Here is a 57671-nt window from a genome sequence, read left to right as displayed (position 1 = left end):
TGATGTTGCTACGGTAATATTAGCGACAGCACCACCGCTCGGCATGTATCGAACCTCAGGATCTGCCCCTAGGTTGCCTAATAAAATAACTTTGTTTACTCCACGGCTCGCCATGTTTCGCTCCGTCCTGATTGTTGAGAGTTCATTAAACCAATAGTAAGGATACCACGCTTTATTCCCCACTCAAATCTAACAACTCGGATTAAAGAAAGAAGAATACGTTCACACCTCTTTCAGCAAAAATATTTAGAGTGAAATCAACACTCATTCTTGATGACAGATAACTAAATTACTTTCACATATGAAACAACGCGAAAAAAGCTCGTTTTACGTTGGTTATTTTATAAACTTTCAGACAGGCTGAACCATCCAACACAATAAGTGAGAATGAGTATGGCTAAAAATATCTATGCAAGAACAATTTACTTCCTGTGTGCCGATAAGACAGCGCGCTACCCTGAAGTTGAACGGATAGAAAAAACATTAGCTCTACCCATTCCCAAGATTGAACCTGGTGAACTCATGTTGGCGATGCAGCAACATAAGCATAAGATTTTGCTTGTTGACTACCAAAACTATCAGCCTCTTAATAACGCGATAAGAAACCTCCCCTTAACTCATAAGATATTTGAAATCATCATCTTTAATGTCGACAAGCGACTAACAACTGATGAGTTATTAAGTTTTGGCAACTTAAAGGGACTGTTCTATAAAAATGAACCCTCAGAAAAAATTGCCTTAGGTTGTGGGGAAGTCATCAATAGCCAGAACTGGCTCCCTCGAAAAGTAGCCGCACAACTTCTACATCATTATCGTCATGTTATTGATAGTCAAACAGCGCCCGCGACCGTTGACCTCACTACTCGGGAAATCCATATTTTACAAAGCTTAACTACAGGTGCATCGAATATTCAAATTGCAGAAGACCTGTTTATTAGTGAGTACACGGTGAAATCCCACTTATATCAAATATTCAAAAAACTCTCGGTAAAAAATAGAGTTCAAGCCATCGCATGGGCCAAACAACACTTAGTGTCTCAAATGTAACTAAATATCCAAAAAAGCTTCGGGTGTACTAAGGCATTAATCCTCAATTCATTGAAAACATGCTATCTTTGCGCCAGCTAAATTTGAGTAAAAAAGATAAAGGGTTTTATCATGATTAAAAAATGCCTCTTCCCGGCAGCGGGCTACGGTACTCGTTTTCTTCCGGCGACCAAATCAATGCCAAAAGAAATGATGCCAGTCGTAAATAAACCACTCATTGAGTATGGTGTTGAAGAGGCTATCCAAGCAGGGATGGATGGCATGTGTATCGTAACCGGGCGTGGCAAACACTCGATTATGGACCACTTTGACAAAAACTATGAGCTGGAGCACCAGATCAGCGGTACTAATAAAGAAGAATTATTGGTAGACATCCGCGATATCATTGAATCAGCGACATTTACTTATACACGCCAACGTGAAATGAAAGGTCTGGGTCATGCGATCCTAACTGGACGTGAATTGATTGGTGATGAACCATTTGCCGTCGTTTTGGCTGATGACTTATGCGTCAATGAGCAAGAAGGCGTATTAGCTCAAATGGTCACGCTATTTAAGCAATTCCGTTGTTCTATTGTTGCGGTTCAAGAAGTACCGGAAGATGAAACCCATAAATATGGTGTTATCTCTGGTGAAATGATCAAAGATGATATCTTCCGCGTTGATGACATGGTTGAAAAACCAGAGCCGGGTACAGCACCAAGTAACCTTGCGATCATCGGTCGTTATATCTTGACCCCTGATATTTTCGAAATCATTGAAAATACCGAACCGGGTAAAGGTGGCGAAATTCAAATTACTGATGCGCTGCTACAACAAGCTAAAGCTGGCTGTGTTCTTGCTTATAAATTTAAAGGTCAACGTTTCGATTGTGGTAGCGTTGAGGGTTACATTGAAGCAACTAACTACTGCTTCGAAAATCTATATTTAAAAGACAGCAAAAAATCAGAGCTAGGCAAAAAAGCGACCCAACGCGAAGACGTCTAATTCGAAAATAGCGATTTTTTATTATTTTCCCTGATCAAAAGCAGCGACGGTTCGCTGCTTTTTTATTCATAACGTTCAAGATCTCTTACTCCTTTCTATCCATCTTCGGTCACTAATATTACTGTTTTTTTATCCAGTAAACCTTTGAACAATCCTCACACTATGTAATACTTGTTTTTCTTATTGTTGCCGTTTTCTAGCAACAATTTCTTGTGTGTTCTGTTTGTAGAGTAGAGTCATTACGATGGATAAGATCGAAGTACGCGGCGCCCGTACCCACAATTTAAAAAACATCAACGTCACAATACCGCGTGATAAGCTCATTGTAATCACCGGCTTATCAGGGTCAGGTAAATCATCCCTCGCATTCGATACCCTCTATGCAGAGGGCCAACGACGTTATGTCGAGTCTCTGTCTGCCTATGCTCGCCAATTCCTTTCGTTAATGGAAAAGCCGGATGTAGACCACATCGAAGGACTTTCTCCAGCGATCTCTATCGAGCAAAAATCGACATCGCATAACCCAAGATCAACAGTGGGAACTATTACAGAGGTCTACGATTACTTGAGACTGCTGTACGCTCGTGTCGGTGAACCTCGCTGCCCAGACCACAAAGTACCACTGGCTGCTCAAACCGTTTCTCAAATGGTGGATAAAGTTCTTGAACTTCCGGATGGTTCAAAAATGATGTTGCTTGCACCTATCGTGAAAGAACGAAAAGGTGAGCATGTTAAAACGCTAGAAAACTTAGCTGCACAAGGTTTTATTCGTGCCCGAATAGATGGCGAAACCTGCGATCTTACCGATCCACCACCTCTTGAACTTCATAAAAAACACACCATTGAAGTGGTCGTAGACCGATTTAAAGTTCGCCAAGATCTTCAACAACGTTTAGCTGAATCATTTGAAACGGCCCTCGAGTTATCTGGTGGCATTGTTGTCATTGCACCGATGGACGAAGACGGTGACGAAATTGTCTTTTCTGCTAATTTTGCCTGCCCACACTGTGGCTACAGTATGCAAGAGCTAGAACCAAGACTATTTTCATTCAACAACCCTGCAGGCGCATGTGGGACTTGTGACGGCCTTGGTGTTCAACAATACTTTGATCCAAGCCGAGTCATACAAGATGAGCAACTAAGTTTAGCTCAAGGAGCTATCCGTGGTTGGGATCAGAAAAACTATTATTATTTCCAAATGCTGACATCGCTGTCTGAGCATTACGATTTTGATTTACAGACTCCATTTTCCTCTTTGCCTAAAAAAATCCGCGATATCATTTTAACCGGATCAGGACGCACCGAAATTGAGTTTAAATATGTCAATGACCGTGGCGATATTCGCGTAAAACGACACCCGTTTGAGGGGATCCTTAATACTCTCGAGCGCCGTTATCGTGATACGGAGTCCAACTCGGTTCGAGAAGATCTCTCTAAATATATCGCAACTAAATGTTGTAGTAGCTGCAACGGTAGCCGTCTACGTTTAGAAGCACGTAATGTATTTATCGATGACACCACGCTACCTGAGATTACCCAACTCAGTATTGCCGATGCATTGAGCTTTTTCGCAACGTTAAACCTCTCTGGTCAACGAGCGCAAATTGCCGAAAAAGTCATGAAAGAGATTAATGACCGCTTGGAATTCTTGGTCAATGTCGGGCTAAATTATCTTAACTTGTCACGTAGTGCAGAGACTTTATCCGGCGGTGAGGCGCAGCGAATTCGCCTTGCTAGCCAAATCGGTGCTGGGCTTGTCGGTGTTATGTACGTATTGGATGAACCCTCTATCGGCCTCCATCAACGCGATAATGAGCGCTTACTTAAGACGCTGATCCATTTACGAGACTTGGGTAATACCGTTCTTGTTGTTGAACATGATGAAGATGCAATTCGTATCGCCGATCACGTGATTGATATCGGCCCAGGAGCTGGTGTACACGGTGGCCATATCGTTGCCGAGGGGACAATGGCTGACATATTAGCTAACCCTAACTCTCTGACTGGGCAATATTTGAGTGGTGCGAAGCAAATCGCGATACCTAAAGAGCGAACGCCGATTGATCACAACAAAGTAGTAGAGTTAATTGGCGCGTCAGGCAACAACCTCAAAGAAGTGACGGCAACCATTCCGGTCGGTCTATTCACTTGTGTCACCGGGGTTTCAGGGTCAGGTAAATCTACCTTGATTAACGACACATTTTTCAAAATCGCGCATACTCAATTAAATGGAGCAACAACCGCGACACCGGCGCCATTTAAAGCCATTAAAGGGCTCGAGCATTTTGATAAAGTGATCGATATTGATCAAAGCCCGATTGGTCGTACGCCACGATCTAACCCTGCGACATACACTGGAATTTTCACCCCAATCCGTGAGCTTTTCTCTGGAACTCAAGAGTCTCGCTCTCGTGGTTATAAACCGGGACGCTTCAGCTTTAATGTTCGAGGTGGACGCTGTGAAGCATGCCAAGGGGATGGGGTAATAAAGGTAGAGATGCACTTCTTACCTGATGTCTATGTTCCTTGTGATATTTGTAAGGGTAAACGCTACAACCGCGAAACCCTCGAAGTTCGATACAAGGGAAAAACCATTGATGAAGTCTTGGAAATGACGGTAGAAGATGCACGTAGCTTTTTTGACCCAGTTCCAGTAATTGCTCGAAAATTACAAACATTAATGGATGTTGGCTTGTCGTACATTAGACTAGGTCAAGCGGCAACGACGTTATCGGGAGGGGAAGCTCAGCGCGTGAAACTGGCTCGAGAGCTTTCTAAAAGAGATACGGGCAAAACATTGTATATCTTAGATGAGCCAACAACTGGGTTACATTTCCATGATATCCAACAGCTATTAACCGTCTTACACCGACTGAGAGATCATGGTAATACTGTCGTGGTCATTGAGCACAACCTCGATGTAATAAAGACTGCCGATTGGATTATCGATTTAGGTCCTGAAGGTGGACAAGGTGGTGGTGATATTATCGCTGCGGGAACTCCTGAAGAAGTAGTAAAAGTGAAAGGTTCTCATACCGCTCGTTTTCTTAAACCTATGTTAAAATAGCGAAAACCATAAACAAAGCCAATCAGTGTGAGTAACAATGATTGGCTTTCGAATACAGTGAGTACTATGGCTACTATTCATGTTGCTGGCACACAATTGCAACCACAACTTCCTCGTTTACCACTAATCAAACCGATGCTGTTGGCTCTTGGTGCGACCTTTATCTTTGCCATGCACATTTTTATGCCGAACCCGGGTGGTTCAGGGCTGGCTTTATCTTTCAATGCTACGACATGGATTGGTTTCAGCATTGCCCTAGCCCTTGGCTTCTACCAGCTAGGCACCAATGGGCAGCTTCGTTATAACAAGCTCACCATTTTTTTATTTCTTAGCTGTCTACTACTTACCGTACCCATGGCATACCCTAATTCCGGTGGATATTTAGCCATAAACCGCCTTATTGGTTTATGGGCTGGATTTGCTCTGTTTGTCTCATTACAGCAATTTCGTTTTAGCAATAAGCAAAAGCAACGCTTGCTATGGTTTATCGTCATTGCTGTTTGGATTCAATCTGCTTACGGTTTAGTTCAATACTTCTTACTCCAACCGGGAAACAGCTTAGGTTACGATACAGTAGCCAATCGTCCTTATGGCATATTCCAGCAACCAAATGTAATGGCGAGTTTTCTTGCTACAGGGCTTGCTATATCTGGATATTTACTCGCTCGCCAACCCATCAAATATCATAGAAAACTAAGTAGTATTCTATTTTTGTACTTCACTCCAATAGCGACCATACCACTGCTGATTTTTCTTGCATCAAGAACTGGTTGGCTGGCTGCTAGTATTTCAACGTTATTATTACTCCCATACCTATATAGCTTCGCGAGCAAAAAACGATTTATTGGTTGGTTTGGCTCTGTCGCTGTCGGCGTTCTTATTGGCTTAGCACCATCATGGATGTTCAATCAGTCAATGCTTGCCGAGTCGCGTGCAAATTTAGAAAGCCCTCGTAGTTACACTTTCCCACAAACCCTAGATATGTTTGTAGAAAAACCATTTACTGGTTATGGCTACGGTCGATTCGAGCCTGAATACATTTTATATACAGCTCGTCAGCACTCTCTTAATGATAACTATCCAGCGGGCTTACCTGCGATGGATCATCCGCATAATGAATTGCTCTATTGGGGTGTAGAGGGTGGGATCATTCCACTTCTCGGAATTTTTCTTGCGGCTGGTATCGTGTTGTTTCGTATTTATCAAATTAAACCCGGCACACGAATGGCCATGTTTGCTCTGTTTGTCCCTATCGTCATTCATAGCCAATTAGAGTATCCGTTTTATCACTCCGCAATTCATTGGCTCATATTTATTATTTTGATCTATTGGGTTGATCAACGCTCCAACTCGTATCGTAGCGTCTCTTTTTCCATTATTTCCAAAACATTACTGCGAGTGTTGAGCTTAGTGATCCCTATAGTGACCACTTTCTATATGGTGAGCTCACTCCATACCAATTACATATTGCATCAATTTGAACGTAGTTCTCCACCGAATCCGGAAATTTTAGAAGAGGTCTCAAATCCTCTGGTTTGGGAAGATAGGTATAACTGGGATATTTACAGTACTTACCTCAATATTGGGTTAGTACAGCAAGATAAGGCGCTTATTACCCCATATATTGAATGGGCGAAAGAGATTATACAGACTAAACCTCGGCCAGCTTTTTATCAGCACCTGATCATTGCTTATCAAGCTATTGACGATTCAGTGCGAGCGGAGCAAATCCGAACAGAAGCGCAGTACTTATTTCCTGCTACTGATTTTTCTAAGATTCAATATGTAAAACCGAGTAATTTAAAACCGAGTGCTGCTTCAGCTTCCATTGAAAACATAGCAAGTGGGGCTAAGTAATTTAGTAACCGATTTAAGTCGATAGAGACGAATAAGGGCGAAATAATTCGCCCTTATTTATATTGAATACACATTGAATTTGTAACGCTAATTAAACAAATGCGTCTTCAAGAGCTTTTAGACACAAGGAAACATTTTCCGCACGAGCCCCGTAACCCATAAGGCCAATACGCCAAGTCTTTCCTGCTAAAACACCTAAGCCTGCACCAATTTCTAAATTATACGTTTCAAGTAAGTGAGCCCTAACTTGCGCTTCATCTATTCCCTGTGGAATGTAGATTGCATTGAGTTGTGGTAGGCGATAAGGCATTTCAACCACAAACTCGAAGCCTAACTTTTCTAGTCCATCACGTAACTTCTCATGCATACGTTGATGTCGTTGCCAGGCATTTTCCAACCCTTCATTTTGTAGAAGCACGAGTGATTCATGTAGTGCATACAAGCTATTTACAGGGGCTGTATGGTGATAACTGCGTTTCCCCTCACCGCTCCAGTAACCTAGGACAAGGCTCTGATCCAAGAACCAACTTTGAATAGGTGTGGTTCGCGCTTGAATCTTTTCAATTGCACTCGGTGAAAAGGTAACAGGAGCTAAACCCGGTACACATGAAAGACACTTCTGGCTACCAGCATAGACCGCATCTAGCTGCCACTCATCGACTTTCAATGGTACGCCACCTAAAGAGGTCACTGCATCTACGATTGTAAGCATACCGTGTTGTTTTGCTAATTGACCTAACGCTTGGGCATCAGACAATGCTCCTGTTGACGTTTCAGCATGAACAAAAGCTAGAATTTTTGCATCTGGGTTTTCCTTGATGGCTTGCTCTACTTTGGCAGTTGAGACCGGTTTTCCCCACTCATCATCAACCAATACTGCAACGCCACCAGCACGGATGACATTTTCACGCATGCGCTCGCCAAAAACACCATTGCGACAAACAATCACTTTATCGCCCGGTTCAACTAAATTAACGAAGCAAGCTTCCATTCCCGCACTACCCGGCGCGGAGACAGCGATAGTAAATTCATTTTCTGTTTGGAAAGCGTATTTAAGCAGTTGTTTTAGCTCATCCATCATTGAGATAAATAATGGGTCTAAGTGGCCAACTGTCGGACGGCTTAATGCTTGCAAAACTTGTGGTGAAATATCAGAAGGCCCTGGGCCCATTAATATACGGCGTGGTGGAATAAAGCTTTGAATCGTCATAATTTCTCCTTAAGGCAAAGCGGCAATACACCACCTTAGTCGAATTCACCGAGCTCGACAATTATCCCTAAGTCTAGCGATCACGCATCTGTCACCAGTTTGTTAATTTTTATTGACAACATTCACATAACAACGTTCAATGATTGAGCATTTTTGCAGAAGAGGTGCACTGCCCAGGTAGATGTTTTGTGGAACCGCAATTCCTATACATAACATTCAGGGGGAGCAGTGCCGAGATGGATGAAAGTTGCAGGATTTTATCTGTCGGTTGACATGGGTTGATTCCCATCAACTGTCATCAGTGCTACCTGATGATGAGCTTCTGAGGTCACCATATCTATAACATAACCTCTAATCTCGCTCATATATCTCCTCTTATCGTTTGTCTACTCTACAAACAAAAACAATGGATGTTGGATTACCAACTGTAATTTTTACTTAGGAAGTCGTAGGAGAAACATTGTGAGTCTTTTCAATGTCGCCAAGTTTGGTGGGACTAGTGTCGCTAATTTTGAAGCGATGAGTCGCTGTGCCGATATCATAGAAAACAATCCCAATACCAGATTAGTTGTCAGCAGTGCTTGTTCTGGCGTAACCAATTTTTTAGTCGAACTCGCCAATGGAATATCCGATCAAGCACAAAGAGATCAAATCCTTAAAAGGCTAGATGAGATCCACCAAGCCATCCTTAATCAACTTGAGGATGCTAACGAAACATCGGTTGCCGTCAGTCACATTTTAGAAACAGTTAGCCATTTAGCTGAAGCAGCCTCAATTCAATCCAATAAAAAACTCACCGATCACCTTGTTGCTTGTGGGGAGTTGATGTCGACGCATATCTTTGCACAAGTACTACGTGAGCGAGGAGTCAAAGCAACCCGCGTTGATATTCGTGATGTCCTCAGAACTGATAGTCAATTTGGTAAAGCTGAACCAAATCTCGACCAGATCAAATCACTCGCACAACAACATCTAATTCCAATGTGTCAGGATTTTGTTGTCGTTACCCAAGGCTTTATTGGTTGTGATGAAGATGGCAACACCACAACACTTGGACGTGGTGGCAGTGATTACAGTGCGGCGCTCATTGCGGAAGCGGTGGAAGCTGAGGGATTAGAGATCTGGACTGATGTACCTGGGATCTATACGACCGATCCTCGTATCGCACCGAAAGCGACACCAATCTCAGAAATTAGCTTTAGTGAAGCATCAGAAATGGCTAATTTTGGCGCAAAGATCCTTCACCCATCAACCTTAGTTCCAGCATTGCGCCACGATATCCCAGTATTCGTCGGATCATCAAAAGAGCCAGAAAAAGGAGGAACGTGGATTCGACACCAAGTTGAAAGTTCACCACTATTTCGAGCTCTTGCGCTTCGCTGCAATCAAACCATGGTGACATTACGCAGTGTTGAGATGTTTCATGCTTACGGATTTCTAGCCAAAGTCTTTGAAGTTTTAGCCAAACATAAAGTGTCCGTCGATTTGATTACGACCTCAGAAGTGAGCGTCTCACTAACCTTAGATCAAACTGATACCTCTGGTGGCGCGCCACAACTTCCAGAACAAGCTCGCCTTGAACTAGAAAAGTTGTGTACCGTAGAAATTGAACATAATCTCTGTCTTGTCGCTCTGATCGGCAACAATATGAGTGAAAGTAAAGGTTATGCCAAACAAGTTTTTAGTACATTAGAAGACTTCAACTTACGCATGATCTGCTACGGTGCAAGTCCACATAACCTATGTTTTTTATTACATGAGTCAGTCTCTAAATTAGCGATTCAAAAACTACATCAAGACCTATTTGAATATTGATTCGTTGATCACGCGACAACCAACACAAAAAAGGTTGGCTTCAAGCCAACCTTTTTATCATTTCATTGCTATTAACACTGATAACGATGAATCTAGATCATAATAAACCGATCTACTCTACTACTCACCCGCGACTTTCATCGCTTCAATCAGAATAGAACCCGTTTGAATTTGCGAGCGTGTTTCAACGTCATTACCAACAGCGACAATTTGACGGAACATATCTTTTAAATTGCCCGCAATCGTAATTTCAGAAACCGGATATTGGATCACTCCGTTTTCAACCCAAAAACCTGAAGCGCCACGTGAATAATCACCAGTAACCACATTCACGCCTTGACCCATCACTTCAGTCACTAACAGACCTGTACCCAGACCTTTCAACATTTGCGTGAAATCTTGACCTGTTGAGTTAACAAACCAATTGTGAATACCACCCGCATGTCCTGTTGGGGTCATATTCATTTTACGAGCAGCATAACTTGTCATTAAGTAAGTTGCTAAAATACCATCAGTGATAATTTCGGTGTCTTTCGTCGCAACACCTTCGCTATCAAATGGGCTTGATGCTAAGCCACGTAAAATATGTGGACGCTCAGAAACATTAAACCATTCAGGTAAAATTTGCTGTCCTAGATGATCAAGTAAAAATGATGATTTGCGATAAAGATTGCCACCGCTGATCGCCATAACTAAATGCCCAAGCAAACCAGTAGCCACATCAGCAGCAAACATCACCGGATATTTTCCAGTTTTCAATTTTCGCGCATCCAAGCGACTGATGGTTTTTTCTGCGGCTTCTAATCCAACTCGTTCAGGAGACCATAAATCATCTTTATGACGCGCAACGGTATAACTGTAGTCACGCTCCATCTCGCCATTTAGTCCCTCACCGATCACACAGCAACTCACACTATGACGGCTAGATGCGTAGCTCGCCAACAAGCCATGACTATTGCCATACACCTTAACTCCATAATGGCTGTCATAACTGGCACCATCACTTTGTTTAATTCTGTCGCTATAGGAAAGTGCTTTTTGCTCAGCGGCAATAGCAATCTGTGCGGCATAATCAGGATCAGGGGTATCAGGGTGGAACAGATCCAAATCAGGGATCTCTTTCACCATAAATTCTTTAGGCGCAGGACCTGCAAAAGGGTCTTCAGAGGTATATTGGGCGATATCTAATGCAGCCATTACCGTTTGCTGAATCGCCTTTTCACTAAGATCTGACGTTGAGGCACTCCCTTTACGCTGACCTCGATATACGGTGATACCAAGAGCACCATCACTATTGAATTCTACGTTTTCCACGTCACACATATGTGTTGATACGCTCAAACCGGTGCTCTTCGTGATAGCGACTTCAGCCGCATCCGAATGTGCCGCTGCCATGTCTAATGCCTTAGCAACAGCCGCTTCAAGCTCCGCTCTTTGTTGAGTAACTTGCTCTCTTACGTCCATATCTCAATAAACTTTTCACTATGAATGTATTTAGAATAACAAGAATTTCGCTTTCTCCCCAAGAATCTTGTTAAAATAGAGAAATAGAAGTCGAAATTAGGATAAATAAGATGGCTCGCAAAAACCAGAAAGCGCCATGGGAACCAGAAGAAGAGATCATTTGGGTTAGTAAGACCGAACTGAAGAACGACATGGACGCGTTACAAAAATTGGGTGAAGAACTAATCAGCTTAAAACCAGCTGTATTAGCAAAATTCCCAATTAGTGAAGATTTGCTTGATGCGATTAAAGATGCGCAACGTTTTAAGAACGAAGCTCGCCGTCGCCAAATGCAGTTTATTGGTAAACTGATGCGTCAGGAAGATCCAGAACCGATTCAAGCGGCACTGGATAAAATCCGTAACAAGCACTCACAGAACACAGCGGTTCTACACAAACTTGAAACTCTGCGTGACCGTATCATTGCAGAGGGTGATAAAGCGATTGCTGATGCTGTCGACTTATACCCAACGATTGACCGTCAGCGTTTACGTCAGCTTGCTCGTCAAGCTAACAAAGAAAAAGCCGCAAGCAAGCCACCAAAGTCTTCTCGCGAAATTTTCCAAGTTCTAAAAGAATTGAACGACAAAGATCTTTGATCAAACGTTTGGCTCAATTAAGTTTTAATTTAAAAAGGCTTGGTAAATCACCAAGCCTTTTTCTTATCAATTTGAATCCCCTGCGCGCACAAACTCAGACAGTGTCGAATGTTGATGATTTACCGATAACGTATTTATTTTACCGGTAACAGCAACAACGCCATCAGCAACAAAGACAAAATCAGAAGCAATCGCTTTTGCGTCACTAATATGATGCGTCACCATCACAATCGTACGATTACGTTCAGTTGCCAGCTGCTTCACCAGAGCCAACATTTCTTCTCGAAGAATAGGATCTAACGCTGAAAAAGGTTCATCAAGCAACCAAATAGGGTGAGGCTGGACAAAACAACGAGCCAATGCGACTCGTTGCCGCTGCCCTCCAGAAAGCTGTTCCGGCAAACGATCTAAGTATGCCTCAACTCCAACTTGCTGCGCGGCTTGTTCAACCAACTCTTTCTGAGCTTGAGATAGCTTTAACCCTGGGTGTAATCCTAATCCAATATTTTCACGTACCGTCAAATGAGCAAATAGATTATGGTCTTGAAACAAAATCGTAAAAGGTCTCTGATGTGGCGCTTGGCCGAGAACTGATGATGAGTTAAAGCAAATATCACCGTGAACGGGTTCAATAAATCCGGCAATCAACGCCAGTAACGTCGATTTCCCTGCTCCACTAGGTCCCATTAGTGCAGTAATCGAACCTTCTGCTATCGTGACATCAAAATTAAACAATTCTTGATGGTAATAGTAATGAACCTGATCAACCGTTAGCATATTTCACCTTACTATTAGCTTTAAAAACAAACTCAACTAACGTAAAGCAACCGACGCTGAGTATTAATAATACGACAGACACGACCGCAGCTGCCTCCATCTGATAACTACCCAATAGCTGGAATAGATACAGCGGTAATGTTCTAAAGTCTTGGCTGCCAAACAATGCGATGGCACTTAAGTCACCAATCGCCAACATAAAGCTTATGGCAAATGCATGAGCCATTGGTCTTTTCAACGCTCGCCACTCCACCACTTTAAATCGTTGCCATCCTTGCATTCCTAGGCTCGCACAAACATATTGATATTGTTGCTCTACATGGAGCATAGGCTGCGAGAGGGTTTTGATGACATAAGGTAATCCCATTAACGCATTGACCAATACAACCACCACGAAAGCTAAGCTATACGCATCGGTCACCGCACGCAGTAATAGGAATAGCCCAGTGGAAATCACCAAACCGGGGGTGACTAATATTATGGTTCCTATCAACTCAACATAATCGGCCCGTTTTTCTTGCGCATTCAATCGCAAACGACGGCTTGTGAGTAATATCGCTATTCCAGAAAGTAATGCAATACTACTCGCTAAACCCGCGACTTTAATCGAAGACCAAAACGCGAGCCAAAATCGTTCGTCACCAAATACCACAAAAAGTTGCTTATTTAAGCCACTTAAAACCACCATAAATAACGGTGGTAAGACTAACAGGCATGGCAAACCAATCCAAATAGCATCCCAAGCATTGTCTCCCCAACCTATTTTTTCATACGTCATTTTACCAGCTTGGCTACCCGTAGTAACAGGCAGTGGCTGTGATAAGCGTTGGATTGAAAATGCCATAAAACCACACAGACACATTTGCCAAATACCCAGCAGTGCCCCCGTTTGAAGATCAAATTCAAACTTAATTGCTTGATATATAGCAAGCTCAATAGTGGTTGATTTAGGTCCGCCCCCTAGCGCCATAACAGCGGCAAAACTAGTGAAACAGAGCATGAAAACCAAACCGCTAACATGCGGAAGCTGTTGCCTTAACCTTGGCCATTCAACCCATTTAAACTTTTGCCACGTATTCATACCTAAATGAGCACATAGCTTATGTTGTTCTGCTGGAATCGTATCAAGAGCTTGAAGTAATAGTCTGGCCGCATAGGGCAAATTGAAAAAAACATGGGCAAGGAGGATGCCGTTCAATCCATAGATAGAAAATGGCAGTCGGCTATCAAACCAAGCAAATACGGTCGCTAGCAATCCGCTATTACCATAAATAGCCAATAAACCAAAAACGCCGACCAGAACGGGTAATACTAAGGTTGTCGCAAATAATTTCAGTAGTAGTGACTTGCCAAAAAAATCACGTCGAGACAATGCATGGGCAACCGGTAAGGCGAGCCCAACACTCAGTAAGGTCGATAAGAAAGATTGATAGAAACTAAACTTAGTGACATGTCGATAATAGGGATCTTGCCATACTTGCAAAACATTCAGTGACGGTGAATAGACAAGAAGAGAGCCAAGAGAAAAAACAACAAAGGTCGCGATAATAATCGCGACCAAAATGCCTATTTTAGGAGTACGACGCAAGAGTAACCCTTAGAATGTTAGTGCGTTTTGCCACTCACGAATCCATGTTCTGCGATTTTCAGCCACTTCTTGTGAGCTAAAACTTAAACCTTGAGCAGGAATCGTTAATGATTCAAATCCTGCCGGTAATGTAATATCGGTCACTGGATACATCCAATTTCCTGTAGGCATCGCTGACTGGAACTCATCACTTAAAATAAAATTCATAAACTCATCAGCCAGCTTTTCATTTTGAGTGCCTTTAACCTTAGCGGCAACCTCAACTTGCATGTAATGCCCTTCAGTAAAATCTGCCGCTACATATTTAGCGTCATTTTCGGCAATCAAATGGTACGCAGGTGAAGTCGTGTAAGACAAAACAAGATCTGACTCTCCCTCAAGGAACATTGAATACGCTTCTGACCAACCTTTGGTTACCGTCACCGTTTTCGTCGCCAACTGTTTCCACGCTTGAGCGGCATTATCGCCATATACCGACTTCATCCAAAGCATTAATCCTTGCCCTGGTGTTGATGTACGAGGGTCTTGATAAATGACTTTAAGATCATCACGAGATTCAACCAGCTCTTTTAAGCTTTTCGGTGGATTAGTCAGTTTTTCTTTATTGTAAACAAATGCGAAGTAGCCAAAGTCATAAGGAACAAAAGTTTTATCTTGCCATCCATTTGGTAACGCTATTTTAGAGGTATCGACTTGATGTTCAACGAGTAGCCCCGTTTTCTTTGCTTCATCCATCAAATTGTTGTCTAGGCCTAATACCACATCAGCTTTGCTGTTGCTGCCCTCAAGACGTAATCTATTTAGGATTGATACACCGTCATCTAAAGCGACAAAGTTGATATCACAGCCACCACATTGTGCTTCAAATGCCTTTTCTACTTTCGGCCCAGGGCCCCAATCAGCAGCAAAAGAATCGTAGGTATAAACTGTTAAAGTGTTATTTGCGGCGAATGCGCTAAATGAGGCCAATGAGGCCATAGCCAACGTGCTAAGAGTGGTTTTCACTGCTCGCTCTCTCCATATTTGAGCGGCATAGGCTTGAGGCGTGTCTTATTGCAAGAATTGGCAATGAAGAACGTAACTCAATTCCTACGCCAGCATTATCTGGTTCAGGTACACGGGTCCCGGTATAAAAACCGATCTCAGCACGATTCATTTTATGAATGGCTCCCCGATGAGTTGCGGATGAATTGTAATCGTTTTATTAATAATTAGCCATCGAGTTATAGTCTCTGGTCATACCCCCAACGAGGAACAAGCCCTTGTTCAATACCTAGATGATCTAAAACACGAGCCACCATAAAATCCACAAGATCATCAATACTTTGGGGTTGGTGATAGAAACCTGGAGCTGCCGGCATAATCGTGACACCTAACTGTGAAAGCTTAAGCATGTTTTCCAGATGCAGGGTAGAAAATGGTGACTCTCGAACGACCAGTAATAGCTGGCCCCGCTCTTTTAATACCACATCAGCAGCACGCTCAATAAGATTATCAGACATCCCATGAGCAATGGCTGCGACGCTTCCTGCCGAACATGGACAGACGACCATTTGTTTAGGAGCAGCGGATCCTGAAGCCACAGGTGAAAACCAATCGTCTTTGCCACAAACAATCAATTTGTCTGCCGGACATTTTAAATAATCCACCAGCACCTTTTGCGCCGCTTCTGGACCACTTGGTAGTTTTAGACCATGTTCTGTCGCCATCACCACACGGGCAGCAGAAGAAATGAGCAAGTAAACCTGATAATCCGCCGCTAATAAGCATTCAAGCAGTCGCAGCCCATAAGGTGCGCCCGATGCCCCTGTGAATGCTAAGGTAATCGCTTTGTCTGCACTATGGTGAGGTGCGTTTGAAAAAGGTACTTGTGAACGATTCGTTTTCATGAACTATTTCGCTATTTCTGGCTAGTGGCTAATTTTGTTAACAGTTTGTCGTGGATGCCCTCAAAGCCACCATTGCTCATGACCAATATTTGATCTCCTGGTTTGGCTGTTGCAACAATCGCATCGACTAATTGATTGATATCATTAGATACCAATGCCGGCTGAGAACACTGTTCTGCAACATCTTCAACTGACCAATCAATCGCATCTGGTTGATATAAAAAGACCTGATCGGCATGGTGGAGTGATGCGGCTAGTGTTTCTTTATGTACACCACGCTTCATTGTTGCTGAACGAGGCTCTAGTACTGCCAAAATTCGTTTTTTACCGACTTTATTACGTAAGCCCTCTAGCGTCAGTTCAATCGCTGTTGGATGGTGGGCAAAATCATCGTACACCACCACCTCACCGACCTCACCTTTGAGTTCCAATCGACGTTTGGTGTTGATAAATTTAGCTAAAGCTTCACAAGCAAGTTCTGGAGTTACACCAACATGGCGGGCTCCCGCAATCGCCATTAGCGCGTTATTAACATTATGTTCGCCAACTAAATCCCACTTAACGGTACCAACTCGTTCTCCGTCGAACAACACATGGAATTGAGAGCCATCTCGAGTGAGTTTTTCAGCTTGCCATTCACCATCGTCACCAGAAAACTCCGTTTCAGACCAGCAGCCACGCTCTAAGACATCGGCTAAAGCACCATCTTGCTTCGGCGCAAACACTCGGCCATTACTGGGTACGGTGCGGATCAAATGGTGGAATTGTCGCTTGATCGCTTCAAGATCATCGAAAATATCGGCATGATCAAACTCAAGATTGTTCATCACTAATGTGCGAGGATGATAATGAACGAACTTAGAACGCTTATCAAAAAAAGCACTGTCGTATTCATCGGCTTCTACAACAAAAAACATGCTTTCCCCTAAGCGAGCAGACACACCAAAGTTTCCTAGTACGCCTCCAACTAGGAAACCAGGTTGATAGCCACACTCTTCCAGTATCCATGCCAACATGCTCGATGTTGTTGTTTTTCCATGAGTTCCTGATACGGCTAAAACCCATCGGTCATGGAGCAGAAACTCTTGCAACCACTGTGGACCAGAGGTGTAACGAAGATTCGTATTCAATACATGTTCAACACATGGATTGCCACGACTCATTGCATTACCAATGACGACAAGATCGGGCGCAGGGCTTAACTGAGATGGGTCGAAACCTTGAATTATTTCAATACCTTGCGATTCTAACAATGTACTCATCGGTGGATAGACGTTTGCGTCACTTCCCGTCACTTTGTGACCCAATTGTCGAGCTAAAATGGCAGCTCCGCCCATAAATGTACCGCAAATACCCAAGATATGAATGTGCATAACCCTGACCTTATCCTCAGTCGATAGTGTGGGGTTATTATGGCGATAATGGCATTAAAAGCGAAATACTTTGATCATGATTATCTTGCTGATTAGCCCAATATCCCCGCGGTACTCCTATTCATAGCGAGAAATATTGAAACTGCAACGAGCTAAATGAGTCGACAAACAAATTGAGACCTAAATCGGTTAGTTCAATACCAATAAAAAGTTCTAACTCTTAAAATTATATCTGGGCATATGCCCACTACTTGCAGCCTAAGCCCAAGAAAGGCTCAAGCAAGGTTCACTCTATTAAATTATGACTTTGAAGGAATCAACATGTCTGGAATGCGCACCCTTGGCGAGTTTATTGTTGAGAAACAAGCAGACTTCCCCCACGCTAGCGGTGATTTATCATCCCTTTTATCTTCAATCCGTCTTGCCGCTAAAATTGTAAACCGTGAAATAAATAAAGCGGGTCTGGGTGATATTACCGGAGCTGTAGGAACGGAAAATGTGCAAGGTGAAGATCAGCAAAAGCTCGATCTCTATGCCAACGACAAGTTTAAAGCAGCATTAGAGGCTCGCGATCAAGTTTGTGGTGTTGCAAGTGAAGAAGAAGATGAAGCGGTTGCGTTCAATAAAGAGTTGAACAAGAATGCCAAATACGTGGTTCTAATGGATCCACTTGATGGCTCATCAAATATTGATGTTAACGTCTCCGTAGGTACCATTTTTTCAATTTACCGTCGTGTATCTCCAATCGGTACGCCTCCGACTGAAGAGGACTTTCTTCAGCCGGGCAACAAACAAGTCGCTGCAGGTTATGTCATCTATGGTTCCTCAACCATGTTGGTTTATACGACAGGCAATGGCGTAAACGGATTCACTTATGACCCATCACTAGGTACGTTCTGTTTATCTCATGAAAACATGATGATCCCTGAAGATGGTCACATTTATTCTATCAACGAGGGGAATTACTTCCGCTTCCCTGCTGGCGTGAAGAAATACATCAAGTTCTGCCAAGAAAATGAACCAGATGAGGGTCGCCCTTATACGTCTCGCTATATTGGTTCACTTGTTGCTGATTTTCATCGTAATCTGCTGAAAGGCGGAATCTATCTATATCCAAGCACTCAAAGCCATCCAAACGGTAAATTACGTCTACTTTATGAATGCAATCCAATTGCTTTCATCATGGAGCAAGCTGGCGGTACGGCATCTGATGGTTCAACACGCATTATGGATTTAAAACCAACTGAATTGCATCAGCGTGTTCCATTCTTTGTCGGCTCAAAAAATATGGTCACTAAAGTCGAAGCGTTTTTAGAGCGTCACCGCGACGAATAGTATTGAGTCATTTAATAAAAAACGCCGAAAGGCGTTTTTTTTATTATATTCAGATCAATGTCATACCTCTTATACCCAAGAAATAGGAAGAGGCTGGTAAACGGTAAGTTAGGAAGCCCTCTGAACAAAAGCGAATTATGTGATTGGGCCAGGCTAACGCAGCCAACACCACTGCAACTTCAAGTATGACGGGTATAGGTTTACATCGAACCACAATTACCAGTAAAGTAATTGAGGTAATTTTAACCCCATTAAATAAGGATATTTCTAATGAGTTTAAATAATGTACCTGCGGGAAAATCGCTACCTGATGATATTTATGTTGTCATCGAAATCCCAGCGAATGCCGACCCAATCAAATATGAAGTCGACAAAGACTCTGGAGCTGTATTCGTTGACCGCTTTATGTCGGCACCTATGTTTTACCCATGTAATTATGGCTACGTAAATCATACGCTTTCACTTGACGGCGATCCTGTAGATGTTTTAGTACCAACGCCATTCCCACTTATCCCAGGCTCAGTTATTCGCTGTCGTCCTGTCGGCGTATTAAAGATGACAGATGAATCTGGAGAAGATGCAAAAGTATTTGCAGTTCCACATTCAAAGCTGTCAAAAGAATACGATCACATTCAAGACGTTAACGATATTCCCGAACTCCTAAAAGCACAAATAACTCATTTCTTTGAGCGCTACAAAGAGCTTGAATCAGGTAAATGGGTAAAAGTTGATGGTTGGGAAGATGTCGCCTCTGCACGCCAAGAAATCTTAGAGTCTTACGAGCGTGCAAAAAAATAACTCTCGAAGCTAATGAATAAAAGCCAGCAAGATGCTGGCTTTTAAAAACTAATCACTAGAACTAATGGTCCAAAATAGATCTTGGCCTGAATCATATTGTTCTTGAAAAGACGGATCAACATCATCACAAATCCCGAGATAAGGACGCCCCGTAGCTCCTAGTATGCTCGCATCTTGGGTACAATATTCCGTTTTCCCTTTCATATATCCCAGTTGATAATCATTGTATAAAGAAGAGGTTAAATAACCATCCTGATCATTGGCACTCAATTTTTGCTCAGACTGTTTCAATCTTCCTTCAAGCGCTTGTTGTTTACCAAAATCAAACCAATCCATAGGAATATTTGAGAGTGGAGAAGTATTCGACGCACAGCCAAACATCAAAAATAGCGAACTTAATAAAAGGGCTTTCCAAACTTTTAATGACATCATCATTTTCCTCCCATTACAGCAACAATGTGCTGTTCTATATTTTTTGACACCAATCTCCGGATGAAATCAGCGTCTCCAGTTGCGAGGTATCTTGATATAAATATATCCACGCAAGTCCAAATGGGGTTTCGATTTGTTCGCGGCGATATTCAACCGGAACATCTTCAAGTTTATCCAATACTTGCAAATTATGACTATCGATCAGATAGACTTCACCGGATATAGAGTGGTGACCACTAATCACAGCGGGATAAGCGCCTAAGTCATATAGAGCAAATTCAGGTAATGTCTCATGATGACCTAAAAACTGTGCTTGCTCAGATAAGTGGTGGTGATTACTTTCACCTTTTCGCAAGGTGCCATACACAAAAACTAAGTGTTGCATAAACCCAGACCTATTAATTAAATTCAAATTGGTAAAGTAGATCCACGGCACTGTCTAAACCCGATACCGCCTCAACATAAAGATCTTTCAACAAACGATAGCGAACGGTAAATTCACCGACCGAATCGAAAATCCCAACACCATATTTCACCTGCAGACCAGGTAAAACATAACCACTCACAGTTACTTGAGAATCATCGCCAGAGCCTGCTGTATCAAGCTGTAAATCTTGAACCCCAAAAGCTTCGCCTATTTCTCCAACTAAACGACCACTTTTAGCTAAGCTTAGTCCAATTAACGTGGTTGTCATGGCATTACCACCCGCTTCCCCATCAATATCTTGACCACGTAATAGATACGATAGTGCATTGGCTTGTGGCATTGATGGCTCAGAGAAAATAGTAATTTTTGGCGCGTCAGCCGGGCCTGTTACTTTAATACCAGCGGTCACATCATCTTGAGTATTATCAGGATTTCGTATTGCGGTTATTTGTACGTAGGGCTGGTCGACAGGACCATTCATTAAGATTTTGCCCTCTTTAATCAGTAGATCTTGACCAAAAGAACCATATGAACCGTTAACGATATTTACTTCCCCTGTCACGAACGGACCTTTGTCTTTCTGGGCAACTTTTAGGTTACCGACAAGCTCCCCCTCAAGACCAAAAGCAGAAAGCTTAAAGTTATCGCCAATCTTAATTTTTATATTAGTCGCAATATCAAACGGTACCGGATCACTACTTTCAATCGGTTGTAATGAAGCATTAAGCAACACTTGATCTTTTGAAACCTCTACTGCACTAGGTGGCAAGTCTTCCACTACAATTCGCCCCCACGGCAAATCAATATTGCCATCGATTCGAGCTTGATGTGGCGCCAAATTGATTGTCATATCCGGCTCTACTTTGACTTTAACCATCGGTGGCATATCGACCATAAGTTGCTTCGCAAAAATACGAACTTTGCTACTCCAGGCGCTCATATCCTGCCAATCCGCATCACCGGTGACTTTCAACTCCCCATCAGGTGTTTGAATCGCCGCGTTCAATGCTGCCTGATAACCTTTGAAGTCAATCACTAAACGGCCAGAATCAATATCAATCGGTGATATTTCCCCTTTCAATTGCATCTTATCAACCACAAATTGCCCTTTGGCTTGTGGCTGCATTATTGGCCCAGATAGCTTTAGGTCTGTGGTAACCTCTGCGCCTAATTGGCTGTATTCACCCACCAACGGCGATAAAAACTTCAAGCTAAACGTGGAGAGTTTTAACTCACCATCAAGCTGTTTATCTCCGACTAATACATTGGGGATATAGAGATTACCCGTCACATCCCCATTATCTGTCACATCAAGGTTCCAGTCGCTTTTCAAAGCATTATTAGCTAATTCAGCATTGAGCGTTATGCTTTGCCACCCCAATGAAACTGGCTGAGAGAGATGCTGAACCACTTCGCCTTTGGGTAATCGAATGGACGCTTTAACTTGTGGTGGAACTTCAGGTGCCCATTTTGCCCATGCTGTCGCATCGACCTTGCCCTTTATCTCCGTCTGCTTAGGGATAAATGCCTCAACCTGAGAAAAATCAAAATCTTTCACTGTTACCGCTGCTTCACCGCTTTTCCCAACCTGAATATTGTTATCTAAACAGATCGATGCATCTTTTTGTAACCAACAATGAGCAGCTATCGATGCTTGCTCAGTTGCTAAATCGAATCCTAGTTTTGTCGCTTGATTAAGAACCCATTTCCCCTGCTCTGACGAAATAGACATCCGGTGCAAAGTGCCTTGCCAATTGAGGCTCGGTTTATCCTGTAAAGCACCGGTTAACAGTAGGCTGGTAGAAACGATATTCGAAAGCACATCCACAGTGAGTCGATGCACCTCCTGCGTCCCCGAAAATTTCAGCGTGGCTTCATCTATCACATCCTGCTGATATTTCGCGTTAGTAACCTTAAGATTAAGATTTCCTTTCGGTAGCGGTAATGGTGAAATATTGCCATCTAAGACTGCACGCTGAATACTGGCTGTCTGCTGCCAATTTAATTCATCAATACCCAATGCTAATTTAATGTCGGGTTGTTTCATTTTTCCCGTTAAATCAACATGACCTTGAACCCGCCCCTTTAGTTCAGGGATCGTTTTCGCTAAATCAGGAAAGTTTAATGCAAGTGACATATTCCACTCTTTATTTAACTGACCATTTGCTGACACCTTATTGGGACCATGAGCCAGCGTTACTCCCGATGTAGAGAGTTTAATATCACCTTTCCCTTTACTGTCAGAGGCTTTCAATGCTCCCTCAATATGCAGCGGATAACCTCGTAATTCACCATTTACATCTAAGATAGGTAAATCGATTTTCCAACCACCTTGCTTTGTCAAAGAGCCTGATGTTTCAAGCTCCCCACTCAGCTTACCCTCAGCATCCGGCCATTGAAGGCCTGGCTGGATATCACGTAAATTAACATCCGCAGACCAGTTAACAGGAGCCTGCCAATTGACCATCGCATCACCGGCAACATCACCGCCCAAGGTCTCTAAAACAAAATCACTCAACTCAATATGCGATAAGCTTCCTTTGGCTTTTGTCGTCAATGCTAAATTCGGTATTTCACTACCACTCACTTTTGTGTCTAAGTTTAATAGGTAACGTTTAAGTGACCCTTTCCCCTTCAATTGGGCAATGCGAACTTTATAGTCACTCTTCCCTGTCAGTGGCCACTGTACTGCGCCTTTCGTCAAATTAAGTTCAAAAGGCAAATCAGCGGTAAGAGGTTGTGCTTTCAGGGTTAGATTCGCCTTCGCTAACCCCGCTAGTTTTGCATTTAACGCAATATCAGCCACGCTTCCTTTTGCATTCAATTCTATAGTTTGCCCTTTGGCGATCGGATCCATGACCTCTGCATTTAGATCTAACGTCAATGGATAACCATTTTCTAGCTGTATATCACCTTGAAGTTCAGCTTTAATTTGTGGCATATCAAGATCCAGCGTTTTGATCTCAACTTTTGATCCCCCCGCAAAACCCTCCAATCCAAGATGATGAACGATCAGTGGTATTTCTTGCTGTAAGGTAAAATCATTGATGTCTAAGCGAGTTACATCAACTTGCAAAGGCAATTTGACATCAGGAAGCGTAAAGCCTTGATAGGAGAATGGCTTCGATGAGGATGTCGTTGTTTTAGAGGATTCGTCTTTTGATTCAGCCAATTGAAGGTATGCTTTATCTAAACGCGTCTCACCCACCGTTAAGCGATTTCCTGAAAATGACAACGCCGTAGAGAAGTTCCCCCAGCGAATCTGATTCCCTAAAATATCGAGGTCAATATTCGACAAGGAAATACGTTCAATTTTAATCGGTAAGGGAGCGGTGATCGGAGTATTGCTCGATTCATTGCTGGTATCTTCTGTATCACTGCTCGCCATTTCTGGCATTGAAAACTTCAAACCATCAACAGCAATATCTTCAATGCAAACACTGGGTTCCGTAAAACACGCTGGAGTTACCGCAAGTGTGATTGAGTTGGCAGTGGCATCAATATGGAGTGATTCATCTTTAAATCGAACATTTTGTAGATTAAAACGAGGGAAAATAGCCCCTGAATGACTACCGACTTGAAGCTGAGGCAACGCTTTTTCTGCCCCAAATAAAATCAAGCTTAGCCCCTGATTCGTAAACAGCACAAAGACTAAAGCAAGAAGAAGCGTCAGTATTAATGTAAAGAATGAAATGGACAGCCACTTTGACCATTTTAAAAAAATCTTGGTCATAACTCAGGACCTAATGTGAAGTGGATTTGAAACTCATCGCCCTTAGGTGCATCCAAACCCCAAGCGAAATCTAAACGAACAGGGCCCACTGGCGATCCCCATCGGATACCAACACCAGTGCCGCGCTTCCAGTCAGGGGTATTGTTATAGGCGTCACCAACGTCGTAAAACACAGCGCCCCACCAATTACCAACAACACGGTACTGATATTCAAGTGATGTTGTTGTAATGTATTTTGCACCGGTTAAAGCGCCACTGCTGTCTCGTGGTGAAATGGATTCATAACTATAACCACGTAAGTTGTTATCGCCACCAGCGAAGAAACGTAGTGATGGCGAAAGTTTTTCTAGCTCGTCGGTAATGTTAGCCCCACCATCTAAACGCCAAATACCTCGATGGTTCTCACCGATACTTCGTATCCATGTAGTACCCGCTTGTAAACGAAATACTCGAGTTTCTGAAAGCAGTTTAGGATCACCATACTCCATGGTGATCGACTGGCGATCCCCCCACATAAGCATAGGACCACTACCACTGCGGGTACGACTCCGAGAATATGAAATACCCGGTAATAAAAATTCAGCGCTATCGTCTTGTAAACCTTGTTCATAGTTTTCTAACAAATAGCGGATAAAGACAGTACGGTGCCACCCTCCATCCAGTAGCCAATGACGTTCTAGCGCGAGGTTTGACTCGAGACTTTTCGTGTCTCGGCTATCTTGATTTTTCATACCATATTGAATTCGATAGTAGTCATTCAATACATCTTCTAATGGGATCCGATAGCTCGCGGTTATGGTCTGTTCTGGTTTAGAAAGAGAAAAGCTACTATCAAAACTGTGTCCACGTGAGTTTACCCATGGCTTTTTCCACTTTAATGAACCTCGAACACCAACATCCGTTGAGTAGCCAATACCTGTTTCTAATTGATTTCGAGCTTGCGGAGCAAGAGAGACTTTCATTGGAAGTTCACGAGAAATACTGAGTTGCGAGAGATCCGGTTCGACAAACACAGAAGAAAACCAATCTGTATTAGATAAGTTTTGATTGTACTCGCCAACTTTAGAAACTAAATACGGTTCACCAAGCGTATAGGGTTCAAGAGAGTGAACTCGACTCTCTTCAATCTGACTCCCTGTAATAATGGTTTGACCGAACTCATATCGCATCCCACTGTCAAAATGAAGACGAACAAACGCTTCATTTAAGTCGGGAGAGACTTCAAGACGACTGAGTTTAAAGTCGCCCTCAAAATAGCCTTTTTGAAGTGCTAAATTTCGGATATTCGATTTCAGCGCATCGTACAAACCATGATTTAGCCGCTTACCAACTTTAATACCGCTATTTTGAACAAGTTTAATGAAATCAATATCATTTTTAGCTTCGCCAGTCAGTTCAATATCGACACTTTTGATTAAAACGGGAGCGCCTTTAACAACATACACCTCGAGTTCATCTTGATCGGAAGAGATCTCAAAACGAATTTCTGGATGATAGTAGCCCAAAGCATTCAGGGCTTCTCGGATGCTTTGCTCAATACGTGATTGAAAACGTAGGCTGGTGCTGTAATCAGATTCGGGAATAGAGGAAAGATAAGCATCGACATTATCCTCAAGCTTACCTTTTAGCCCATGAACAGAGAGTTGTACATCGCTCGCTAGAGCGTTCATTGGTAAGCATAATACTGCGAATAGAACTGGTAATGACTTTCTTATCATGATTTATTAAATACACTCAATCGATAAAAAATAATAACCCGTGATAGCGGGTAAGTCTGTAATAAAACCTAATAAGCGAATGACCACTTATTACTGATGAGGAAGGATTCACACTATGCCTGACAAACAAACAATGATCTCACCAAACAATGCTCTTGTAGGTAGAGCTGTACCCATGATTATAGACGATTTACATTTCGTTAATGGTTCCAGTCTGAGTGCACAACCTACATCAGGTCAAGAGCAAATTTTATTGGGACTGGGCTGTTTTTGGGGGGCAGAACGGCTATTTTGGAAACTAGATGGTGTGATTAGTACATCGGTCGGCTATGCCGGTGGTTATACCCCAAACCCAAGCTATGAAGAGGTTTGCAGCGGTTTGACCGGACACACTGAAGTGGTTCGAGTCATATTTGATCCGGCTCAGATCTCGTTAGAGCGACTGCTTCAAGAGTTTTGGGAACATCATGATCCAACCCAAGGTATGCGCCAAGGAAATGATCGTGGAACACAGTATCGATCTGCTATCTATACGTTCAGTGATTCTCAACAAACGCAAGCGATTGAATCTAAAGCTCAATACCAGTCACTACTCGGAAATGAACGTACAATTACCACCGACATATTGCCAGCTAAAGAGTACTATTTTGCTGAAAACTACCACCAGCAGTATCTTGCAAAAAATCCAAATGGTTATTGTGGTCTGGGAGGAACGGGTGTCTGCTTCCCTCCCAATCAATCTTAATCCAGCAAAATAAAAGCGCCCCTATAGAAAGGGGCGCATTAAAAATCCGTCTTAAATCACCAGAGATCATGTGAATTCTAGCGGTATCATTTCGCTTAAAAAATCGAACGGCCAATGCGTTCTGAAAGTAACTCTAGTGCTTGGGTTCCAGCTAAAGAATTACCCGATGGGTCTAACTCTGGAGACCATACCGCAATGGTCATTTCTCCAGGAACGATAGCAATAATACCACCACCAACTCCCGATTTTCCTGGCATACCAACACGATACGCAAATTCACCAGCACCATCATACAAACCACAGGTTGCCAGCAAAGCATTCAATTGCTTAGTTTGAACAGGGGTGATTACCGGCTGGTTGGTTTGCACTGATATACCTTTATTGGCTAAATAGCTGAATGTTTTCGCCAAGTCGACACAATTCATTTTCAGCGCACAAGCATGAAAGTAATTGTTCAGAACAGGGATCACTTCATTTTCAAAGTTGCCGAAAGATCGCATCAAATAGGCAATCGCTGCATTTCGGTCACTGTGCATCATCTCCGATGCGGCCACAACTTTGTCATAACAAATATGATTTTCCCCACTAAGTTGACGGACAAAATCTAATAAGCGCTGTCTTGGCGCAGATAAACGACTATGAAGCAAGTCAGCCACAACGATAGCTCCCGCATTAATAAACGGGTTACGTGGAATACCTTGTTCAACCTCAAGCTGAATCATGGAATTAAACGCTTGGCCTGATGGCTCTTTACCTACTCGAGTCCAAATTTCATCTGGTAAGTAAAGTCCCATTGCTAAGGTTAAACTCAGAGCCTTAGAAATAGATTGAATTGAAAAGGCTTCATCTGCATCACCGGCTTTGATCACTTCACCTTCATTGGTGAAGACAGCAATACCCAACTTGTTCGAGGGTACTTTTGCCAGTGCCGGAATATAATCAGCAACCTTCCCATGGCCTATAAGTGGACGAACTTCTTGTAGGATTTCAGTCAAAATCTCTTTGGTCGGTTTCATCAGCAGCCTTTAAATCAATATGTTATTTCATGCACGGTTTATAAAAACATCTAAAAACCAAATGGTTAATACAAATTTCAATATACCCAGAGTCAAAAAAGCCAACATCACAATAATGTTGGCTCAATTTCTATCAAAACGTTAGCAATGCTAGAGCATCAAGCAAAGTCGGGCTTTGCTTAATCAATACAGACGAATTATTTTACTCGTTTGTATTTAATATCCCATACGCCATGACCTAAACGGTGACCGCGAGCTTCAAATTTAGTAAGCGGACGATCATCAGGGCGTGGAACAAAGTCGCTATCTTCAGCCGTATTCTCATAACCAGGAGCTTGATTCATCACTTCAATCATGTGCTCTGCATAGTTTTCCCAGTCTGTTGCCATATGGAAAACACCAACACCATCCACCAGCTTTTGGCGAACCATTTCAGCAAAATCAAGTTGGACGATACGGCGCTTGTGGTGACGCGTCTTGTGCCATGGGTCAGGGAAAAACAGTTGTAGAGTCGCTAAACTAGCATCTGGAATCATGTGTTCAAATACTTCAACGGCATCATGACACATAACTCGAAGATTAGTTACACCAGCTTCACGAGCAGAAGACAGACAAGCACCAACACCTGGACTATGTACTTCAATACCAAAGAAATTCTTCTCCGGCGCATTTTTTGCCATTTCAACCAATGAAGCACCCATGCCGAAACCAATTTCTAAAACGACAGGATTGTCATTACCAAAAACTTCTTTCCAGTTCAGGAATTCAGCCTGGTAATCAATACCCATTGTTGGCCAACACTCTTTCATTGCGTTCTCTTGACCTTTGGTCAAGCGGCCTTCACGACGTACAAAACTGCGCACTTTGCGGATCAGTTTTCCGTCATCATTATATTCGTTAGTGGTCACTTCACTCATTGATTTTGCCTGTCTAAATATTGGTCTCTAACTGAGGGGATGTGATTATACCCAAGTGACAACAAGATGCTAGTTTCAACGAAAATTACTTAACCTAGAGTTAGTATAAGAAAATCGACTTCGCCTCTAGTATTAAGCAGTAAGAGGATTTATCGCGAATTTATTAAAGCCCCTACAAAATGTTGGTTGAACTTTACTGGGTATTTGTGGTGCAATTTTACGCCATAATACTCATTACATCACCAGAGCAAGCCGTGACCCCTTTCGCTAATGCCATTCTAAAATGGTACGACGCCTATGGTAGAAAAAGCCTACCTTGGCAACAAAACAAAACGGCCTACAGCGTATGGCTGTCTGAGATCATGCTACAACAAACTCAAGTAGCTACCGTCATTCCATACTATGAACGTTTTTTACAACGTTTCCCTAGCGTCCATGAACTCGCTAATGCTGAGCAAGATGAAGTTCTCCATCTATGGACTGGGCTTGGCTATTACGCGCGAGCACGCAACCTACATAAAGCGGCCAAAACAGTAGTAGAAATACATGGAGGCGAGTTTCCTACCGATATTGAACAGCTAAATGCTCTTCCTGGCATCGGACGATCTACTGCGGCTGCTATTTTATCTTCTGTCTATAAGCAGCCACACGCGATTTTAGATGGCAACGTAAAGCGCACTCTTTCTCGCGCTTTTGCTGTAGAGGGCTGGCCAGGACAGAAAAAAGTTGAAAACACACTTTGGCATCATGCCGAAGCTAACACGCCCAAACAGAACGTCGATAAATACAATCAAGCCATGATGGATATGGGAGCAATGGTTTGTACTCGAAGCAAACCCAAATGTACGCTCTGTCCGATTCAGCATTTATGTTTGGCATATCGTCAAGGTAATCAACTCGATTACCCTGGTAAAAAACCGAAAAAAGAAAAACCAGTCAAAGAATCTTGGTTTCTAATGCTGCATTACGATCATCAAGTATGGTTAGAGCAACGACCACAAAGCGGTATCTGGGGAGGACTATTTTGCTTCCCAGAAAACCCGACCAAAGAATTTGAACACCAACTCGATTTACGCGGCATTACCGCTAATGACGTTATTCGTCAGGAGCAATTGATCGCATTTCGACATACTTTCAGTCATTATCATCTCGATATAACGCCTATTTTGGTAGACCTCTCAAAGCAACCTAATGTGATAATGGAAGCCAACAACGGTCTTTGGTATAACTTATCACAACCAGAAGAAATCGGACTTGCCGCTCCAGTCAAACAGTTATTGGAAAGCTTGCCTCACGAACTTCAATCCCAACAGTTTTAACAAGGAGTCATCATGAGCCGCACCGTATTTTGTGCTCGATTACAGAAAGAAGCAGAAGGCTTGGACTTTCAACTTTACCCAGGTGACTTGGGTAAGCGTATTTTTGACAATATTTCAAAAGAAGCTTGGATGCAGTGGCAACACAAACAAACCATGCTGATCAATGAAAAGAAACTCAACATGATGAATCCGGAACACCGCAAACTTCTTGAAACAGAAATGGTTAATTTCTTGTTCGAGGGTAAAGAGGTTCACATTGAAGGTTACACGCCTCCAAGCGAATAATTTTGCATAAGCAGATGCTCTAGCTAAGCAATGTAAGAGCAAAAATAAGCCGGTTCTTTATTTTCTCACCGGTGAATAAATGACATTATAGCGAACGCTTTGATGTCATTTTTTTTAGGTATTTTATGAGAAAGTTCGTCTATGTCTTAACTGCTATCGCATTAACTGGCTGCAGCCGCGAATTTGTCGAGGGCTTTTATGACGTCAACTATGAACCAACAAACCGATTTGCGAAGAATTTGGCTCAATTACCCGGACAATTTCAAAAAGATACCGCCGCCTTGGATGCGCTAATCAATAGTTTTTCAGGCAACATTGAAAAGCGATGGGGGCGTAATGAACTCAAATTTGCGGGTAAGAACAACTACGTCAAATACATAGATAACTATCTGAGCCGTTCCGAAGTTAACTTTACTCAAGGGACGATCACCGTTGAAACGGTATCCCCTATTGATCCCAAAAAACACCTCAAAGACGCCATCATCACGACACTATTAACTCCAGATGATCCTGCGAATGTCGATCTATTCTCTTCCAAAAGCATTACGTTAGAAGGGCGACCTTTTCTCTATCAACAAGTTGTCGACCATGAGCAAAAAGCCATTCAATGGTCTTGGCGAGCAAGTAAGTTTGCTGACTACCTCATTGAAAATAAGCTGCAAGTAAAAGATGTCGATTTCAAAAAAGCCTATTACGTTGAAATACCGATGGTGGCCGATCAAGTGGAAATTCGCAGCTATCAATATGCAGATATAGTGCGAAGAGCGTCAGTGAAGTACGACATCCCTGAAGACCTCATTTATGCCATCATAAAAACCGAAAGTAGCTTTAACCCTTATGCCGTAAGTTGGGCTAATGCCTACGGACTGATGCAAGTCGTACCCAATACAGCAGGTAAAGATGTGTTTAAGCTAGTAAAAAAACGCTCGGATACGCCCACTCCAGAGTATTTGTTCAACCCTGAAAACAATATCGACGCTGGAACCGCCTACTTCTACATATTGAAAAACCGTTATCTCAAAGATGTTCGTCATCCGATCTCTCTTGAATACAGCATGATTTCTGCCTACAACGGTGGAACGGGGGGCGTTTTGAACACATTTAATCGATATGACCGTAAACGTGCGATGCAAGATCTTAATTCTTTGCAGCCAAATCAGGTTTTTTGGGCATTAACGAATAAACATCCCAAAGCAGAAGCGCGTCGTTACCTAGAAAAAGTTACAAAATTCAAGAAAGACTTTAACTCCGGCAAAACATAAGTACAAAGTGTGGTTAAATTATCGGCAAATAAACGTTTTTTGCTTTTTTTTATTAAAAACAGGTTGACGGGCAGGGCGAAAATCCGTTTAATACGCACCAAGCCCGGATAGCTCAGTCGGTAGAGCAGAGGATTGAAAATCCTCGTGTCGGTGGTTCGATTCCGCCTCCGGGCACCACAATTTGATTGTTGGTGTCTTAGACATCAATACGTTAGCAAAGAATATTAGTGTGCCGACTTAGCTCAGTAGGTAGAGCAACTGACTTGTAATCAGTAGGTCACCAGTTCGACTCCGGTAGTCGGCACCATTCTTTTGCCTCGATAGCTCAGTCGGTAGAGCAGAGGATTGAAAATCCTCGTGTCGGTGGTTCGATTCCGCCTCGAGGCACCATTATTTGGTGCTTATCTTGAAAAAGATGACACAGATAATTCCCCCTTAGTTCAGTCGGTAGAACGGCGGACTGTTAATCCGTATGTCGCAAGTTCAAGTCTTGCAGGGGGAGCCACTTTTAAACCCTAGTCGAAAGACTGGGGTTTTTCTTTTTCTAGTCTACAAACTTCCTCAAGCTTTTCTCTTATTAGTCACAATGCTAATCTCTCTAATTAGCGAACTCTCATCAATATCATATAGATACTCTTCCCTGTTATCTGATTTGCCCCTTTTCTCTATTTTTATGTACACCCCTATTTTATGAAGCGCTAACGTAGCAACGTTAAACCTCATACAAATCAGGTCTATATTTCAAAAACGGTAATACAGATCATGCTCGATGTTTGTGATAGTCATACATCCACAAATAGCATGACCCACCATTTAATTGCTCCACAAATAAATGGCGATGCCGAAACCACTCATTATTTTATTTCTATCTAGAGAAAACATATGAAGCTAAAAACACAAGCATATATTCTTGCCGCAATCATTCTTGCAGCATTGCTTGCTTTAACGATTACTGGGCTATGGACTTTGCGTGTCGCTAGCAGCTTAGACAACAAAACTCGTGTAACCGAATTATTTACCAGCGCATACAGCATGTTGACCGAAGTTGAGAAAATGGCAGCTGATGGCACTTTAGGTGAGCAACAAGCGAAAAGCATAGCTACTCGCCTCCTTCGCAACAACATCTATAAAGACAACGAATATGTCTATGTGGCCGATGAAAACATGATGTTCATTGCCGCACCTTTAGACCCTCAACTTCATGACACTAGTTTCCATGACTTTAGAGACAGTTCTGGCAACAGTGTTGGGCAACTCATCCAAGATGTACTCAGCCGCAGCAATGGCGAGCTTGTTGAATACACATGGAAACAACAACTTGCTGATGGAAGTATTGAAGAAAAGCTCTCAATAGCAGAAAAAACCCCTCGCTGGGGCTGGGTTGTAGGGACTGGCATTGGCTTCCACGACGTCAACGCCAGATTTTGGACTAGCGCTCAATGGCAGCTTTTGCTGTGTCTTAGTATTGCTGGCGCGATTTTTACCATTTTGATATTGGCTATCCGAAAAATGCAGACATTACTTGGTGGCGAACCACAAGATGTGCGCAATGCAGTTCAAGCTGTTGCGAATGGATCGATCCAATCTCATTTTGATCATGCAGCACCAGAGGGCAGTATTTATGAATCCGTTCAATTAATGAGTTTTTCGCTGGCTCAACTGATTAATAATCTTGAGAATTCAATGAACGCCCTAAGAAATGAGCTTTCAGGCGTAGAAGAAAGATCGATTTCTATTGCTCAGTTGACCGAATCACAACAACAATCCACAGAAATGATCGCAACCGCGATGACAGAAATGGCATCATCGGCGAATCATGTGGCAGATTCTGCGCGAGATACCGCGATCAACACGGACGAAGCTGACCAGCAAAGCCAGCATACTCAGCATCTGATTCATAACACCGTGAATAACATTCAAGGTTTAGCAGACCAACTGGGCACGGCAAGCCATGCTGTCGCTGAGCTTGATAATAATGTAAATAATATTGTTAAGGTCCTCGATGTTATTGGTGATATTGCAGAGCAAACCAATCTGCTGGCCCTCAACGCTGCAATTGAAGCAGCTCGCGCAGGAGAGCAAGGACGCGGGTTTGCTGTCGTTGCTGATGAAGTTCGTAACCTTGCAGGGCGCACGCAATCGAGCACCAAAGAAATTCAGCAGATGATCCATCATCTACAGCAAGGTTCTCGCAATGCAATTCACACCATGAGTGTTTGCGCTGAAACAAGCCAAAACACGGTAAAAGAATCTCAGGATGCATCAGAAGCACTGCAACAAATCGTGCTCGCCTTAGAGTCTATCTCTCAAATGAGCCATCAAATCGCAACGGCAGCAGCGGAACAAACTCAAGTAAGTGATGATATTTCACAGCGTATCAACATAATTGAAGAAAGTGGCACCCAATTAAGCCAAGTTGTTTCTGCAAGTCATAACAATACCCAAAGCCTAACTTTGCTAGCAAATGAGCTTGAAAACTGGCTAAACAAATTTACAGTGAAGCGATAACTCGCAATAACTAGACAAAAAGCACGCTTTCCAGCGTGCTTTTTTCTTAGATAAACACAATTGTTTATTATGAATTGCCTCTTTACACGCTTAGCCACTGTACTTTTGTTCATCAAAATGGATAAAAATAGCCCGCTAAGTATAGAAAATCAGCAAACGATATTTTTTTTGCATTTTAATGTTGACGGGAAACGCGAAAAACCGTTTAATACACCTCGTCGCCCGGATAGCTCAGTCGGTAGAGCAGAGGATTGAAAATCCTCGTGTCGGTGGTTCGATTCCGCCTCCGGGCACCACAATTTGATTGTTGGTGTCTAAGACATCAATGAAAAATAAAGAAATAGTGCGCCGACTTAGCTCAGTAGGTAGAGCAACTGACTTGTAATCAGTAGGTCACCAGTTCGATTCCGGTAGTCGGCACCATTCTTTATTAGAAAAGATAATTCCCCCTTAGTTCAGTCGGTAGAACGGCGGACTGTTAATCCGTATGTCGCAAGTTCAAGTCTTGCAGGGGGAGCCACTTTTAATTGATGAGCAAATTGCTTGTTAATAAAAAGCCGACTTAGCTCAGTAGGTAGAGCAACTGACTTGTAATCAGTAGGTCACCAGTTCGATTCCGGTAGTCGGCACCATCTTTTCCCCCTTAGTTCAGTCGGTAGAACGGCGGACTGTTAATCCGTATGTCGCAAGTTCAAGTCTTGCAGGGGGAGCCATATTAGAGAAAGCCTCATCATTTGATGAGGCTTTTTTTATACCTGCTATTTCCACAGTATCCCTACTCTTTACTTCTTTATATCAACACACAGCTCCTGCCTATAATTAACACCTATCTGGGACGTACACAGCCTTTAAGTGCGTAAAGCAATTACCCCTCCCCCCTCATTTACAACAGCCTTTACGTCACTCTCTAGAGCTTCCTATGGCAATGTCCGCATTAACGGTCATATAAAGACAGGTTTAGATACAAAACTGAGGCATAAAAAAAGCGTGCACCAATCGCACGCTTTCTTTCCTCTTGATGAGAAATCGCAAATTACTTTTTATTGAGTTGTTTTACTTCTTCATCAAGTTCAATCAGCTTCGCTGCCATTTGTTCACGACAAAGCGTTGCAAGATCACGAACATTCTCTTTTTTAAAGCCCTCAGAGCTTACTGGAGGCAGCATTTCAACAATAACATGACCATTGTTCCAACGATTCAATTTCACACCATCAGTAGAGCTACAGACGATAGGGACAATCGGAACCTCTGCGCCAATCGCTGCGTGAAATGCGCCAGTTTTAAATGGTAATAATCCACGACCTCTTGAGCGAGTCCCCTCTGGGAACATCCAGACTGATACATCACTATTTTTGATGCTATCAACGATTTGATCGATGGTGCCTTTCGCCTTTGTGCGGTTTGCTCTATCAATCAAAATATTACCCGTTAACCAATATAGCTGGCCAAACAGAGGTAGCCATACCAAACTCTTTTTACCAACCGTCACAACTTTAGGTGTTACTGCTGATGAAACAGTAAAAAGATCCCAAGTATTTTGGTGGTTCGCAATATAAATATGCTGACCTCGTTGGTACGCATCTTCAGGTAAACGAAGCTCTAAAGTGATACCAAATACTTTCGACATTTTTCCAAATAGACGACCAAAGGTAAAAACATGCTTTGGGTTACGAGGGCTAAATAAGCAGTAACCACAACCAAACACAAACATCACAATTGCAAAAATAGCGACAGCCAATACACGTAACAGTGCAATCATTATTGCTCTCCAAGAACACGGGGAATTAATCTCGCCCTAATCTAACTTATATGCCGCTCATAAAAAAGCCGAAACGACAGTTTCGGCTTACAAGCGTTAGCTAAAAATCAATTAGCGTCACGAAAACGTTCAATGTTAGCACCAAGCGCTGACAGTTTGTCTTCGATTTTATCGTAGCCACGGTCAATATGGTAAATACGATCAACGATAGTCTCACCGTGAGCGATACAACCCGCGATCACTAAGCTCGCAGATGCACGAAGATCTGTTGCCATAACTTGCGCGGCACTCAACTCTTCTACATCACCACAGATAACGGTATTACCCTCAATCTCAGCTTTAGCACCCATACGCATAAGTTCAGGTACATGCATGAAACGATTTTCAAAGATAGTTTCTGTAATAACACCACCACCTTTTGCCATCATATTCAATAGCGTGAATTGCGCTTGCATATCAGTAGGGAAGCCTGGATGTGGTGCAGTACGAATCGTCACTGCTTTCAGTTCACGTCCCGTCATATCAACGCTGATCCAATCTTCACCCGTTTCAACCAGTGCACCAGCTTCTTCAAGTTTCGCCAATACCGCTTCAAGCAAATGAGCACGAGTATTACGACAAACAACTTTGCCACCAGAAACCGCAGCAGCAACTAAAAATGTGCCCGTTTCGATACGGTCAGCAACCACAGCATGCTTACCGCCACCTAGACGCTCAACGCCTTCAATAGTGATAGTATCTGTGCCAGCACCCGTAATCTTAGCGCCAAGTGTATTTAGAAACTCGGCCGTATCAACAATTTCAGGTTCACGAGCAGCATTATCAAGCACTGTCTTGCCATCAGCTAATGTCGCTGCACACATTACAGTAATCGTCGCGCCAACGCTGACTTTATCCATAACGATATGTGCGCCTTTTAAACGCCCATCAACACTTGCTTTCACATAACCATCTTCTAATGTGATGGTAGCACCTAGTTGCTCTAGGCCATGAATATGGAGATCGACAGGACGAGCACCAATAGCACAACCGCCAGGTAAAGAAACTTGACCTTGACCAAATCGAGCAACAAGTGGACCTAGTGCCCAGATCGACGCTCGCATCGTTTTCACAAGATCATAAGGTGCACAAAATTCATTAATGCTACTTGGATCGACATGAACTGAACCATTGCGATCAACTTTCGCACCAAGGCGCTTTAATAGCTCCATCGTCGTGTCGATGTCACGCAGATGAGGAACGTTAGCAACTTCTACAGGCTCTTCAGCCAAGATGGATGCAAATAAAATGGGTAGTGCTGCGTTCTTGGCACCTGAAATGGTTACTTCACCAACCAGTGGCGTTTTTGAACCCTTTACTCGAAACTTTTCCATTACAAAACCTTACAGTGACATCAGCTTTTTATCGCGAGCCCACTCTTCTGGAGTGTAGGCCTTGATTGTTAATGCATGAACGTCATTTCTTTGAATATGCTCCATCAGCGGAGCATAAATTAGCTGTTGCTTCTTAACGCGACTCATTCCCTCGAAACAAGCATCAACAGCAACCACCTCGTAATGGCTACCCTCGCCCTTTACATGCAACTCTTCAAGATTAAGTGATTCAACTAAAATCTGTTGTACTTTTGCGCTATCCACAATTTACCTCTATTTATTCTTAACATGCCCAGCGATGAGCTCATCAACATTGCTCAACTGAAACAATGTGCTTAGCTGCTTTGGTACGAAACTGAGCATTATATGACAGTTTTGTTTTTTTGCATGCTCTATTAAGTGAATTAACATCACCATCCCAGCAGAGTCGACTCTCTTAATCTGCTCTAAGCTCACTTCAACAGACTGCTCAGACGGTGACCACTGACTCAATGTTGGCCATAAGATAGGAACAGTGTCCCTATCAAGAAGGCCATCGATAGAGTAAGTGGTGGCATCAATTTGCAACCACTGAGCATTACTCATTCTTGTTACTCTCAAAACGAATTGGTTGAGCGGCAAGCTGCTCTAAATCTTTAGCGACAGACAGGATTCCTTCTTGACGCAATTTGCCACTCCACTCTGATTGCTTGCTAGATAGTAAACTAATCCCCTCAGCAACCATGTCAAACGCTTGCCAATCCCCACTTCGTTTATCTTTGCGTAACTTAAACTCTAATTTGATGTTCGGTCTTGGCGCATCGACGATATCGACTTTGACACTCGTAATCGTTCGATTAGCATCGAGTTTTGGCTCAGGACCAAACTCGATTAATTGATCAGAATATTGAGTGAGCACTTGAGCATAAGAAGCAATTAGATATTGACGAAATGCCACGATAAATTCCGCAACATCCTGCTTTTTAGCGCCTTTTAAGTTAGGCCCAAGTAATTTAAGTGCCGCGTATTTCTCATTGACGTAAGGCATTAGTTCTTCATCAACAATTACTTTTAAATAATTCGGATCTTGATGAATTTTATCTTGTTCCGCTTTCAAACGATCAAAGGTGATTTGAGAAACTTGCTTCATCATTTGATACGGCTGTTTTTTGTCAACTTCGGTTGCCGTCACATTCAGTGAAAAAACCAACGCAGCAAAAGTAAGTACTAACTTTTTAAACATTCCTTATTTCCCTTTATCAGAACCGCCAACGCTATACAGAACCTGACCAATCAAATCTTCTAAAACCAACGCCGATTTAGTGTCTTCAATAAAGTCACCATCCACCAGCATTTGTTCATCTTCAAATACAAAACCGGGGACAAGGCCAATATATTGCTCACCGATCAGTCCTGAAGTGAGTATTTGCAAACTTGATGTTTCAGAGAACTGATTGTATTGACTATTAATCGCCATCGTCACCACAGGGAGTAAGCTCTCTTTATCTAAGCTAATTTGAGTCACTCGGCCAACCACAACACCACCTACCTTTACTGGGGAACGTGATTTTAAGCTGCCAATATTGTCAAACTCAGCCTTTAAAGTATAAGTATCACTGGAGCCGAAGCTCTTTACGTCAGCGACTTGAAAAATCATGACCAAAATTGCGCAAATTCCGGCAAGAACAAACGTTCCGACCCAAAGTTCAATTTTTCGTGTTTGCTGCATAATTAGTTCCCAAACATCAATGCGGTCAGTACAAAGTCTAGACCAAGTACTGCAAGTGAAGAGTGAACGACGGTTCGTGTCGTTGCGCGGCTGATTCCTTCTGAGGTAGGAATCGCATCATATCCATTAAAAAGAGCAATCCAAGTCACTGTGAATGCAAATACCAAGCTCTTAATCAAGCTGTTGCCAATATCTTGGCCCAGTTCAACGGAAGCTTGCATTGCTGACCAGAAGCTACCCTGATCAATTCCTTTCCAATCCACACCGACGAGTTGCCCTCCCCAAATACCCACTGCCATGAAAATCATCGCAAGTAGCGGCATAGAGATAACTCCAGCCCAGAACCTTGGCGCAATAACCCGTTTCAAAGGATCAATAGCCATCATTTCTAAACTAGATAGTTGTTCGGTCGCTTTCATTAATCCTATTTCTGCCGTTAATGCAGAGCCAGCACGACCAGCAAATAGCAATGCTGTTACTACCGGTCCTAACTCTCGTAATAGCGACAATGCGACCATTTGACCCAGTGCGCCCTCGGCACCAAAATCGACCAAAATAACATAGCCCTGCAGGCTCAATACCATGCCAATAAAAAGACCAGATAAGACAATAATCAGCAACGATTGAACGCCAACACTGTAAAGCTGCTTAATAAGCAATGGTGCATTTTTGATAGGCTGAGGCCTAGATGCTAAAGCCCCCACCAGCATTAATGTGGCTCGACCAAGAGACTGACATGTTTTTAATGTGTGACGCCCAAGAGCGGCAGTGAGATTTGCTAAGCCTGCTATCATGAAAAAAGGTCCTTAGCGATCGGTTGTGCTGGAAAACGAAAAGGGACAGGGCCGTCAGCATTTCCGACTAAAAATTGCTGTACTTGAGGATCGTCATTGGCATAGAGTTCATCAGGTGTACCGCTAGCAATAACCTTTCCGTTCGCTAATATATACACCCAATCAGCAATACTCATTACCTCGGGTACATCATGAGATACGACGATCGAAGTCACTTCTAATGCTTGGTTAAGATTGCGGATCAGTTCCACCAGCACCCCCATAGTTATTGGATCCTGACCAACAAAGGGTTCGTCATACATAATTAACTGTGGGTCTAAAGCAATAGCTCGAGCGAGAGCGGCCCGTCTTGCCATTCCTCCGGATAACTCACTTGGCATAAGCTGAGCTGCACCTCTAAGTCCAACTGCTTCCAATTTAAGTAACACCAATGTACGAATCAAACTTTCATCAAGTTTGGTGTGTTCTCTTAAGGGAAATGCCACATTGTCAAATACGGAAAGATCGGTAAACAGAGCACCCGATTGAAATAACATGCTCATTTTCTTTCGCTCTCGGTAGAGTTCTTTGCGACTTAATGTGGGGATATTTTTGCCATCAAACAAAATCCGACCATGATCGGGATAAATTTGCCCACCGATTAAACGTAACAGGGTTGTTTTTCCTATCCCTGACGGCCCCATAATGGCCGTAATTTTACCTTTAGGTACGTGCAGACTCACATCATCAAAAATCTTACGTTCTCCACGAAGAAATGTGAGGTTTTCTACCTTAACCAAGTCCATTGATGACATTAGATACTCTTATCTTGCGTCCTATTCTAATGGGCAATCATAAGCACATTGATTCAGAAATTAAAGCTCTGTTCAATGAAATGTGATTAGCACTTTTATCGATATTCTTAAGTCCTATATTTTCCGCAATCTCGTTATGGTCCATATAAACAGATAATTTATTCACTCTACAGCTTCCATTTTGTTTACCAACACGTCAAAATTGGCGGTTAAATTATTCGGTCCCCATTATAATTAGGATATATCATGCTCTCAGCTATAGCGTTACTTATCATAGGATTAGTTTTTCTAGTTTGGAGTGCAGACAAACTGGTATACGGCTCTGCAGCAATAGCTAGAAACTATGGTATATCTCCACTTGTCATCGGTATGACCATTCTTGCAATGGGTTCTTCTGCCCCAGAAATGATGGTATCCGCCACCGCTGCTTTTGATGGTAAAACCGATACTGCTGTTGGTAACGTATTAGGGTCAAATATTGCCAACATTGCGCTAATTCTTGGTATCACCGCTTTAATTAAACCTCTTTCTATAAGCTCTGCGGTTATTCGCCGAGAGTTACCATTAATGATTGGTGTAACTGTACTTGCAGGCGCATTACTGTGGGACAACCATTTAGGTTTTTATGAGGGTGTATTGTTGTTCGCCCTATTCGGCGTATTCATTTTCGCTATGTTGCACATTAGCCGTAAAGAAAAACAAAATGGCGACATCCTTATTCAAGAACAAGAGTCTGAAGTTCCTGAGGGTGTAAGCAATACCAAAGCTATTTTATGGGTAGTGGTTGGCCTTATTATTTTACCGATTGCAGCAAGTACTCTAGTCGATAGTGCCGTTGTGATTGCTCAATATTTTGGTATGAGTGATCTCGTTATTGGCTTAACTATTATTGCAGTGGGTACAAGTTTACCTGAACTGGCCGCTTCGCTCGCTGGCGTACTTAAAGGCGAAGATGATATGGCAGTAGGTAATATCATCGGTTCGAACGTTTTTAATATCCTTGCGGTTATGGGCATTCCTGGACTTGTACATCCAGCGGTACTTAGTGAATATGCAATGGGACGTGATTTTTGGGTAATGCTGGGTGTATCACTGCTACTAGTGATAATGGCTTTAGGTAAGTCTCGCAGCATTAACCGTATAGAGGGAGCGATACTGCTTTGTTGCTTTGTCGCTTACCAAGTTTATTTAATTCTAAATATGGCTGCTTAATTATATTCGCAGGAGTTTGAGATGTTTGATTTCCGCGCAGTTGCTCTGGAAGTATTAGAAACCGAAATATCCGCACTGACACAATTAGATCAGTATATTGATGACTCTTTTAGCCAAGCTTGTGAACTTATGTTCGCAAATGAGAGTGGTAAAGTCGTGGTCATGGGCATGGGTAAATCGGGCCATATCGGTAAGAAGATAGCGGCAACACTAGCCAGTACAGGTACGTCCGCATTCTTTGTTCACCCTGGCGAAGCTGCTCATGGCGACTTAGGCATGATTAAACCAGCAGATATTGTCCTTGCCATTTCTAACTCAGGTGAGTCTTCTGAAATTTTATCGCTGTTTCCTGTCTTAAAACGCTTAAATATTAAAATTATTAGCATGACTGGTAAGCCAAATTCCAATATGGCTAAACTCGCTGATATTCACTTACAGGTATCCGTACCGAAAGAAGCTTGCCCATTGGCGCTTGCTCCAACATCAAGTACAACGGCAACTCTAGTTATGGGTGATGCTCTTGCAGTCGCTTTAATGCAAGCAAGAGGCTTTACCGCTGAAGATTTTGCACTTTCTCATCCTGGTGGCGCACTGGGTCGCAAATTGCTTTTAAAACTCTCTGATATCATGCATTCTGGCGAACTTTTACCTCTCGTCTCACCAACAACGCTGATTAGAGATGCACTGCTAGAAATCAGCCAAAAAGGCCTAGGTATGACTGCGGTGATCGATGAACAGCAAAATCTGATGGGCATTTTTACTGATGGTGACTTACGTCGTATTCTCGATAAACGTGTGGATATTCATAGCACTGAAATCGGTGAAGTCATGACAGTAAACCCAACAATTGCAAAACCAAGCATGTTGGCAGCAGAAGGATTAAACTTAATGCAAGATAAAAGCATTAACGGCCTAATCTTATGTGATGGGACAAAAGTCGTTGGCGCACTCAATATGCATGATTTGCTCAAAGCAGGAGTAGTGTAATGTCAAACATGGTCAGCACGCTTTATGGTGAAGTTGAGCAAGAGTTACTCGATATTGCCAAGCAGATCAAACTGCTTATTTGCGATGTTGATGGAGTCTTCTCCGACGGCCTAGTGTATATGGGCAACAATGGTGAAGAACTGAAGACGTTTCACACCCGTGATGGGTATGGCGTAAAGTCATTAATGAATGCGGGTATTGAAATCGCAATCATTACTGGGCGTAGTTCTCAAATCGTAGAAAACAGAATGTCGGCGTTAGGAATTAAACTTATCTATCAAGGTCAAGACGATAAAATTAAAGCCTACCATGACATTTGCGAAAAGCTCCAAATAGCCCCAGAACAAACAGGCTATATTGGCGATGATTTGATAGACTGGCCGGTAATGGAAAAAGTAGCGTTGAAAGTCTGCGTCGCAGATGGACATCCACTCTTAGCAAAAAGAGCAAATTACGTCACCAAAATTAAAGGTGGCCACGGTGCGGTCCGTGAAGTCAGTGACCTGATTTTACAAGCTCGCGATGAGCTAGATATTCACAAAGGTTTAAGTATATGAGCTTAGCTCGTATTGGGTATCTGGTTTTAATCTTAATCGTCGCAAGTTCTGGTTACTATTTAATGAGTAATCGCCAGAACGATGACGTGCAAGTTGAACCTAATTCTGAACTACCCATGTTTTCTGGGGTAAACCTCGAAAACACATCATTTAATGAAAAAGGAATCCGCAGTTATGTCATTACATCTGTGGTTCTCGATCATTATGCAAAAAGCGGCGACACTGTTTTTCAGGAACCTGTACTGAAAGTTTATAAGCTAGGTACCTCTCAAGAGTGGCAAGTGACCGCTGATAGAGGTGTATTAGACGAAGATCAAGTGTTAACACTCTATGATAATGTACTAGTAAAGAACCTCTTACCTGATTCAGGTTTTGATACATTGTCGACAGATACCATGAGTATCCAACTCGACAATCGAGATTTTTGGGCAGACAACCAAGTAACTTTAGTTGGCCCACAATTTGAAACAGTAGGTCAAGCAATGAAAGGCAACTTTGCTGACAATACTGCTGTTCTATATCAACACGTACAAGGTAGATATGAAACTCTCACACCTTAGTTTAATCGCTTGTTTATTTACGTCAGCACAGGCATTTGCCTTATCGTCTGATACCGAGCAACCTGTTTATATTGACTCTGATAGCCAGCAACTAGATATGCAGAGCAATAAAGTGACATTCCTAGGGGATGTAAAGCTCAAACAGGGCAGTATCAATATAAGCGCCGACAAAGTAGTTGTGACTCGCTCTGCGAAAGATGGATCTATTCAAGAAATTGAAGGCTATGGAAACCTTGCGACATTCTCACAGCTGACCGATGATGGTAAAACTTTATACGGTGAAGCAAAAGAGCTCTATTACAAGATGGCTGACGACCAGTTAACCATGATTGATAAAGCCATGTTATCGCAAGATGACAGCATTATTCGTGGCACTAAAATTCGCTACAAAATATCGTCTCAGAAACTCATTGCTGACGGTAAACAAAAAGGTGACCGCGTTTCAACGGTTCTTCAGCCACAAGCCGCTCAAGAGTAATTATGGCCGTACTAAAAGCAGAACATTTAGCCAAGAGCTACAAAAATAGAAAAGTCGTTTCTGACGTCAGTTTAAAAGTTGAATCAGGCCAAATTGTTGGCTTACTTGGACCTAACGGTGCAGGTAAAACAACTTCTTTCTATATGATTGTTGGACTCGTTGCCCGTGATGAGGGCACGATTAGCATTGACGACCTAGATATCAGTATCTTACCTATGCACAGTCGTTCACGCCTTGGTATTGGCTATTTACCGCAAGAAGCGTCTATCTTCAGAAAACTGTCCGTTGAGCAAAATATTATGGCAGTTCTAGAAACTCGTGAAGAAATGACGCGTGAAGAGCGCCAAGACAAACTCGAAGATTTATTGGAAGAATTCCACATACAGCACATACGAGCTAGTGCAGGTATGGCATTATCAGGTGGCGAACGTCGTCGAGTTGAAATTGCTCGTGCGTTAGCTGCGAACCCACAATTTATTCTACTTGATGAACCGTTTGCCGGTGTAGACCCTATTTCGGTCATCGATATCAAGAAGATCATCGAACATCTACGAGATCGTGGATTGGGTGTTTTGATCACCGACCACAATGTTCGTGAAACTCTCGATGTATGTGAAAAAGCATACATTGTAAGTCAGGGACATTTGATCGCGGAAGGGACTCCTAGTGACGTGCTCAATAACGAACAAGTTAAACAAGTTTATCTCGGTGAACAATTCCGTCTATGATTAAACAAAGAACGGAAAGATTCTACAGTATCTAAAAGGCACGTATTACTGAATGAAACCCTCATTACAACTCAAGCTAGGTCAACAGTTAGCGATGACGCCACAGTTACAGCAAGCAATCCGCTTGTTGCAACTTTCGACGTTAGACCTTCAACAAGAAATTCAAGAAGCCCTAGAATCGAACCCTCTTCTCGAGATAGAGGAAGGTAATGAAGACACCGCACAAAATAGCGATGACAAGACAAGTAATGAAGAGCAACATTCAGACAACGACCTTAACGAACAAGAGATGCAAGATAGCTCTGAGCTGATTGAAAAATCTGAGCTTACTAGTGAGTTAGAAATCGATACCACTTGGGATGATGTCTACAGCGCAAACTCGGGCAGTACTGGTATATCCGTTGATGATGATTATCCGGTATATCAAGGAGAAACAACTGAATCTCTACATGATTACCTGAATTGGCAGCTAGACCTAACCCCATTTAGTGAAACAGATCGAACACTTGCGATGGCTATCATCGATGCTATTGACGACTATGGTTACCTCACTGTCTCTACTCAAGATATCTTAGAAAGTTTTGACAACGAAGAGATTGAGATCGACGAGATTGAAGCGGTTCGTAAACGAATCCAACAATTTGATCCTCTTGGGGTTGCTTCGGTTAACTTACAAGATTGCTTATTACTGCAATTGGCGACTTTTCCTCAAGATACTCCGTGGTTAAAAGAAGCAAAATTGGTGCTAACGGATCATATTGATCAGCTTGGTAATCGAGACTATAAACAAATAGTGAAAGAGACCAAGCTAAAAGAGAGTGAACTAAAAGCGATCTTAACGCTTATCCAGCAACTGGATCCTCGTCCTGGTAGTCGTATTGCACCGGACCATGCTGAATATGTTGTGCCAGATGTCTCTGTGTACAAAGATCATGGAAAATGGGTTGTTACGATTAATCCAGATTCCGTTCCAAGGTTAAAAGTAAATCAACAATATGCCGCCTTTAGCAAAGGGAACAGTGCTGATAGCCAGTACATTCGTTCTAATTTGCAAGAGGCCAAGTGGTTAATTAAAAGTCTAGAGAGTCGGAATGAGACTCTGCTCAAAGTTGCGAAATGCATTGTTGAACATCAACGAGATTTCTTCGAACATGGTGAAGAAGCCATGAAGCCAATGGTGCTAAATGATGTCGCATTAGCCGTAGATATGCATGAATCAACGATTTCACGTGTAACCACGCAAAAGTACATGCATACACCTCGTGGCATTTTTGAATTGAAATACTTCTTCTCTAGCCATGTTAGTACTGATAATGGCGGAGAGTGTTCATCAACTGCGATCCGTGCTTTGATCAAAAAGCTCGTGGCCGCCGAGAATAGTGCGAAACCACTGAGTGACAGTAAGATTGCAGCTTTACTCGCTGACCAAGGAATTCAGGTAGCTAGGCGGACTATTGCAAAATACCGCGAATCCTTAGGTATCGCTCCTTCAAGTCAGCGCAAACGCCTGTTATAAGGCCAACAAACCGAGAAGGAAAGTCTATGCAAATTAACATTAGCGGCCACCACATTGATCTGACCGATTCAATGCAAGACTACGTAAACTCTAAGTTTAAAAAGCTTGAGCGGTTTTTCGAGCATATCAATAGTATTAGTGTCGTGCTAAGCGTTGAAAAACTCCGCCAAAATGCTGAAGCTACCCTTCACGTAAACCAAGGTGAAATCCATGCGTCTGCTGACAACGATAATATGTACGCAGCCATTGATGCACTCGTCGATAAGCTCGTAAGACAGCTTAATAAGCATAAAGAAAAATTGAATCATCACTAATCATGCAATTACGCGAAATCCTTTCATTGGACTGCACTAAAAGTGCAGTTCAATGTACTAGCAAAAAAAGAGCCCTGGAAATGATCAGTGAGATTGTTGCTGAACATACCGGACAAAATTCAACTGAGCTGTTTGAGTGCATGCTAAGCCGAGAAAAAATGGGTAGTACTGGCATTGGAAATGGGATAGCCATTCCCCATGCTCGTATGAAAAGTGGCAACGAACAAGCAGTTGCCGTCCTATTACAGTGTGATACACCGATAGAGTTTGATTCTATCGATAATCGTCCTGTCGATGTGCTGTTCGCCTTGCTAGTACCAGACGCCCAATGTAAAGATCACTTGAAAACGTTATCTTGCATGGCTGAACGACTGAATGACAAACAGGTTCTTAAGCAACTTCGTAAGGCTCAATCTGATCAAGAGCTATACGATATCATGGTCAACTGACAGAGATGGCAATGCGCTTAATTGTAATTAGCGGACAGTCCGGTGCGGGCAAAAGTGTCGCTTTAAGAGTGTTAGAAGATCTCGGTTACTACTGTGTCGATAACCTACCCGTCGATCTTCTTGAGCAATTCATTCTGTCTGTTAAGGGTAGTAAGCAGAATGTCGCGGTAAGTATCGATATTCGTAATTTACCGCAAGATCCATCTCTAGTAGAAAATACCCTACAAACATTAAAGAAAGATAATGACGCGAGCGTTTTTTTCCTTGATGCGAACAAGGATACGTTGCTAAAACGCTATAGCGAAACTCGTCGTATCCACCCTCTTTCACTCGGTCACGAAAAAACATCTCTTGAACAAGCGATTGAAAAAGAGAAACAAATCTTAGCGCCAATGAAAGAGCAGGCCGATTTAATTCTAGATAGTAGTAACCAATCTCTACATGAATTAAGCGAGATGGTACGACAACGTGTTGAGGGCCGAGAGCGTAAAGATTTGGTGATGGTATTCCAATCTTTTGGCTTTAAATATGGTATTCCAAGTGATGCCGACTATGTCTTTGACGTCAGATTTTTACCTAACCCACATTGGGATCCAGATTTACGTCCATTAACCGGTCTTGATGTTCCAGTAAAAATATTTTTAGAAACGCATCCTGAAGTGATTGAACTCAAATCACAAATCCAACAGTTCATTGAATATTGGCTGCCATTACTCGAAAAAAACAATCGTAGCTATCTCACTGTCGCGATAGGCTGTACCGGGGGAAAACATCGCTCGGTATATTTAACGCAACAAATTGGTGAGCGCTTTATTGAACTTGGGCATCAAGTCCAAATTAGACACGCTTCATTAGAAAAACATTTGGAAAACTAGATTATGCAGCAGCAGAGTAAAACTGTCCTTATTCAAAATCGCCTAGGCTTACATGCTCGCGCTGCTGTAAAGCTTGTTGAACTAGCTCAATCTTTTAGTTCCATCCTTACCATTAAAAATGGGGATGGAAAAGAAGCCACGGCCGACAGTGTCATGGGGCTTTTAATGTTGGAGTCTGCCCAAGGTGAATTTGTAACCATCAGCGCTGATGGTACTGACTCCATTCCTGCACTTGATGCCGTTTGCTCACTCATCGAAGCGAAGTTTGATGAAGATGAGTAACCCTGCCTTTCACTACATCAATTTAACAAATCGAAATTTCTCAATCGTTTAATCTATCGATATTCGCCTATTTTTAAGCTGATATCCGATTATAAGTCGTATCTTTTTTCTCTCTCGTTAAGAATTTATCTGCCCTTTAACATTAACTTATTAAACAAGGGCTAAAATTAAGTTACTATTCAAAGCATTGTAATTCTATAGAGTTAGGGGGAACCGATGGCAGAGCAAATAGAATTCGACCAAGCTCACCAAGCCCTCCAAGAAGTCACAGAAGCTCTCGAAAATGGCCGTTTCGTCCATGTCCGCCGCCAACTGCAAGACATGGAACCGGAAGATATCGCCCATTTATTAGAAGCATCACCGCGTAAAAGCCGTGAGGTTCTATGGCAACTTACCGATCCTGAAGATTATGGCGAGATCCTCGATGAGCTAAGTGAAGACGTCAAAGATGACCTTGTTTCACGCATGGCGCCTGAGATGCTTGCTGAAGCAACTGAGGGCATGGATACCGATGATGTAGCCTACGTTTTACGTAGTTTGCCAGACGACGTCTCTCGAGAAGTTCTTTCTCAGATGGATGTTGAAGATCGTCAACGTGTTGAAACGGCTCTTTCTTATACTGAGGATACCGCGGGTAGTCTAATGAATACCGACGTAATCACGATTCGTGGTGATGTCGATATTGATGTTGTTTTACGTTACCTGCGTATGCGAGGCGAACTCCCTGAAGCAACGGATGCCTTGTATGTTATAGATGAAGAAAATCGTCTCATTGGCGAGCTTTCGCTTACATCTATTCTGACTACTCAGCCAGATGTAAAAGTCGCTGATGTTATGGAAGATGCTGACGACGCCATTGAAGTAACAATGAGTGATTCTGATGTTGCGAGTCTTTTCGAACGCCGTAACTGGGTATCCGCTCCTGTTATCGATGAAAATCAACAATTGGTTGGTCGTATTACCATTGATGACGTCGTAGACGTTATTCGTGAAGACGCAGAGCACTCAATGATGAGCATGGCAGGTATGGATGATGATGAAGATACATTCGCACCTGTTGTAAAGTCAGCGAGAAAGCGCAGTGTTTGGCTTGGTGCTAATGTTCTTGCAGCATTAGCCGCGGCCTCTGTATCAAACATGTTTGAAGCTACACTTTCACAAATGGCCGCGATTGCAGTCTTGATGACCATTGTTCCATCAATGGGAGGGGTTGCCGGTAACCAAACCGTCGCACTAGTGATCCGAGGTTTAGCGCTTGGACACATTGGTGACTCAAACAAGCGAGAACTCTTACTTAAAGAAGCGGCCATTGGTCTATTAAATGGCATCATGTGGGCGTTAATTATTGGCGGAATCGTGGTGGCATGGAAAGGAAACTGGATGCTTGGTGCCATTATATCTACGGCAATGCTGACCAATTTATTTGTCGCTGGTGTTGCTGGCGTTACCATTCCAATTCTATTGAAAAAAATGAATATCGACCCCGCTTTGGCCGGTGGTATGGCACTAACAACCGTGACAGATGTTATTGGTTTATCAGTTTTCTTAGGCCTCGCCACGATATTGATTTAAATAACCATTCTAAAGAAATAAAAAGCACAGCCGAAGCTGTGCTTTTTTGATCACCATGATCCAAAAACTATTAATTCATGTTTGGACCTAGCCACTTTTCAGCTTCTAACATGTCCCAACCTTTTCTGTCAGCGTAACTTTGTGCCTGATCTTGCTGTATTTGCGCAATAGCAAAGTAACGTGAGTCTGGGTGAGAGAAATACCAACCAGAGACTGCCGCTCCCGGCCACATTGCATAACTGCTCGTCAGTGACATTTCGATACTCTCTTCTACATTCAAAAGCTCCCACAGCGCACCTTTTTCAGTATGTTCAGGGCAAGCTGGGTAACCTGGGGCAGGACGAATGCCTTGGTATTTTTCACGAATCAAATCTTCATTCGATAAGTTTTCATCACCAGAGTAACCCCAAATTTCTTTACGAACTTTTTCATGTAAATATTCAGCAAATGCTTCAGCTAAACGATCGGCGACTGCTTGAATCATGATCGCATTGTAATCATCTCCTGCAGCTTTATATTGATCTGCAAGCTCTCGCTCACCAATTCCGCCAGTAACTGCAAACATCCCAATCCAATCATGTTTACCGCTCTCTTTCGGTGCAATGTAATCAGATAAACAATAGTTGAAGCCTTTAGGTTTCTCGGTTTGCTGACGTAGGTTATACAATACCTTAGCGACCTCTGTGCGAGATTCATCCGTGTAGACTTCAATATCATCTCCCACACTAGCGGCAGGGAAAAGCGCACACATGCCACGCGCTTCAAGTAGCTTTTCGCGTTCAACGCGATCAAGAAGATCATTGGCATCTTTAAACAGTCGCTGCGCTTCTTCACCCACTTCTTCATGTTGTAAAATGGTTGGATATTTACCGACAAGAGACCAAGTCATAAAAAATGGGGTCCAATCGATATATTGACGTAAAACGGCGATGTCAAAAGCCTTAAAGATATGAACGCCAGGCTTAGCGGGTACTGGGGGCGTGTAATTAACCCAATCAATCGCCACTTTATTCGCTCGTGCCCTTTCTAAAGTAACTGGACGAGTGCGAGGTTTTTTACGACTATGTTGATCTCGTACGCGATCATAATCCGCATTCAATTTATCAACAAAATCCGGATAACGCTCTTCTGATAGTAGCGACGTACAAACTCCTACGGCTCGTGAGGCGTTGTTCACGTAAACCACTGGCTTGTGGTAGTTTTGCTCAATCTTAACTGCTGTATGTGCCTTAGACGTCGTTGCTCCACCAATCAGTAGTGGGAGCTCAAACCCTTGTCGCTCCATCTCTTTTGCTACATGGACCATCTCATCCAGGGATGGGGTTATCAGGCCTGATAACCCAATAATATCCACGTTTTCCTCTTTGGCTACTTTAAGGATCTTTTCACACGGCACCATAACGCCAAGATCGATAATTTCGTAGTTATTACATTGCAGCACCACACCAACAATATTTTTGCCAATGTCATGCACATCACCTTTCACCGTAGCGAGCAGTATTTTACCGTTAGTTGAACCCACCTCTTTAGAAGCATTAATAAAAGGCTCTAAGTGGGCAACCGCCTGCTTCATTACTCGAGCTGATTTAACAACTTGAGGTAAGAACATTTTACCCTCACCAAACAAGTCGCCGACCACATTCATGCCATCCATCAGAGGGCCTTCAATCACTTCGATTGGTCTGGATGCATTAACGCGGGCTTCTTCGGTATCTTCAACGATGAACTCAGTAATGCCTTTTACTAATGAGTGCTCTAAACGCTTCTCAACCGGCCAAGTACGCCACTCCAATGCAGAAGTGTCTTCGACTTTACCGACAGCCTTATCGAGATACTCTTGAGCAATATCGAGTAAACGTTCTGTCGAATCATTTCGTCGGTTAAGTATTACATCCTCTACGGCTTCACGTAGGGTTTCAGGCACATTATCGTAAATCTCAAGCTGGCCTGCGTTAACAATCCCCATATCCATACCGTTTTTAAAACAGTGGTAAAGAAATACAGCATGGATAGCCTCACGGACATAGTTATTGCCACGGAAAGAGAAAGAGACGTTTGATACACCGCCAGAGATCATAGCATGAGGGAGATCGCGTTTAATATCTGCCACTGCCTCGATGAAATCGACCGCGTAATTATTATGTTCTTCAATACCCGTTGCGACAGCAAAGATGTTCGGGTCGAAAATAATATCTTCAGGTGGGAAACCAACCTCATCAACTAAGACGCGGTAAGCATTGGTACAGATTTCAAGTTTACGTTCGCGCGTTTCTGCTTGGCCGACTTCGTCAAATGCCATCACAATAATTGCCGCACCATAACGACGTACTAACTTCGCTTGAGCAATAAACTTCTCTTTACCCTCTTTAAGTGAAATGGAGTTCACGATGCCTTTGCCTTGAATGCACTTCAAGCCCGCTTCAATCACTTCCCACTTTGAGGAGTCAACCATAATTGGCACTTTAGAGATTTCTGGCTCTGAAGCACACAAGTTCAGAAAGCGTACCATACAGGCTTCAGCATCAATCATGCCCTCGTCCATATTAATATCGATAATCTGAGCGCCGTTTTCGACTTGTTGCCGTGCAACGTCGAGTGCTTCTTCGTACAGTTCTTCTTTAATCAAACGCTTGAATCGAGCAGAACCCGTTACATTGGTTCTTTCACCCACATTTAAAAATAGGGTCTCTTTTTCGATAGTCAAAGGCTCTAAGCCCGATAACCGACAAGCGACTGGCAAATCCGGTAGCGTTCGAGGCGCTACATTTTCCACCGCCAACGCCATTTGACGAATGTGTTCAGGCGTTGTTCCACAGCAACCACCAATCAGGTTTAAAAATCCACTTTCAGCCCACTCTTTAACATTGATGGCCATGTCTTCTGGTGAAAGATCATATTCACCAAATGCATTGGGCAGGCCAGCATTGGGGTGTGCAGAAACAAATGTCTCTGAGATACGAGAAAGCTCAGAGACATAGGGGCGTAATTCATCAGGGCCCAAAGCACAATTCAAACCAAAAGAGATGGGGTTAACATGACGAAGAGAATTATAAAAAGCCTCTGTCGTTTGACCGGAAAGCGTTCGCCCTGAAGCGTCTGTAATGGTTCCTGAAATCATCACAGGTAGCGAATAACCCAACTCTTCAAATACTGTATCAACTGCAAACGCACAAGCTTTAGCGTTCAAGGTATCAAATATCGTTTCTAGTAGAATAAGATCAGCACCACCTCTAATCAAAGCATGTGTTGATTCAGAATAAGCCTCAACGAGCTCGTCAAAGCTTACGTTTCGATAGCCTGGGTCATTAACGTCTGGAGAAATAGAACATGTTCTATTGGTTGGGCCTAATACACCGGCGACATAACGTGGTTTGTCTGGCGTTTTTTTCGTCCATTCATCTGCAGCTTCACGAGCAAGTTGAGCCGCAGCGAAGTTAATCTCTTCACTCAAGCTTTCCATGTCGTAATCAGCCATCGCGATAGTGGTGGCATTAAATGTATTGGTTTCTAAAATATCCGCACCTGCTTCCAAGTAGGCGTTATGAATATCTTTAATCAGTTTCGGCTGTGAAAGAACCAACAGATCATTGTTACCTTTTAGATCGCAATGCCAATCTGAAAATCGCTCTCCACGATAATCTTGTTCTTCTAGTTTGTAGTCTTGAATCATGGTGCCCATGCCACCATCAATCAATAAGATGCGTCGCTTTAATTGCGTTTCGATCTGTTGTCTTATTTTGCTTCCCACAGTACAGCCCCATTCCTTTGTGTATGTAACCATCCTATCACACAATTAAAAGGAGTCTAGACGTCCAAAAAACTAAATCAATTTAAGTGATAGGTTTAAAATAGTTTGCTATTTGAACACCTAGGGCACAAAATTATTATTACATTTTGTTACACATGAGTTTCCTATGTCGGTCTACTACACACTTTGTTTTTTATCCGCTGCAGCCATGTTAATTGCCTTTATAAACAGTAAGATTGGCAAAATGCAAACGACTATCGCAATTACTGCTGGGTCGATGATTTTGTCACTAATCATCTTAATTGCGGGTCAGAATAATTGGTTTCAACTGACAGAAATCGCAACCCATACAATGTCGAGCATCAACTTCGAAGATTTCTTACTTAAAGGAATTTTGGGGTTCTTATTGTTTGCCGGTGGTCTTGGCATAAAACTGTCTAACCTTAAAGATCAGAAGTGGGAAATTACAGTTTTAGCATTAGGGGCAACTCTGTTTTCAACATTTTTTATCGGTTACGCATTGTTTGGGTTTTGCCAGCTCACCGGAATTAAATTCGACCTCGTCTACTGTTTACTATTCGGGGCACTTATTTCTCCAACAGACCCGATTGCTGTTTTAGCTATCGTAAAAAAACTCAATGCACCAAAACGTATCTCGACCCAGATTGAAGGTGAGTCACTATTTAACGATGGCTTTGGTCTCGTCATCTTTGTCACTATCTATACGATTGCTTTTGGTAATGAAGCGCCGACATTCAGCAGTGTTGCCTCTTTATTTGCACAAGAAGCAATTGGCGGGATCGCCTATGGGTTGCTCTTAGGCCTGCTCTTCCATTATCTAATTTGCGCCACTGATGATCATTCAATGGAACTGTTATTAACTATCGGTATTCCAACTGCTGGCTATGCACTGGCTGATATATTGCACGTTTCAGGCCCTTTAGCCATGGTGGTTTCAGGGATTATGATTGGTAACTGGACTCGCTATATCGGTTTTTCAAAAGAGAGTGAAGACCATCTTGATAATTTTTGGGAATTGATCGATGAGTTTTTCAATGGTGTGCTATTTCTGCTCATTGGTATGTCGATGCTGTTGTTTAAGTTCCATCAGGAAGACTTCATTCTAATGGCTTTTGCTATTCCATTGGTGCTAACTGGGCGTTATTTGAGTGTGTTTTTATCTTATCTTGGTTTCAAACGCTACCGCACTTATAACTCTTGGTCAGTTCCAATCTTAACTTGGGGTGGTCTACGTGGCGGCTTAGCTCTAGCTATGGCACTCTCAATACCTGCGGGTATTTGGGTTATTCCAGATAAACAAATCGATGTAAGAGAGATCATCCTTGTCATGACATACTCGGTTGTCGTTTTCTCCATATTAATTCAAGGCTCAACGATTACACCTATGATAGAAAAAGCGAAAAAAGAACAAGCTGTGATGGATAAAGAACTCAATTAGTGTTCGTAATCCATTTGGACAAAAATAGAAAAGGCAGCTTAAAGCTGCCTTTTCTTTATCTATATTATCCCACTAAGATCATCGTAACCCTAAAGCTCACATTACTGACTAGCGTTCAACTTCCTCAACAATAGGTTTTACCTTACTCGCTTGCTGTTCGTGCATTGCACGGCGAACACGCATAGTAATATACCCAAGAACAGCTGTAACCAAAGTAATAACAGGTGCAGCCATTAGGCCCATGGTAACCAATTTGCTGATGTTCTCTGGTAATAGAGGCAGCAACATACCAAATGAACATAATAACAATGTCCACAAAATCGCACTCAGCCATGCAAAGTAATGAAACTTATTAACCTTGTTCGCACGCATACCCATCATTAAAGGCAATAAAGAGCGCACGACAGGAACAAAGCGGGCACAAAACAGCGCAACTAGACCATGCTTACCAAGTAGCATATCAACCTGCTGTAAGCGCTTCTGTGGAACAGCATTAACCCAACCTTGAACTTTCGGTAAGCGATTAAGTAATCGCCCCTGGACATAAGCAGCCCAACTACCCAACGCGGCACAGGTAGCAATAATCACCAACACTAGAAACGGGTCTAGTACACCAACTGCCGCCAAAGTCCCTGACAGCACGACAACACTATCGCATGGGAATGGTGCTGCTGGAATAAAGCCGCTTTCTAAAAAGATCAACGCGCCAACCACAAAATAAACCATGACAGCACTACCAGGCGTCATTAACGTAGCAAAGTCTTGATGCCAAAGAGCCATCAAGACTGAAATAATTGAATCCAACATTTTTCACCTCATAAACAGAACATATTTACACTATCTAACCAGAGTGTAATTTCGGCTATGAATAAAGCGGTAGATCAGATTAGACTCATAATGTTGCTTTACACGATAACTACTAGCCGTACGCTGATCATCATTACCTAAAGAGAGTGCACGAAATGCTAGCGCGCTAAGTGTATCGCTGATTGGTAAACAATAAGCAAGCTGGGTTTGTCGCTCTGCGGGCTTATTGAGGTATCGACTCAGCAAATAATAGTGAACATTTTTATGATTTCGAATATTAAGTTGATGTGAGAGTTGGTGCTCATAAGGCAAACGGATCTGATAGTTTTCTGAAATTAATTCAGGATCGCGAGACAATAGCTGTTCATCCGTAGCATTTCCAAGCAACAGAACTAAACAGGCTACTGAGAATAAAACTCTCGCTTGCAATATACTACTCCACATCGATAACTTATCGTTAAAAATAATAAAATTCTAAAACCTCTGTGGGTTTTAGCTCTACTAGAGAATTAGTTCAATAGTGATTATCTATCGTAAGCATTAGCAAGTTATGGTTATCATTAAAGATGAGTAGATTAGACGAGAAAATATAAAACATTGCGTCTATATCCATATAAAAAACAGAAGTTACTTTCGAAAAATTGTACTTATCTTCGGTCTGCTCTCTTAAAAATCACCCATATTATGATTAGAACTTCTTCAAATAGCGGCGGAGTGGTCGGGACTTTCTCTCGACCTTGAAAGCTTCACGTCCCCCCGGAATAACAGGTCGCTGCGTCCTCCAATCAGTAACTCGCTAATAACAGCTTAACCAACGAAACGACAATTCGCTTTCTTATCCCTTTCTCATTCCATAATTGATTTTCGACAGACATAAAAAAACCTAGTCTTTCGATTAGGGCTTCTTCAAATAATGCGAAATAGTGACGGAGTGGATGGGACTTTCTTTCTACCTTGAAAGCATCACGCCCCCGGAGTAACAGGCTGTTGCGGCCTCCAATCAGTAAACTCGCTAATGGCAGCTTAACCAAGGAAACGACGATTCACTTTCTTATTTCCTTTCTCATTCCATATTTGATTTTCGACAGACGTAAAAAAGCCCTAGTCTTTCCGATTAGAGCTTCTTCAAATAATGTGAAATAGCGGCGGAGTGGACGAGACTTTCTCTCGACCTTGAAAGCTTCACGCCCCCGGAGTAACAGACCGTTAATGCCTCTAATTAGTAAATTCGCTAGTAACAGCCTAACCAACGAAACGACAATTCGCTTTCTTATTCCTTTCTCATTCCATAATTGATTTTCGACAGACGTAAAAAAGCCCTAATCTTTCGACTAGGGCTTCTTCAAATAGTGGCGGAGTGGACGGGACTCGAACCCGCGACCCCCGGCGTGACAGGCCGGTATTCTAACCAACTGAACTACCACTCCGCAGTGGTATTTTATCTAAATAAAGTCTTATGGTTAGGTAGCTTTATTTAGTTTTGCCTTTAGAT

General features: G+C 42.6%; 51 protein-coding genes, 10 tRNA genes and 2 riboswitches (1 of these 63 running past the window's edge). Of the genes, 35 read left to right on the top strand and 26 right to left on the bottom strand.

Annotation, left to right across the window (positions count from 1 at the left end):
- Positions 1–114: the start of a single-stranded DNA-binding protein gene (locus tag DZ860_RS12290; protein ID WP_120031670.1), read on the bottom strand. It extends 429 nt beyond the left edge of the window; only the first 114 of its 543 coding nucleotides appear in the window; its start codon is at positions 112–114; its stop codon lies beyond the left edge, outside the window.
- Positions 115–393: 279 nt separating this feature from the next.
- On the opposite strand from DZ860_RS12290, the gene DZ860_RS12285 reads away from it, so the two are divergent.
- From DZ860_RS12285 to DZ860_RS12270, 4 genes are all read left to right on the top strand, one after another.
- Positions 394–1047, top strand: a complete 654-nt coding sequence (locus tag DZ860_RS12285) for a LuxR C-terminal-related transcriptional regulator (protein ID WP_120031669.1) — start codon at positions 394–396, stop codon at positions 1045–1047.
- A 111-nt stretch (positions 1048–1158) separates the two neighbouring features.
- On the top strand, positions 1159–2034 hold the full coding sequence (gene galU, locus DZ860_RS12280) for a UTP--glucose-1-phosphate uridylyltransferase GalU (RefSeq protein ID WP_120031667.1): 876 nt from the start codon (positions 1159–1161) through the stop codon (positions 2032–2034).
- A 244-nt stretch (positions 2035–2278) separates the two neighbouring features.
- Positions 2279–5101 carry an excinuclease ABC subunit UvrA gene (gene uvrA / locus DZ860_RS12275; protein WP_120031666.1) on the top strand — a complete coding sequence of 941 codons (2823 nt, stop codon included), beginning with the start codon at positions 2279–2281 and terminating at the stop codon, positions 5099–5101.
- Positions 5102–5167: 66 nt separating this feature from the next.
- Positions 5168–6958 carry a PglL family O-oligosaccharyltransferase gene (locus tag DZ860_RS12270; protein WP_120031664.1) on the top strand — a complete coding sequence of 597 codons (1791 nt, stop codon included), beginning with the start codon at positions 5168–5170 and terminating at the stop codon, positions 6956–6958.
- A 91-nt stretch (positions 6959–7049) separates the two neighbouring features.
- On the opposite strand, the gene DZ860_RS12265 is transcribed toward DZ860_RS12270, so the two are convergent.
- Entirely contained in the window at positions 7050–8168 is a 1119-nt protein-coding gene (locus DZ860_RS12265) for a pyridoxal-phosphate-dependent aminotransferase family protein (protein WP_120031662.1), read from the bottom strand.
- Between the two features lie 151 nt (positions 8169–8319).
- Positions 8320–8498: riboswitch (Lysine riboswitch) on the top strand.
- A gap of 132 nt (positions 8499–8630) precedes the next feature.
- Between DZ860_RS12265 and lysC the strand changes: the two genes are divergently transcribed.
- On the top strand, positions 8631–9983 hold the full coding sequence (gene lysC, locus DZ860_RS12255) for a lysine-sensitive aspartokinase 3 (protein ID WP_120031660.1): 1353 nt from the start codon (positions 8631–8633) through the stop codon (positions 9981–9983).
- Between the two features lie 120 nt (positions 9984–10103).
- Here lysC and pmbA read toward each other — a convergent pair whose 3' ends face one another.
- The gene (gene pmbA, locus DZ860_RS12250; protein WP_120031658.1) at positions 10104–11447 is read right to left on the bottom strand and encodes a metalloprotease PmbA; all 1344 of its coding nucleotides are present in this window, start codon (positions 11445–11447) and stop codon (positions 10104–10106) included.
- A 110-nt stretch (positions 11448–11557) separates the two neighbouring features.
- Here pmbA and yjgA point away from each other — a divergent pair, with 110 nt between their 5' ends.
- Complete coding sequence (yjgA, locus tag DZ860_RS12245) at positions 11558–12085, top strand: ribosome biogenesis factor YjgA (RefSeq protein ID WP_120031656.1); 528 nt, start codon at positions 11558–11560, stop codon at positions 12083–12085.
- Between the two features lie 66 nt (positions 12086–12151).
- Here the strand turns inward: yjgA and thiQ are convergent, their stop codons facing one another.
- From thiQ to mpl, 5 genes are all read right to left on the bottom strand, one after another.
- Positions 12152–12862, bottom strand: coding sequence for a thiamine ABC transporter ATP-binding protein (thiQ, locus tag DZ860_RS12240; protein ID WP_120031654.1), 711 nt, complete (start codon positions 12860–12862; stop codon positions 12152–12154).
- Positions 12849–14450: a thiamine/thiamine pyrophosphate ABC transporter permease ThiP gene (gene thiP, locus DZ860_RS12235; protein ID WP_120031652.1), complete on the bottom strand. Its 1602-nt coding sequence runs from the start codon at positions 14448–14450 to the stop codon at positions 12849–12851. The genes thiQ and thiP overlap by 14 nt, the downstream gene beginning before the upstream one ends.
- A gap of 9 nt (positions 14451–14459) precedes the next feature.
- A complete protein-coding gene (thiB, locus tag DZ860_RS12230; protein WP_120031650.1) occupies positions 14460–15455 on the bottom strand; it encodes a thiamine ABC transporter substrate binding subunit in 996 nt (331 codons plus the stop codon).
- A 64-nt stretch (positions 15456–15519) separates the two neighbouring features.
- A riboswitch (TPP riboswitch) is annotated at positions 15520–15634 on the bottom strand.
- A 39-nt stretch (positions 15635–15673) separates the two neighbouring features.
- On the bottom strand, positions 15674–16339 hold the full coding sequence (locus DZ860_RS12225) for a flavin prenyltransferase UbiX (protein ID WP_120031648.1): 666 nt from the start codon (positions 16337–16339) through the stop codon (positions 15674–15676).
- An 11-nt stretch (positions 16340–16350) separates the two neighbouring features.
- The gene (gene mpl, locus DZ860_RS12220; protein ID WP_120031646.1) at positions 16351–17712 is read right to left on the bottom strand and encodes a UDP-N-acetylmuramate:L-alanyl-gamma-D-glutamyl-meso-diaminopimelate ligase; all 1362 of its coding nucleotides are present in this window, start codon (positions 17710–17712) and stop codon (positions 16351–16353) included.
- Between the two features lie 321 nt (positions 17713–18033).
- Between mpl and fbp the strand changes: the two genes are divergently transcribed.
- Positions 18034–19047 carry a class 1 fructose-bisphosphatase gene (gene fbp, locus DZ860_RS12215; protein ID WP_120031644.1) on the top strand — a complete coding sequence of 338 codons (1014 nt, stop codon included), beginning with the start codon at positions 18034–18036 and terminating at the stop codon, positions 19045–19047.
- Between the two features lie 270 nt (positions 19048–19317).
- Entirely contained in the window at positions 19318–19845 is a 528-nt protein-coding gene (gene ppa, locus DZ860_RS12210) for an inorganic diphosphatase (RefSeq protein WP_120031642.1), read from the top strand.
- 48 nt (positions 19846–19893) lie between these two features.
- Here ppa and DZ860_RS12205 read toward each other — a convergent pair whose 3' ends face one another.
- Genes DZ860_RS12205 through tamA form a run of 4 tightly spaced genes read right to left on the bottom strand, consistent with a single transcriptional unit; the run spans position 19894 to position 26155 of the window.
- Complete coding sequence (locus tag DZ860_RS12205; protein WP_243641855.1) at positions 19894–20280, bottom strand: DUF2799 domain-containing protein; 387 nt, start codon at positions 20278–20280, stop codon at positions 19894–19896.
- A gap of 31 nt (positions 20281–20311) precedes the next feature.
- A complete protein-coding gene (locus tag DZ860_RS12200) occupies positions 20312–20662 on the bottom strand; it encodes a gamma-glutamylcyclotransferase family protein (protein ID WP_120031641.1) in 351 nt (116 codons plus the stop codon).
- 13 nt (positions 20663–20675) lie between these two features.
- Entirely contained in the window at positions 20676–24437 is a 3762-nt protein-coding gene (tamB, locus tag DZ860_RS12195) for an autotransporter assembly complex protein TamB (protein WP_120031639.1), read from the bottom strand.
- The gene (gene tamA / locus DZ860_RS12190; protein WP_120031637.1) at positions 24434–26155 is read right to left on the bottom strand and encodes an autotransporter assembly complex protein TamA; all 1722 of its coding nucleotides are present in this window, start codon (positions 26153–26155) and stop codon (positions 24434–24436) included. Before tamA ends, tamB begins: the two co-directional genes overlap by 4 nt.
- A gap of 115 nt (positions 26156–26270) precedes the next feature.
- Between tamA and msrA the strand changes: the two genes are divergently transcribed.
- The gene (gene msrA, locus DZ860_RS12185) at positions 26271–26900 is read left to right on the top strand and encodes a peptide-methionine (S)-S-oxide reductase MsrA (protein WP_120031635.1); all 630 of its coding nucleotides are present in this window, start codon (positions 26271–26273) and stop codon (positions 26898–26900) included.
- Between the two features lie 95 nt (positions 26901–26995).
- Here msrA and glsB read toward each other — a convergent pair whose 3' ends face one another.
- Positions 26996–27916: a glutaminase B gene (gene glsB / locus DZ860_RS12180; RefSeq protein ID WP_120031633.1), complete on the bottom strand. Its 921-nt coding sequence runs from the start codon at positions 27914–27916 to the stop codon at positions 26996–26998.
- 197 nt (positions 27917–28113) lie between these two features.
- Positions 28114–28833 (bottom strand): tRNA (guanosine(46)-N7)-methyltransferase TrmB, encoded by a 720-nt coding sequence (trmB, locus tag DZ860_RS12175; protein ID WP_120031631.1) that lies wholly within the window; start codon positions 28831–28833, stop codon positions 28114–28116.
- Between the two features lie 254 nt (positions 28834–29087).
- Between trmB and mutY the strand changes: the two genes are divergently transcribed.
- The 13 genes from mutY to DZ860_RS12105 all read left to right on the top strand — a co-directional run bounded on the left by mutY (position 29088) and on the right by DZ860_RS12105 (position 34920).
- Complete coding sequence (mutY, locus tag DZ860_RS12170; protein WP_120031807.1) at positions 29088–30152, top strand: A/G-specific adenine glycosylase; 1065 nt, start codon at positions 29088–29090, stop codon at positions 30150–30152.
- Positions 30153–30164: 12 nt separating this feature from the next.
- Entirely contained in the window at positions 30165–30437 is a 273-nt protein-coding gene (locus DZ860_RS12165) for an oxidative damage protection protein (RefSeq protein ID WP_120031629.1), read from the top strand.
- A gap of 125 nt (positions 30438–30562) precedes the next feature.
- Entirely contained in the window at positions 30563–31699 is a 1137-nt protein-coding gene (mltC, locus tag DZ860_RS12160) for a membrane-bound lytic murein transglycosylase MltC (RefSeq protein ID WP_120031627.1), read from the top strand.
- Between the two features lie 101 nt (positions 31700–31800).
- A tRNA-Phe gene (locus DZ860_RS12155) sits at positions 31801–31876 on the top strand.
- A gap of 54 nt (positions 31877–31930) precedes the next feature.
- Positions 31931–32006, top strand: a tRNA-Thr gene (locus DZ860_RS12150).
- Positions 32007–32013: 7 nt separating this feature from the next.
- Positions 32014–32089, top strand: a tRNA-Phe gene (locus DZ860_RS12145).
- A 39-nt stretch (positions 32090–32128) separates the two neighbouring features.
- Positions 32129–32204, top strand: a tRNA-Asn gene (locus DZ860_RS12140).
- Between the two features lie 377 nt (positions 32205–32581).
- Entirely contained in the window at positions 32582–34207 is a 1626-nt protein-coding gene (locus DZ860_RS12135) for a methyl-accepting chemotaxis protein (RefSeq protein WP_120031625.1), read from the top strand.
- Between the two features lie 220 nt (positions 34208–34427).
- Positions 34428–34503 (top strand) — tRNA-Phe (locus tag DZ860_RS12125).
- 51 nt (positions 34504–34554) lie between these two features.
- A tRNA-Thr gene (locus tag DZ860_RS12120) sits at positions 34555–34630 on the top strand.
- A gap of 21 nt (positions 34631–34651) precedes the next feature.
- Positions 34652–34727: transfer RNA gene (locus DZ860_RS12115), tRNA-Asn, on the top strand.
- A gap of 36 nt (positions 34728–34763) precedes the next feature.
- A tRNA-Thr gene (locus tag DZ860_RS12110) sits at positions 34764–34839 on the top strand.
- 5 nt (positions 34840–34844) lie between these two features.
- A tRNA-Asn gene (locus tag DZ860_RS12105) sits at positions 34845–34920 on the top strand.
- A 320-nt stretch (positions 34921–35240) separates the two neighbouring features.
- Here the strand turns inward: DZ860_RS12105 and DZ860_RS12100 are convergent.
- The 8 genes from DZ860_RS12100 to mlaF form a co-directional block, all read right to left on the bottom strand.
- A complete protein-coding gene (locus DZ860_RS12100; RefSeq protein ID WP_120031621.1) occupies positions 35241–35966 on the bottom strand; it encodes a 1-acylglycerol-3-phosphate O-acyltransferase in 726 nt (241 codons plus the stop codon).
- Positions 35967–36073: 107 nt separating this feature from the next.
- The gene (gene murA / locus DZ860_RS12095) at positions 36074–37339 is read right to left on the bottom strand and encodes a UDP-N-acetylglucosamine 1-carboxyvinyltransferase (RefSeq protein ID WP_120031619.1); all 1266 of its coding nucleotides are present in this window, start codon (positions 37337–37339) and stop codon (positions 36074–36076) included.
- Between the two features lie 9 nt (positions 37340–37348).
- On the bottom strand, positions 37349–37603 hold the full coding sequence (ibaG, locus tag DZ860_RS12090; RefSeq protein ID WP_120031617.1) for a BolA family iron metabolism protein IbaG: 255 nt from the start codon (positions 37601–37603) through the stop codon (positions 37349–37351).
- 9 nt (positions 37604–37612) lie between these two features.
- Positions 37613–37924 carry an STAS domain-containing protein gene (locus DZ860_RS12085; RefSeq protein WP_120031615.1) on the bottom strand — a complete coding sequence of 104 codons (312 nt, stop codon included), beginning with the start codon at positions 37922–37924 and terminating at the stop codon, positions 37613–37615.
- Entirely contained in the window at positions 37917–38561 is a 645-nt protein-coding gene (mlaC, locus tag DZ860_RS12080; RefSeq protein ID WP_120031613.1) for a phospholipid-binding protein MlaC, read from the bottom strand. Before mlaC ends, DZ860_RS12085 begins: the two co-directional genes overlap by 8 nt.
- A gap of 3 nt (positions 38562–38564) precedes the next feature.
- Positions 38565–39047 carry an outer membrane lipid asymmetry maintenance protein MlaD gene (gene mlaD, locus DZ860_RS12075; protein WP_120031611.1) on the bottom strand — a complete coding sequence of 161 codons (483 nt, stop codon included), beginning with the start codon at positions 39045–39047 and terminating at the stop codon, positions 38565–38567.
- Between the two features lie 2 nt (positions 39048–39049).
- Entirely contained in the window at positions 39050–39841 is a 792-nt protein-coding gene (mlaE, locus tag DZ860_RS12070) for a lipid asymmetry maintenance ABC transporter permease subunit MlaE (protein ID WP_120031609.1), read from the bottom strand.
- Positions 39838–40635: a phospholipid ABC transporter ATP-binding protein MlaF gene (gene mlaF / locus DZ860_RS12065; RefSeq protein ID WP_120031607.1), complete on the bottom strand. Its 798-nt coding sequence runs from the start codon at positions 40633–40635 to the stop codon at positions 39838–39840. The genes mlaE and mlaF overlap by 4 nt, the downstream gene beginning before the upstream one ends.
- A gap of 246 nt (positions 40636–40881) precedes the next feature.
- Between mlaF and DZ860_RS12060 the strand changes: the two genes are divergently transcribed.
- The 12 genes from DZ860_RS12060 to mgtE all read left to right on the top strand — a co-directional run bounded on the left by DZ860_RS12060 (position 40882) and on the right by mgtE (position 50165).
- Positions 40882–41847, top strand: a complete 966-nt coding sequence (locus tag DZ860_RS12060; protein WP_120031605.1) for a calcium/sodium antiporter — start codon at positions 40882–40884, stop codon at positions 41845–41847.
- 21 nt (positions 41848–41868) lie between these two features.
- Complete coding sequence (locus DZ860_RS12055; RefSeq protein WP_120031603.1) at positions 41869–42834, top strand: KpsF/GutQ family sugar-phosphate isomerase; 966 nt, start codon at positions 41869–41871, stop codon at positions 42832–42834.
- Positions 42834–43391: a 3-deoxy-manno-octulosonate-8-phosphatase KdsC gene (kdsC, locus tag DZ860_RS12050; protein WP_120031601.1), complete on the top strand. Its 558-nt coding sequence runs from the start codon at positions 42834–42836 to the stop codon at positions 43389–43391. Before DZ860_RS12055 ends, kdsC begins: the two co-directional genes overlap by 1 nt.
- A complete protein-coding gene (lptC, locus tag DZ860_RS12045) occupies positions 43388–43951 on the top strand; it encodes an LPS export ABC transporter periplasmic protein LptC (RefSeq protein ID WP_120031599.1) in 564 nt (187 codons plus the stop codon). Before kdsC ends, lptC begins: the two co-directional genes overlap by 4 nt.
- Positions 43932–44429 carry a lipopolysaccharide transport periplasmic protein LptA gene (gene lptA / locus DZ860_RS12040; RefSeq protein WP_120031597.1) on the top strand — a complete coding sequence of 166 codons (498 nt, stop codon included), beginning with the start codon at positions 43932–43934 and terminating at the stop codon, positions 44427–44429. The genes lptC and lptA overlap by 20 nt, the downstream gene beginning before the upstream one ends.
- Before the next feature lie 2 nt (positions 44430–44431).
- A complete protein-coding gene (gene lptB / locus DZ860_RS12035) occupies positions 44432–45157 on the top strand; it encodes an LPS export ABC transporter ATP-binding protein (RefSeq protein WP_120031595.1) in 726 nt (241 codons plus the stop codon).
- A 52-nt stretch (positions 45158–45209) separates the two neighbouring features.
- Positions 45210–46673 carry an RNA polymerase factor sigma-54 gene (locus DZ860_RS12030; protein WP_120031593.1) on the top strand — a complete coding sequence of 488 codons (1464 nt, stop codon included), beginning with the start codon at positions 45210–45212 and terminating at the stop codon, positions 46671–46673.
- 26 nt (positions 46674–46699) lie between these two features.
- Positions 46700–46987 carry a ribosome hibernation promoting factor gene (gene hpf, locus DZ860_RS12025; RefSeq protein ID WP_120031591.1) on the top strand — a complete coding sequence of 96 codons (288 nt, stop codon included), beginning with the start codon at positions 46700–46702 and terminating at the stop codon, positions 46985–46987.
- Positions 46988–46989: 2 nt separating this feature from the next.
- The gene (gene ptsN, locus DZ860_RS12020) at positions 46990–47436 is read left to right on the top strand and encodes a PTS IIA-like nitrogen regulatory protein PtsN (protein WP_120031589.1); all 447 of its coding nucleotides are present in this window, start codon (positions 46990–46992) and stop codon (positions 47434–47436) included.
- A gap of 11 nt (positions 47437–47447) precedes the next feature.
- Positions 47448–48311, top strand: a complete 864-nt coding sequence (gene rapZ, locus DZ860_RS12015; RefSeq protein WP_120031587.1) for an RNase adapter RapZ — start codon at positions 47448–47450, stop codon at positions 48309–48311.
- Positions 48312–48314: 3 nt separating this feature from the next.
- Positions 48315–48593 carry an HPr family phosphocarrier protein gene (locus tag DZ860_RS12010; RefSeq protein WP_120031585.1) on the top strand — a complete coding sequence of 93 codons (279 nt, stop codon included), beginning with the start codon at positions 48315–48317 and terminating at the stop codon, positions 48591–48593.
- A 216-nt stretch (positions 48594–48809) separates the two neighbouring features.
- The gene (mgtE, locus tag DZ860_RS12005) at positions 48810–50165 is read left to right on the top strand and encodes a magnesium transporter (RefSeq protein ID WP_120031583.1); all 1356 of its coding nucleotides are present in this window, start codon (positions 48810–48812) and stop codon (positions 50163–50165) included.
- A 70-nt stretch (positions 50166–50235) separates the two neighbouring features.
- Here mgtE and metH read toward each other — a convergent pair whose 3' ends face one another.
- Positions 50236–53913: a methionine synthase gene (metH, locus tag DZ860_RS12000; RefSeq protein ID WP_120031581.1), complete on the bottom strand. Its 3678-nt coding sequence runs from the start codon at positions 53911–53913 to the stop codon at positions 50236–50238.
- A gap of 166 nt (positions 53914–54079) precedes the next feature.
- Here metH and DZ860_RS11995 point away from each other — a divergent pair, with 166 nt between their 5' ends.
- Positions 54080–55372, top strand: a complete 1293-nt coding sequence (locus DZ860_RS11995; RefSeq protein ID WP_120031579.1) for a cation:proton antiporter — start codon at positions 54080–54082, stop codon at positions 55370–55372.
- Between the two features lie 108 nt (positions 55373–55480).
- Here DZ860_RS11995 and DZ860_RS11990 read toward each other — a convergent pair whose 3' ends face one another.
- From DZ860_RS11990 to DZ860_RS11980, 3 genes are all read right to left on the bottom strand, one after another.
- Positions 55481–56179: a DedA family protein gene (locus tag DZ860_RS11990; protein ID WP_120031577.1), complete on the bottom strand. Its 699-nt coding sequence runs from the start codon at positions 56177–56179 to the stop codon at positions 55481–55483.
- A 30-nt stretch (positions 56180–56209) separates the two neighbouring features.
- Positions 56210–56608 carry a hypothetical protein gene (locus DZ860_RS11985; RefSeq protein ID WP_120031805.1) on the bottom strand — a complete coding sequence of 133 codons (399 nt, stop codon included), beginning with the start codon at positions 56606–56608 and terminating at the stop codon, positions 56210–56212.
- A 921-nt stretch (positions 56609–57529) separates the two neighbouring features.
- Positions 57530–57606 (bottom strand) — tRNA-Asp (locus DZ860_RS11980).
- Between the last annotated feature and the right edge of the window lie 65 nt (positions 57607–57671).

The organism is Vibrio sinensis (assembly GCF_003605645.1).
Lineage (GTDB): Bacteria > Pseudomonadota > Gammaproteobacteria > Enterobacterales > Vibrionaceae > Vibrio > Vibrio sinensis.
The sequence above is the reverse complement of the archived record's forward strand: the minus strand, read 5'-3'. Positions and strand labels throughout refer to the sequence as shown.

Coding starts and splice junctions, on each gene's coding strand:
- murA (WP_120031619.1), bottom strand. CDS start 37,339: ATGGAAAAGTTTCGAGTAAAGGGTTCAAAAACGCCACTGGTTGGTGAA.
- DZ860_RS12010 (WP_120031585.1), top strand. CDS start 48,315: ATGCAGCAGCAGAGTAAAACTGTCCTTATTCAAAATCGCCTAGGCTTA.
- thiQ (WP_120031654.1), bottom strand. CDS start 12,862: ATGCTAACGGTTGATCAGGTTCATTACTATTACCATCAAGAATTGTTT.
- DZ860_RS12060 (WP_120031605.1), top strand. CDS start 40,882: ATGCTCTCAGCTATAGCGTTACTTATCATAGGATTAGTTTTTCTAGTT.
- fbp (WP_120031644.1), top strand. CDS start 18,034: ATGTCTGGAATGCGCACCCTTGGCGAGTTTATTGTTGAGAAACAAGCA.
- trmB (WP_120031631.1), bottom strand. CDS start 28,833: ATGAGTGAAGTGACCACTAACGAATATAATGATGACGGAAAACTGATC.
- uvrA (WP_120031666.1), top strand. CDS start 2,279: ATGGATAAGATCGAAGTACGCGGCGCCCGTACCCACAATTTAAAAAAC.
- mgtE (WP_120031583.1), top strand. CDS start 48,810: ATGGCAGAGCAAATAGAATTCGACCAAGCTCACCAAGCCCTCCAAGAA.
- rapZ (WP_120031587.1), top strand. CDS start 47,448: ATGCGCTTAATTGTAATTAGCGGACAGTCCGGTGCGGGCAAAAGTGTC.
- DZ860_RS12200 (WP_120031641.1), bottom strand. CDS start 20,662: ATGCAACACTTAGTTTTTGTGTATGGCACCTTGCGAAAAGGTGAAAGT.
- yjgA (WP_120031656.1), top strand. CDS start 11,558: ATGGCTCGCAAAAACCAGAAAGCGCCATGGGAACCAGAAGAAGAGATC.
- tamB (WP_120031639.1), bottom strand. CDS start 24,437: ATGACCAAGATTTTTTTAAAATGGTCAAAGTGGCTGTCCATTTCATTC.
- kdsC (WP_120031601.1), top strand. CDS start 42,834: ATGTCAAACATGGTCAGCACGCTTTATGGTGAAGTTGAGCAAGAGTTA.
- DZ860_RS12030 (WP_120031593.1), top strand. CDS start 45,210: ATGAAACCCTCATTACAACTCAAGCTAGGTCAACAGTTAGCGATGACG.
- DZ860_RS12265 (WP_120031662.1), bottom strand. CDS start 8,168: ATGACGATTCAAAGCTTTATTCCACCACGCCGTATATTAATGGGCCCA.
- mpl (WP_120031646.1), bottom strand. CDS start 17,712: ATGCACATTCATATCTTGGGTATTTGCGGTACATTTATGGGCGGAGCT.
- mlaC (WP_120031613.1), bottom strand. CDS start 38,561: ATGTTTAAAAAGTTAGTACTTACTTTTGCTGCGTTGGTTTTTTCACTG.
- DZ860_RS11990 (WP_120031577.1), bottom strand. CDS start 56,179: ATGTTGGATTCAATTATTTCAGTCTTGATGGCTCTTTGGCATCAAGAC.
- DZ860_RS12085 (WP_120031615.1), bottom strand. CDS start 37,924: ATGAGTAATGCTCAGTGGTTGCAAATTGATGCCACCACTTACTCTATC.
- msrA (WP_120031635.1), top strand. CDS start 26,271: ATGCCTGACAAACAAACAATGATCTCACCAAACAATGCTCTTGTAGGT.
- mlaD (WP_120031611.1), bottom strand. CDS start 39,047: ATGCAGCAAACACGAAAAATTGAACTTTGGGTCGGAACGTTTGTTCTT.
- pmbA (WP_120031658.1), bottom strand. CDS start 11,447: ATGGACGTAAGAGAGCAAGTTACTCAACAAAGAGCGGAGCTTGAAGCG.
- DZ860_RS12135 (WP_120031625.1), top strand. CDS start 32,582: ATGAAGCTAAAAACACAAGCATATATTCTTGCCGCAATCATTCTTGCA.
- mltC (WP_120031627.1), top strand. CDS start 30,563: ATGAGAAAGTTCGTCTATGTCTTAACTGCTATCGCATTAACTGGCTGC.
- DZ860_RS12285 (WP_120031669.1), top strand. CDS start 394: ATGGCTAAAAATATCTATGCAAGAACAATTTACTTCCTGTGTGCCGAT.
- tamA (WP_120031637.1), bottom strand. CDS start 26,155: ATGATAAGAAAGTCATTACCAGTTCTATTCGCAGTATTATGCTTACCA.
- glsB (WP_120031633.1), bottom strand. CDS start 27,916: ATGAAACCGACCAAAGAGATTTTGACTGAAATCCTACAAGAAGTTCGT.
- DZ860_RS12165 (WP_120031629.1), top strand. CDS start 30,165: ATGAGCCGCACCGTATTTTGTGCTCGATTACAGAAAGAAGCAGAAGGC.
- DZ860_RS12055 (WP_120031603.1), top strand. CDS start 41,869: ATGTTTGATTTCCGCGCAGTTGCTCTGGAAGTATTAGAAACCGAAATA.
- lptC (WP_120031599.1), top strand. CDS start 43,388: ATGAGCTTAGCTCGTATTGGGTATCTGGTTTTAATCTTAATCGTCGCA.
- lptA (WP_120031597.1), top strand. CDS start 43,932: ATGAAACTCTCACACCTTAGTTTAATCGCTTGTTTATTTACGTCAGCA.
- DZ860_RS12205 (WP_243641855.1), bottom strand. CDS start 20,280: ATGATGATGTCATTAAAAGTTTGGAAAGCCCTTTTATTAAGTTCGCTA.
- mlaE (WP_120031609.1), bottom strand. CDS start 39,841: ATGATAGCAGGCTTAGCAAATCTCACTGCCGCTCTTGGGCGTCACACA.
- DZ860_RS12100 (WP_120031621.1), bottom strand. CDS start 35,966: ATGATTGCACTGTTACGTGTATTGGCTGTCGCTATTTTTGCAATTGTG.
- galU (WP_120031667.1), top strand. CDS start 1,159: ATGATTAAAAAATGCCTCTTCCCGGCAGCGGGCTACGGTACTCGTTTT.
- DZ860_RS12225 (WP_120031648.1), bottom strand. CDS start 16,339: ATGAAAACGAATCGTTCACAAGTACCTTTTTCAAACGCACCTCACCAT.
- ptsN (WP_120031589.1), top strand. CDS start 46,990: ATGCAATTACGCGAAATCCTTTCATTGGACTGCACTAAAAGTGCAGTT.
- DZ860_RS12270 (WP_120031664.1), top strand. CDS start 5,168: ATGGCTACTATTCATGTTGCTGGCACACAATTGCAACCACAACTTCCT.
- DZ860_RS11995 (WP_120031579.1), top strand. CDS start 54,080: ATGTCGGTCTACTACACACTTTGTTTTTTATCCGCTGCAGCCATGTTA.
- lptB (WP_120031595.1), top strand. CDS start 44,432: ATGGCCGTACTAAAAGCAGAACATTTAGCCAAGAGCTACAAAAATAGA.
- hpf (WP_120031591.1), top strand. CDS start 46,700: ATGCAAATTAACATTAGCGGCCACCACATTGATCTGACCGATTCAATG.
- ppa (WP_120031642.1), top strand. CDS start 19,318: ATGAGTTTAAATAATGTACCTGCGGGAAAATCGCTACCTGATGATATT.
- mlaF (WP_120031607.1), bottom strand. CDS start 40,635: ATGTCATCAATGGACTTGGTTAAGGTAGAAAACCTCACATTTCTTCGT.